The organism is Natronobacillus azotifigens, from assembly GCF_026805325.1.
GTDB lineage: Bacteria > Bacillota > Bacilli > Bacillales > Amphibacillaceae > Natronobacillus > Natronobacillus azotifigens.
This window is the reverse complement of record NZ_JAPRAT010000015.1, coordinates 1-57671: the sequence shown is the minus strand read 5'-3', so window position 1 is coordinate 57671 and position 57671 is coordinate 1. Positions and strand designations below refer to the sequence as shown.

The 57671-nt window shown below is 36.4% G+C and carries 55 protein-coding genes; 40 read left to right on the top strand and 15 right to left on the bottom strand.

Features of this window, described 5'->3' with window-relative positions; genetic code table 11:
- Nucleotides 1-30: 30 nt before the first annotated feature.
- From OWO01_RS08815 to OWO01_RS08810, 3 genes are all read right to left on the bottom strand, one after another.
- Nucleotides 31-909: a peptidylprolyl isomerase gene (locus OWO01_RS08815; protein ID WP_268780084.1), complete on the bottom strand. Its 879-nt coding sequence runs from the start codon at nucleotides 907-909 to the stop codon at nucleotides 31-33.
- Between the two features lie 548 nt (nucleotides 910-1457).
- Nucleotides 1458-1715: a DUF3267 domain-containing protein gene (locus OWO01_RS16155; RefSeq protein WP_418936210.1), complete on the bottom strand. Its 258-nt coding sequence runs from the start codon at nucleotides 1713-1715 to the stop codon at nucleotides 1458-1460.
- Nucleotides 1716-2211: 496 nt separating this feature from the next.
- Nucleotides 2212-2688, bottom strand: a complete 477-nt coding sequence (locus OWO01_RS08810) for a GbsR/MarR family transcriptional regulator (protein WP_268780083.1) — start codon at nucleotides 2686-2688, stop codon at nucleotides 2212-2214.
- 313 nt (nucleotides 2689-3001) lie between these two features.
- Between OWO01_RS08810 and OWO01_RS08805 the strand changes: the two genes are divergently transcribed.
- The 3 genes from OWO01_RS08805 (at nucleotide 3002) to OWO01_RS08795 (ending at nucleotide 6045) form a co-directional block, all read left to right on the top strand.
- Nucleotides 3002-4198 carry a quaternary amine ABC transporter ATP-binding protein gene (locus OWO01_RS08805; protein WP_336283968.1) on the top strand — a complete coding sequence of 399 codons (1197 nt, stop codon included), beginning with the start codon at nucleotides 3002-3004 and terminating at the stop codon, nucleotides 4196-4198.
- Nucleotides 4191-5030 carry an ABC transporter permease gene (locus OWO01_RS08800; RefSeq protein ID WP_418936209.1) on the top strand — a complete coding sequence of 280 codons (840 nt, stop codon included), beginning with the start codon at nucleotides 4191-4193 and terminating at the stop codon, nucleotides 5028-5030. The genes OWO01_RS08805 and OWO01_RS08800 overlap by 8 nt, the downstream gene beginning before the upstream one ends.
- Before the next feature lie 67 nt (nucleotides 5031-5097).
- A complete protein-coding gene (locus tag OWO01_RS08795; protein WP_268780080.1) occupies nucleotides 5098-6045 on the top strand; it encodes a glycine betaine ABC transporter substrate-binding protein in 948 nt (315 codons plus the stop codon).
- Nucleotides 6046-6434: 389 nt separating this feature from the next.
- On the opposite strand, the gene OWO01_RS08790 is transcribed toward OWO01_RS08795, so the two are convergent.
- From OWO01_RS08790 to OWO01_RS08780, 3 genes are all read right to left on the bottom strand, one after another.
- Nucleotides 6435-6797, bottom strand: coding sequence for a YtxH domain-containing protein (locus OWO01_RS08790; protein ID WP_268780079.1), 363 nt, complete (start codon nucleotides 6795-6797; stop codon nucleotides 6435-6437).
- 114 nt (nucleotides 6798-6911) lie between these two features.
- A complete protein-coding gene (locus OWO01_RS08785) occupies nucleotides 6912-7430 on the bottom strand; it encodes a tryptophan transporter (protein ID WP_268780078.1) in 519 nt (172 codons plus the stop codon).
- Between the two features lie 155 nt (nucleotides 7431-7585).
- Nucleotides 7586-8014, bottom strand: coding sequence for an HIT family protein (locus OWO01_RS08780; protein WP_268780077.1), 429 nt, complete (start codon nucleotides 8012-8014; stop codon nucleotides 7586-7588).
- A gap of 203 nt (nucleotides 8015-8217) precedes the next feature.
- On the opposite strand from OWO01_RS08780, the gene OWO01_RS08775 reads away from it, so the two are divergent.
- The 4 genes from OWO01_RS08775 (at nucleotide 8218) to OWO01_RS08760 (ending at nucleotide 10855) form a co-directional block, all read left to right on the top strand.
- Complete coding sequence (locus OWO01_RS08775) at nucleotides 8218-8958, top strand: ABC transporter ATP-binding protein (RefSeq protein ID WP_268780076.1); 741 nt, start codon at nucleotides 8218-8220, stop codon at nucleotides 8956-8958.
- On the top strand, nucleotides 8955-10175 hold the full coding sequence (locus OWO01_RS08770; RefSeq protein WP_268780075.1) for an ABC transporter permease: 1221 nt from the start codon (nucleotides 8955-8957) through the stop codon (nucleotides 10173-10175). The genes OWO01_RS08775 and OWO01_RS08770 overlap by 4 nt, the downstream gene beginning before the upstream one ends.
- Before the next feature lie 70 nt (nucleotides 10176-10245).
- A complete protein-coding gene (locus tag OWO01_RS08765; RefSeq protein ID WP_268780074.1) occupies nucleotides 10246-10395 on the top strand; it encodes a hypothetical protein in 150 nt (49 codons plus the stop codon).
- Between the two features lie 181 nt (nucleotides 10396-10576).
- Nucleotides 10577-10855 (top strand): hypothetical protein, encoded by a 279-nt coding sequence (locus OWO01_RS08760; protein ID WP_268780073.1) that lies wholly within the window; start codon nucleotides 10577-10579, stop codon nucleotides 10853-10855.
- Nucleotides 10856-11024: 169 nt separating this feature from the next.
- On the opposite strand, the gene OWO01_RS08755 is transcribed toward OWO01_RS08760, so the two are convergent.
- A complete protein-coding gene (locus OWO01_RS08755) occupies nucleotides 11025-12188 on the bottom strand; it encodes a M20 family metallopeptidase (RefSeq protein ID WP_268780072.1) in 1164 nt (387 codons plus the stop codon).
- 217 nt (nucleotides 12189-12405) lie between these two features.
- Between OWO01_RS08755 and liaF the strand changes: the two genes are divergently transcribed.
- The 8 genes from liaF (at nucleotide 12406) to OWO01_RS08715 (ending at nucleotide 22035) form a co-directional block, all read left to right on the top strand.
- Nucleotides 12406-13155 (top strand): cell wall-active antibiotics response protein LiaF, encoded by a 750-nt coding sequence (liaF, locus tag OWO01_RS08750; protein WP_268780071.1) that lies wholly within the window; start codon nucleotides 12406-12408, stop codon nucleotides 13153-13155.
- 13 nt (nucleotides 13156-13168) lie between these two features.
- Nucleotides 13169-14227, top strand: coding sequence for a sensor histidine kinase (locus tag OWO01_RS08745; RefSeq protein WP_268780070.1), 1059 nt, complete (start codon nucleotides 13169-13171; stop codon nucleotides 14225-14227).
- On the top strand, nucleotides 14224-14865 hold the full coding sequence (locus tag OWO01_RS08740; RefSeq protein ID WP_268780069.1) for a response regulator transcription factor: 642 nt from the start codon (nucleotides 14224-14226) through the stop codon (nucleotides 14863-14865). Before OWO01_RS08745 ends, OWO01_RS08740 begins: the two co-directional genes overlap by 4 nt.
- Before the next feature lie 92 nt (nucleotides 14866-14957).
- Nucleotides 14958-17177 carry a transglycosylase domain-containing protein gene (locus OWO01_RS08735; protein ID WP_268780068.1) on the top strand — a complete coding sequence of 740 codons (2220 nt, stop codon included), beginning with the start codon at nucleotides 14958-14960 and terminating at the stop codon, nucleotides 17175-17177.
- Nucleotides 17178-17821: 644 nt separating this feature from the next.
- Complete coding sequence (locus OWO01_RS08730) at nucleotides 17822-18553, top strand: MBL fold metallo-hydrolase (RefSeq protein ID WP_268780067.1); 732 nt, start codon at nucleotides 17822-17824, stop codon at nucleotides 18551-18553.
- Nucleotides 18554-18778: 225 nt separating this feature from the next.
- Complete coding sequence (locus OWO01_RS08725) at nucleotides 18779-19774, top strand: lipoate--protein ligase (RefSeq protein ID WP_268780066.1); 996 nt, start codon at nucleotides 18779-18781, stop codon at nucleotides 19772-19774.
- A gap of 311 nt (nucleotides 19775-20085) precedes the next feature.
- Entirely contained in the window at nucleotides 20086-21255 is a 1170-nt protein-coding gene (locus OWO01_RS08720) for a M48 family metalloprotease (protein WP_268780065.1), read from the top strand.
- A gap of 240 nt (nucleotides 21256-21495) precedes the next feature.
- Nucleotides 21496-22035 carry a competence protein ComK gene (locus OWO01_RS08715; RefSeq protein WP_268780064.1) on the top strand — a complete coding sequence of 180 codons (540 nt, stop codon included), beginning with the start codon at nucleotides 21496-21498 and terminating at the stop codon, nucleotides 22033-22035.
- Nucleotides 22036-22229: 194 nt separating this feature from the next.
- On the opposite strand, the gene OWO01_RS08710 is transcribed toward OWO01_RS08715, so the two are convergent.
- Entirely contained in the window at nucleotides 22230-22616 is a 387-nt protein-coding gene (locus OWO01_RS08710; protein ID WP_268780063.1) for a YhjD family protein, read from the bottom strand.
- Between the two features lie 187 nt (nucleotides 22617-22803).
- Here OWO01_RS08710 and OWO01_RS08705 point away from each other — a divergent pair, with 187 nt between their 5' ends.
- The 3 genes from OWO01_RS08705 to addA all read left to right on the top strand — a co-directional run bounded on the left by OWO01_RS08705 (nucleotide 22804) and on the right by addA (nucleotide 31287).
- Complete coding sequence (locus tag OWO01_RS08705; protein WP_268780062.1) at nucleotides 22804-23466, top strand: TVP38/TMEM64 family protein; 663 nt, start codon at nucleotides 22804-22806, stop codon at nucleotides 23464-23466.
- A gap of 610 nt (nucleotides 23467-24076) precedes the next feature.
- On the top strand, nucleotides 24077-27562 hold the full coding sequence (addB, locus tag OWO01_RS08700; protein WP_268780061.1) for a helicase-exonuclease AddAB subunit AddB: 3486 nt from the start codon (nucleotides 24077-24079) through the stop codon (nucleotides 27560-27562).
- Nucleotides 27562-31287, top strand: a complete 3726-nt coding sequence (gene addA / locus OWO01_RS08695; protein ID WP_268780060.1) for a helicase-exonuclease AddAB subunit AddA — start codon at nucleotides 27562-27564, stop codon at nucleotides 31285-31287. Before addB ends, addA begins: the two co-directional genes overlap by 1 nt.
- A gap of 107 nt (nucleotides 31288-31394) precedes the next feature.
- Here addA and OWO01_RS08690 read toward each other — a convergent pair whose 3' ends face one another.
- On the bottom strand, nucleotides 31395-31814 hold the full coding sequence (locus OWO01_RS08690) for a BrxA/BrxB family bacilliredoxin (protein ID WP_272506077.1): 420 nt from the start codon (nucleotides 31812-31814) through the stop codon (nucleotides 31395-31397).
- A gap of 221 nt (nucleotides 31815-32035) precedes the next feature.
- Between OWO01_RS08690 and OWO01_RS08685 the strand changes: the two genes are divergently transcribed.
- The 11 genes from OWO01_RS08685 (at nucleotide 32036) to OWO01_RS08635 (ending at nucleotide 42134) form a co-directional block, all read left to right on the top strand.
- Nucleotides 32036-32986 (top strand): ABC transporter permease, encoded by a 951-nt coding sequence (locus OWO01_RS08685; RefSeq protein ID WP_268780059.1) that lies wholly within the window; start codon nucleotides 32036-32038, stop codon nucleotides 32984-32986.
- Nucleotides 32979-33926 carry an iron chelate uptake ABC transporter family permease subunit gene (locus OWO01_RS08680; protein WP_268780058.1) on the top strand — a complete coding sequence of 316 codons (948 nt, stop codon included), beginning with the start codon at nucleotides 32979-32981 and terminating at the stop codon, nucleotides 33924-33926. The genes OWO01_RS08685 and OWO01_RS08680 overlap by 8 nt, the downstream gene beginning before the upstream one ends.
- The gene (locus OWO01_RS08675) at nucleotides 33920-34678 is read left to right on the top strand and encodes an iron ABC transporter ATP-binding protein (protein WP_268780057.1); all 759 of its coding nucleotides are present in this window, start codon (nucleotides 33920-33922) and stop codon (nucleotides 34676-34678) included. Before OWO01_RS08680 ends, OWO01_RS08675 begins: the two co-directional genes overlap by 7 nt.
- Nucleotides 34679-34834: 156 nt before the next feature.
- A complete protein-coding gene (locus OWO01_RS08670) occupies nucleotides 34835-35818 on the top strand; it encodes a siderophore ABC transporter substrate-binding protein (RefSeq protein WP_268780056.1) in 984 nt (327 codons plus the stop codon).
- Nucleotides 35819-36189: 371 nt separating this feature from the next.
- Nucleotides 36190-36657, top strand: coding sequence for a chemotaxis protein CheX (locus OWO01_RS08665; protein WP_268780055.1), 468 nt, complete (start codon nucleotides 36190-36192; stop codon nucleotides 36655-36657).
- Nucleotides 36658-36811: 154 nt separating this feature from the next.
- Entirely contained in the window at nucleotides 36812-37273 is a 462-nt protein-coding gene (locus OWO01_RS08660; RefSeq protein ID WP_268780054.1) for a chemotaxis protein CheW, read from the top strand.
- A gap of 30 nt (nucleotides 37274-37303) precedes the next feature.
- Nucleotides 37304-37660: a response regulator gene (locus OWO01_RS08655; RefSeq protein WP_268780053.1), complete on the top strand. Its 357-nt coding sequence runs from the start codon at nucleotides 37304-37306 to the stop codon at nucleotides 37658-37660.
- Between the two features lie 75 nt (nucleotides 37661-37735).
- Nucleotides 37736-38968 carry a methyl-accepting chemotaxis protein gene (locus OWO01_RS08650; RefSeq protein ID WP_268780052.1) on the top strand — a complete coding sequence of 411 codons (1233 nt, stop codon included), beginning with the start codon at nucleotides 37736-37738 and terminating at the stop codon, nucleotides 38966-38968.
- Between the two features lie 502 nt (nucleotides 38969-39470).
- Nucleotides 39471-40637 carry an acyl-CoA dehydrogenase family protein gene (locus OWO01_RS08645; protein ID WP_268780051.1) on the top strand — a complete coding sequence of 389 codons (1167 nt, stop codon included), beginning with the start codon at nucleotides 39471-39473 and terminating at the stop codon, nucleotides 40635-40637.
- A 64-nt stretch (nucleotides 40638-40701) separates the two neighbouring features.
- On the top strand, nucleotides 40702-41631 hold the full coding sequence (locus OWO01_RS08640) for a M14 family metallopeptidase (protein ID WP_268780050.1): 930 nt from the start codon (nucleotides 40702-40704) through the stop codon (nucleotides 41629-41631).
- An 86-nt stretch (nucleotides 41632-41717) separates the two neighbouring features.
- A complete protein-coding gene (locus OWO01_RS08635; RefSeq protein ID WP_268780049.1) occupies nucleotides 41718-42134 on the top strand; it encodes a universal stress protein in 417 nt (138 codons plus the stop codon).
- Nucleotides 42135-42406: 272 nt separating this feature from the next.
- Here the strand turns inward: OWO01_RS08635 and OWO01_RS08630 are convergent, their stop codons facing one another.
- The 5 genes from OWO01_RS08630 to OWO01_RS08610 form a co-directional block, all read right to left on the bottom strand.
- On the bottom strand, nucleotides 42407-42817 hold the full coding sequence (locus tag OWO01_RS08630; RefSeq protein ID WP_268780109.1) for a Fur family transcriptional regulator: 411 nt from the start codon (nucleotides 42815-42817) through the stop codon (nucleotides 42407-42409).
- Nucleotides 42814-43668, bottom strand: coding sequence for a metal ABC transporter permease (locus OWO01_RS08625; protein ID WP_268780048.1), 855 nt, complete (start codon nucleotides 43666-43668; stop codon nucleotides 42814-42816). The genes OWO01_RS08630 and OWO01_RS08625 overlap by 4 nt, the downstream gene beginning before the upstream one ends.
- Nucleotides 43669-43683: 15 nt before the next feature.
- Nucleotides 43684-44439 carry a metal ABC transporter ATP-binding protein gene (locus tag OWO01_RS08620; RefSeq protein ID WP_268780047.1) on the bottom strand — a complete coding sequence of 252 codons (756 nt, stop codon included), beginning with the start codon at nucleotides 44437-44439 and terminating at the stop codon, nucleotides 43684-43686.
- Between the two features lie 395 nt (nucleotides 44440-44834).
- The gene (locus OWO01_RS08615) at nucleotides 44835-45158 is read right to left on the bottom strand and encodes a spore coat protein (RefSeq protein WP_268780046.1); all 324 of its coding nucleotides are present in this window, start codon (nucleotides 45156-45158) and stop codon (nucleotides 44835-44837) included.
- 18 nt (nucleotides 45159-45176) lie between these two features.
- Entirely contained in the window at nucleotides 45177-45449 is a 273-nt protein-coding gene (locus tag OWO01_RS08610; RefSeq protein ID WP_268780045.1) for a spore coat protein, read from the bottom strand.
- Nucleotides 45450-45757: 308 nt separating this feature from the next.
- Here OWO01_RS08610 and OWO01_RS08605 point away from each other — a divergent pair, with 308 nt between their 5' ends.
- Both OWO01_RS08605 and gcvH read left to right on the top strand, forming a co-directional pair.
- A complete protein-coding gene (locus OWO01_RS08605; protein WP_268780044.1) occupies nucleotides 45758-46114 on the top strand; it encodes an arsenate reductase family protein in 357 nt (118 codons plus the stop codon).
- 24 nt (nucleotides 46115-46138) lie between these two features.
- Nucleotides 46139-46522, top strand: a complete 384-nt coding sequence (gene gcvH, locus OWO01_RS08600; protein WP_268780043.1) for a glycine cleavage system protein GcvH — start codon at nucleotides 46139-46141, stop codon at nucleotides 46520-46522.
- A 276-nt stretch (nucleotides 46523-46798) separates the two neighbouring features.
- On the opposite strand, the gene OWO01_RS08595 is transcribed toward gcvH, so the two are convergent.
- Complete coding sequence (locus tag OWO01_RS08595) at nucleotides 46799-47215, bottom strand: TlpA family protein disulfide reductase (RefSeq protein WP_268780042.1); 417 nt, start codon at nucleotides 47213-47215, stop codon at nucleotides 46799-46801.
- A 264-nt stretch (nucleotides 47216-47479) separates the two neighbouring features.
- On the opposite strand from OWO01_RS08595, the gene OWO01_RS08590 reads away from it, so the two are divergent.
- The 9 genes from OWO01_RS08590 (at nucleotide 47480) to yunB (ending at nucleotide 57660) form a co-directional block, all read left to right on the top strand.
- On the top strand, nucleotides 47480-47668 hold the full coding sequence (locus OWO01_RS08590; RefSeq protein WP_268780041.1) for a YuzK family famiily protein: 189 nt from the start codon (nucleotides 47480-47482) through the stop codon (nucleotides 47666-47668).
- Between the two features lie 475 nt (nucleotides 47669-48143).
- Complete coding sequence (gene sufC / locus OWO01_RS08585) at nucleotides 48144-48923, top strand: Fe-S cluster assembly ATPase SufC (RefSeq protein ID WP_268780040.1); 780 nt, start codon at nucleotides 48144-48146, stop codon at nucleotides 48921-48923.
- A 25-nt stretch (nucleotides 48924-48948) separates the two neighbouring features.
- Nucleotides 48949-50262, top strand: coding sequence for a Fe-S cluster assembly protein SufD (sufD, locus tag OWO01_RS08580; protein ID WP_268780039.1), 1314 nt, complete (start codon nucleotides 48949-48951; stop codon nucleotides 50260-50262).
- Nucleotides 50262-51482 carry a cysteine desulfurase gene (locus OWO01_RS08575; protein WP_268780038.1) on the top strand — a complete coding sequence of 407 codons (1221 nt, stop codon included), beginning with the start codon at nucleotides 50262-50264 and terminating at the stop codon, nucleotides 51480-51482. Before sufD ends, OWO01_RS08575 begins: the two co-directional genes overlap by 1 nt.
- Nucleotides 51472-51912 (top strand): Fe-S cluster assembly sulfur transfer protein SufU, encoded by a 441-nt coding sequence (gene sufU / locus OWO01_RS08570; RefSeq protein ID WP_268780037.1) that lies wholly within the window; start codon nucleotides 51472-51474, stop codon nucleotides 51910-51912. The genes OWO01_RS08575 and sufU overlap by 11 nt, the downstream gene beginning before the upstream one ends.
- A 31-nt stretch (nucleotides 51913-51943) precedes the next feature.
- Nucleotides 51944-53341, top strand: a complete 1398-nt coding sequence (gene sufB / locus OWO01_RS08565; protein ID WP_268780036.1) for a Fe-S cluster assembly protein SufB — start codon at nucleotides 51944-51946, stop codon at nucleotides 53339-53341.
- Between the two features lie 765 nt (nucleotides 53342-54106).
- Nucleotides 54107-55504 carry a bifunctional metallophosphatase/5'-nucleotidase gene (locus OWO01_RS08560; RefSeq protein ID WP_268780035.1) on the top strand — a complete coding sequence of 466 codons (1398 nt, stop codon included), beginning with the start codon at nucleotides 54107-54109 and terminating at the stop codon, nucleotides 55502-55504.
- A gap of 92 nt (nucleotides 55505-55596) precedes the next feature.
- Nucleotides 55597-56676 (top strand): HD-GYP domain-containing protein, encoded by a 1080-nt coding sequence (locus OWO01_RS08555; protein ID WP_268780034.1) that lies wholly within the window; start codon nucleotides 55597-55599, stop codon nucleotides 56674-56676.
- Nucleotides 56677-56886: 210 nt separating this feature from the next.
- Entirely contained in the window at nucleotides 56887-57660 is a 774-nt protein-coding gene (yunB, locus tag OWO01_RS08550; protein WP_268780033.1) for a sporulation protein YunB, read from the top strand.
- Nucleotides 57661-57671 lie beyond the last annotated feature (11 nt).

The window sequence follows — 57671 nt, the reverse complement described above, 5'->3', positions numbered from 1 at the left end:
GTCATGCTTCTTTAACTAGCTTTTGTTTCGTTATTGTAGTGCTGGTTCTTGCATTTCAAAGATATCTTCGAAGCCGTCAATGTTTACTTGAACGTTAGCATCTTCAATAATTTGATTCATTTTCTCCATCGCTGTTGATTCATCAACTTTACCCATCGCAATTTCTTTTCTAATGTTTTCACGAATTTCATCTAAATCTTGAATTTCGGATTCAATTTCTTGTCTATCTGTAAGTTGAATAATATGCCATCCAAAGTCGGATGCCACTGGTTCACTAATTTCACCAATTTCTAATCCGTAAGCAACGTCTTCAAACTCTATAACCATGTCTCCACTTGAGAAAAAGCCTAAATCTCCACCTTGGACAGCAGAATTAGTATCGGTAGAATGCTCTTCTGCTAAATCAGAAAAATTGGCACCGTCGTCTAGTTGTGATTTCAACTCATTTGCTGTTTCTTCATCCTCAACTAAAATATGACGTGCTTCTACTTCTTCTTTTAATCGCTCATAACGTGTTTCAATTTCTTCGTCAGATACTTCTATATCTTCAATCATTGCTTCTTGTTGTAACATTTGCATTCTTAGTTCATTACGAAAATCATCTTCATCAGCGAATCCACTGGACATTAAGACCATTTCCCATTGTTCACCATACTGCATTTTATACATATCAATTTGAGCATCAACTTCTTCATCGTCTATCTCATATCTATCTTCTAGAATTTTTGTTAAGACCATTTGTTGCAAGACAGATTCCCCTGTCGTTGCTTTCATTTCTTCATAAAAATCTTCTTTAGTGATATTTCCTGTACTAGTTTCCACGACGACCTCTGGATCTTCATCGGGTGAGCAAGCAGACAACCCAATAACTCCAGCAGTAATTGTTGCTATAATAGCTAATTTTTTCATTGTATTACACTCCCACTTTTTTAATCTAAAAACTATAATTACATTACCAAATGTTAATATACCATAGATTAGGGTGAAATATATAGAGGAAATAGAAATTCCTTAGTTTTTACATAATTAAATATCGTTATTTTTTCAGATGAATGAATGTTCCCCCTTTATTGATTAAGATCATGGCGAAGGTTTATCAGCAAAGAAAAAACGACAGCAAACCATCTTGGGTCAACTGTCGTTTTGATTAATTCAATCAATTCTCGGACCAATTGTCTGCAAAACTTGCACTGATTGGTCGGTTTTTTTAAAAGTAGCTTTCTTTTTAGATCTTATTTACAAGTATGTTATAGATAAATAAGAAGAAGCTAATAAAATAGTCGTGTATATATTTACAGTTCTGTATACATATAACTGTTTTTCATAAGACATATCTTTCTTCACGCATAGGTGATTTGTAAGTGTATTAAATATTGTGTAGATGAAAAAGGCAAAAAAACTAAATAATAAGACCATCATATACTCCTCCTGTAGATTAATAGATTTTAAAAAATAAGTTATACCAGTATATCATAGCTTGCACCATCGTTTTCAATGATGCATTTTTTAGGTGCCTGGTGAATTTTATGAATACAAACAAAATCTGAATAGGATAATCCAATATTAATCACAATTAAGATGATGTAGTAGGTAAAATACCCCGTATGAAAATAGCTAGCAATTATTAGTGGTACAGTAATAAACAGTGTAGGAGCTAATAAGGTGAAAAGTAATGCATTTTTTGACATTTTTATACGAGAAAAAATTCCTAACACTGGTATGCGCCATTTATTTAGGCGAATAAGCAAACCTAATCACTTTATGAGAAAATATTAGCGAAAAGTATGAACTCCATGTGTATATTGTATCAAGTTTACATTTCCTTGTAAAAGAGAAGTTTTGGATATTATGATAATTAGAAGAAAGATCGACATAACTGTAGTGTTGCAAACGCAACTAAATAACTTATAGAGAAAGATTGTTTTTTACTTAGAACTTAAACAATATTAATAAGAAGAAAAAAGTGAACTTGTAGTCTATTGCTTTAAAAAGACTTGGGTGTGTAAAAAAATAGATTTGCACACCCAAGTTTTTTATTCCGGAGCAACCTTCCGTAAGACTCCCATTTCAAAACAACGAGAATATCAAGTTGTTTAATTGGGAGTAATGGACGCTAGCACCCCGAATGTTTCAAGGGCCTTTAAGGTCATCCTTTAGGAATAACAATCAGTGGGGGAATACTTAAAAATCCCCACTGATTGAAGTTTCACTTTATTGTTTTGGTTTAATTTTTGAGAACGCTTGCTCGATTCGTTTATGAAAGTTTATCATTTCCGATAATTTTTCTTCTAAAACATGACGATCATCATCTGAGCATTGCTTTTCCAAAAAAATCTGTTCAATTTCGTACAAGGTTTGTTTATGGTTAGCCGTTTGGTCAACCCACTTGTCGATATAAGTCTGCATGAATTTTTGATAAAGTTCTTGGTCAGTAGTATACCAATCCTTTCTCGTTCCCTTTTTCCATACTTGTTTCACTAAGGCCAATTCTGATAAATTTCGAATTCCCGTATTTACTGAGGTTTTGCTTTTTCCTAATGCTGTACTCATTTCATCTAATGTCATTGGTTTGTTATGGAGGTATAGTACAGTAAAAAGTCTGGCGTCACTTGGAGATATATTAAACATTTCAACTGTTTTGGAGAATTCTTGTATAATCATTTGATGAAGGTTTTCCTTTGTTGTCATTATAGGTTTCTCTCCTTAAATAAAGGTGTCTAAATAAGCTTACACGAATTGTTTCTTAAATGGAAACAGACATGCTAGGCGATAATACTAGAAAAATGGAGGAATTCCATGTAAATCGTATATAATATTTGTACAGTATAAACTGTACGTAAAATTTATACGAAATTGACCGTATTTCTAGTTTGAATTGTTTCATCAATAAAGGGTATAGTAGTAAAGTAGCAAGTTTGGGTCTTTGAAAAATTGGTACATTCACTAATTATTAGAGGGACTTCGTGCTAGAATTTTATAAATGATAAAAGAGGTGAACGTTGTGCCAGTAATAAAAGTAGAAAATTTGTCTAAGGTTTTTGGGAAAAACGTAAAGCAATCTTTGAAAATGTTGGATAGTGGGAAATCAAAAGAAGAAATCTTACGACATACTGGTGATACGGTAGGGGTTAATCGAGCATCTTTTGAGGTAGATGCAGGCGAAATTTTTGTAATCATGGGGTTGTCAGGTAGTGGTAAATCAACGCTAATACGTTTGATAAACCGTTTAATCGAACCAACGGAAGGCCATGTGTATGTGGACGGAGAAGATTTAGCTACAATGAATAAAGAAAATCTTCGTCGTATTCGCCGAGAAAAATTAAGCATGGTATTCCAGAAATTTGGTTTATTTCCGTTTCGCACCATTCTAGAAAATGCGGAATATGGTTTAGAAGTACAGGGAATGGACAAAGAAGAACGAGAGAAAAAAGCAAAAGCATCGTTAGATTTAGTTGGGCTAGGTGATTATATTCATCAATATCCTGAACAACTATCTGGTGGAATGCAGCAACGTGTTGGTTTGGCACGTGCTTTAGCTAATGATCCTGAAGTGTTATTAATGGATGAGGCGTTTTCTGCACTAGATCCATTAATTCGTAAAGATATGCAAGATGAGCTTCTTGATTTACAGACAAAAATGCAGAAAACAATTATCTTTATTACACATGATTTGGACGAAGCGTTGCGGATTGGAGATCGAATTGCTTTGATGAAAGATGGTTCTATTGTTCAAATAGGTACACCGGAAGATATCCTTGTAAATCCGGCAAATGATTATGTAGAACGATTCGTTGAAGATGTTGATCGATCCAAAGTTTTAACTGCTGAAAATATTATGAAACGCCCAGAAACAATTAATATAGATAAACATGGTCCACGTGTTGCCTTAGAACGTATGCGTGAAGTTGGGCTATCTAGTATTTATGTAACAGACAGTAAAAGAAATTTAAAAGGGTTTGTAACTGCTGATGATGCGTCAGATGCTCGTAAAAATGAGATTCGTGATTTGAATGAAATTTTACGTACAGACGTACCAACCGTTACGAGAGACAAACCAATGCAAGAAATTTTTGAGATCATTCATAATACGCCAGTACCAGTTGCTGTTGTAGATGAAGGGAAACTCGTTGGGATTATCATTAGAGGTTCCGTATTGGCCGCATTAGCCGGTGAGGGTGAGGTGAATGTTAATGTTTGATTTTATTCCACAGATTCCAATATCTGAAGCAGTACAATGGTTAACGGATTGGATTACAAACACGTTTTCTTTTATCTTCAATCCGATACGAAATCAATTTGGCGATTTCATGAATTGGGTTGCAGATCGGTTGTATGATATTCCTGCGATTATCATCATTTTATTGGTAGCTGTAGCCGCATTTTTTGTAACAGGAAAGAAATTTGGATTGGCTGTATTTTCCTTAGTGGGGCTATTATTAATTTATAACCAGGGGCTATGGGAAGAGTTAATGTACACCTTCACATTGGTACTAATTTCTAGTATTTTATCGGTGATCATTGGTGTACCGATTGGGATTCTCATGTCAAAAAGCAAAACTGCAGAGTCAATTATTTTACCAATATTAGACTTTATGCAGACAATGCCTGCTTTTGTTTACTTAATTCCTGCCGTAGCATTTTTCAGTATCGGAATGGTGCCTGGTGTATTTGCATCTTTAATCTTTGCAACACCTCCAACCGTTCGTTTTACGAATTTGGGTATTCGTCAAGTATCAACTGAACTTGTAGAGGCTGCAGAGGCATTTGGTAGTACAGGTTCCCAACGTTTATTCAAAGTAGAATTGCCAATGGCAAAAGGAACAATTATGGCTGGGATTAACCAAACGGTAATGTTATCATTATCAATGGTAGTTATCGCATCAATGATCGGTGCTCCCGGACTAGGGCGACAAGTACTTTCAGCTTTACAACGGGCTCAAATTGGACCTGGTTTTGTCGCAGGTATTTCAATTGTTATTTTAGCGATTATCATTGATCGCTTTACACAGAATTTGAATAAAGGTAATTAAAATAGTTGGAAACCTTTCAAAAGAAAGGATAACCATAAATAAATAAGGAAAAAGGGGAGACGCTTTAATGTTCAAATTACAATGGAAACATTTAGGGTTATTGTTGGTACTTATGTTATCACTAGTATTAGCTGCATGTGGTACTAATGATGAAAATGGTGATGACACCACCAATGGAGATGAAGTCACCAATGGTGATGAAGGTGAAACAGGTGATGACGTAACAGGAATTGAACTAGGTGAAGAAAGTATTGAACTTGTTTATGTTGAATGGGATTCTGAGATTGCATCCACAAATGTAATCGCACAAGTATTAGAATCACAAGGTTATGATGTAACAATTACACCGATTGACAATGCAATTATGTGGAGTTCAGTAGCAACTGGAGATGCGGATGGAATGGTAGCAGCATGGTTACCAGGTACGCATGGTGAATTATTTGAACAACATCAAGACAATTTAGTTCAATTAGGACCAAACCTTGAAGGAGCTGGAATTGGATTAGTAGTTCCAGAATACATGGATGTTACTTCCATTGCAGATTTAGCTGATTATGATGGATTAGATAGCATTACAGGTATTGAACCAGGTGCTGGTGTAGTTCAAGCAGCAGAAGACGCTTTGGATGACTATAATTTAGATGGCTGGAGTGTAGATCCATCATCAAGTGGTGCAATGGCAGTTGCGCTAGGTGAAGCAATAAACAACGAAGAGCCTATCGTAGTTACTGGTTGGACACCACATTGGAAATTTGCTCAGTATGACTTGAAATATTTAGAAGATCCGGAAGGTTCATTTGGTGGAGCTGAGTCAATTGAAACAATGGTACGTGAAGGACTTGAGCAAGACAGTCCTGCAGCTTATCACATTTTAGATCAATTCTTCTGGGAACCTTCTGATATGGAAGAAGTGATGCTAGAAATTACAGATGGCGTTTCTGAAGAAGACGCTGCTGCAAACTGGATCGCTGCAAACCAAGATAAAGTAGATGAGTGGATTGCAGGATTAGAATAATTAATAGTGTTAAGTTAAATAAAAAGAAAGCTACCTTTAGTTGTAAAGGTAGCTTTCTTTTGTCTCATATAAGATAAGTGTCACACTATAGGGTTACATAGCTTGTTACTATCAGCCCTGAAGAACATAGCTTCTTAACAGTTTAGGGATTAAAAAAAGTGGAACTTCAATCAGTGGGAGTTCTTAGATATTCGCCACTGATTGTTGGTGCTAAAGGATGACCTATAGGCCCTTGAACTATTCGGGGGCTAGCGTCCATTACTCTCAAATAAACAACTTGGTGTTCTTCTTGTTTTGAAGTCGGAGTCTTAGGGACGATTGCTCCGGGATAATTAAATATAGATCAAAAAAAAGAGCTTATGCAAAAATACGACATAAGCTCTTTCTAATTATTCTGCAGGATTTGTTTGATCTTCCAATTCTTTTAATCGATCTTCTATTTGTGTTAAGTACATTTGGATATTTTTTTGATGTGGTTCAATCGTGCTTCGCCAGCTTTCAACTGATTGCTTAATATCTAAAGAAAGGTCTTTAATTAAAGCAGCTCCTTCTTTAGAAGTGCTAATAATTTGTTCTTTTAACAGCTGACCATCATTCTTGATTTTTTCGAGATTATGAACTATTTCTTCTCCACTAGACTTAATGTCTGCTCTCACTTCTTTACCGGATTTCGGTGCGCTCAATAAGGTAGCGGCTGCACTAACAACCCCGCCGACTATGAACCCAAGTAGTATTGATTTTTTGTTAGTCATCGCTTACACTCCTTTCCCTTATATTATACTATGTTCTCTACTTTTATCAGCATCAAACATAAAAAAGTTAAAAAAAAAATAAAAAATCCTCCTTTTTGCAAGGAGGAGGATTTTTTAAGCAAGCTGAACACGCGATCGATCGAATATATTTTTGGTGATTGGATAGATAACAAGTATGAAAATTACATTTAATAATGCAGCTGGTAAAACAACCCCAACAAACATTGGAAGAAATGATCCTGGTAACAAGCCAACAACATTTAGAGCCATGTATAGAAATACGGAGCCACTAACTATTGTACCAATTGCAACGAGAACAGGTGCACTCCATTTTGTATTGATATTTTTTGGAACTATTAATAATAACGCAAAAAAGATAAAAGCAGTAATTGGTTTTTCCACCATGTTAGAAATTTGTCCACCTGGTGCACTAGTAGTCAAGGCTGATATGACACCAGTAGCCAGTCCTAAGATAAGGACATATTTGGCTTTTGGGAAAAATAGTATCCCAAGAAACATCATCGATAACATCATATCCGGTTTTACCCCCAATAATATGGGTGGTACAATCGTGTGCAAAATAGCACCAATCCCTACAAATAAAGCTAATAAAACTAATACATTTGTCTTCATAACTATACTCTCCTCTGCTCAACTAAACTAATTTCCCTTCCATTTGTACACTCATTGTCAAATGCGAAGTTTATACTAGTATAACAGATGATGTTTCATTACAAAAGCATAAAATATAATCCCTTAACGCAACCTAACACGTTAAGGGACTCTGGTTAGATATTTGATTGGATATTTTTTGCTATTGTTGCAAGGTCTTCTTGACTATATGCATCACTATTTGTTTGCCATTTTGTATGAAATCCATCTTCTTCGCCATATCTTGGAAGGAGATGGATGTGTAGATGAAAGACAGATTGTCCAGCTGCTTCACCAGTATTACTTAGCACATTTATACCTAATGGTCGATAAGCTTTTTTTATTGCATTCGCAATCTTAGGGACGCGAGCAAACAAGGTACTTGCGTTTTCTTCGTTTGTTTCATAAATATCTTTACTGTGTGTTTTTGGAATGATTAATGTATGCCCCTTAGTCACTTGGCTAATATCTAAGAAGGCATAAACATCATCATCTTCATACACTTTTGCAGCGGGTATTTCTCCGTTGATTATTTTGCAAAATATACAATCTTGTTGAGTAGTCATAGCTTTCACTCCTAAATCTTTTATTATTACATATAGTTTAGCATGTACAAATAAAAGAAGGCAAAGTATTAATCCTTACATTTTCTCCATTCGTAAATAAGAAAAGAATGCGTTTGTTGATGAAAGTTAACAGGATAATTGTTTTGCATTCCGTTCATAAAATGGTAAAATTTTAGTAGTGTGTAAGTTGAGGAGGAATTAATGTGACATCATTATTACATATCGATCAACTAACAGGTGGTTATACAAATAAAAACGTTTTACATGGTATTTCTTTTGATGTGAAACCAAATGAAATTGTTGGTCTAATTGGCTTAAATGGTGCTGGGAAAAGTACGACCATCAAACATATTATTGGTTTAATGCAGGCGAAGAGTGGTCAAGTAAAAATTGCAGATAAGACGTTTCAAACTGCTCCTGAAGCGTATCGACAGCAGTTTGCTTATATTCCAGAAGTACCACTTCTTTATGAGGAACTGACGTTGTATGAGCATCTTCGTTTGACAGCCATGGCGTATCAACTGGATGAACAAACTTTTGAGGAACGCTTAACGCCATTGTTAAAAGCTTTTCGTTTAGAGAAGCAATTAAAATGGTTTCCTACGCATTTTTCCAAAGGAATGAAACAAAAAGTTATGATAATGTGTGCATTTTTAATTGAACCCCCGTTATATATTGTGGACGAACCGTTCATGGGGTTGGATCCATTAGGAATACAAGCATTTCTAGACCGAATGGTACAACAAAAAAATAATGGTGCTGGCATTCTAATGTCGACACATATTTTAGCTACAGCAGAACAATATTGTGATCGTTTAGTGATCCTTCACGAAGGGAAAATTAGAGCTCAAGGAACACTTAAAGAGTTACGTAATCAATTTAATCATCACAATGCTAGTTTAGATGATTTATACTTCCAATTGACAAAGGAAGAGAGCGTATGATTAATGCAAAAGAATTGTTTCGAACGCGTATTCGGACACATATAAAAGAAGTTGCTCGCTATTTACAATATATTTTCAATGGTCACCTTGCAATTGCGATGATATTTCTTATTGCTGCAGGTGCTTATTATTATCAACAAATTTTAGCGGAGTTACCAGAAAATTTCCCTACTGCAATAGTTATGTCATTTTTTTGTGCGATCATCCTTGTTTATAATCCAATTCAAACGTTGTTAAAAGAGGCTGATCTTGTTTTTTTGTTACCAGCAGAAAAGCGTTTGAATCGATATTTCCGATCTGCACTACTGTATAGTTATTTTGTCCAATTGTATTTGGTTGTTTTGTTGTTAGCTGTATTGGCACCACTATATTTCACTAGTTATCCAGATCAGTCATTTTCTTTTTATTCTATGTTAGGGTTTCTGCTTGTTTTCCTTAAAGGATGGAACATGGCCGTAACATGGTGGATGTACAAGATACGTGATAATAATTCAAGGTATGTAGATGTGGGTATACGGTATTTGTTACAATTCTTCACTTTCTACTTTTTGATCACTTCTGAATTTGTGTTTGCTGGTATTCTGACTATTACGTTGTTTTTGTTTTTTTACTATGGATACTATTTATCGTCTAAACACTCATTAGCTTGGGATCAATTGATTGAAAAAGATCAGCTTCGGATGCGTAGTTTTTACCGATTAGCGAATATGTTTACCGATGTTCCTTACTTAAAAGCTAAAGTAAAGAAGCGTTCTTTTCTTGTCCAAGTCCTAACAAGACACTTATCCTTCAAGCAAGACAAAACATTGACATATCTTTATCGAATTACAACCATACGTAGTGGTGAGTATTTAGGTATGTATATTCGGTTACTTATCGTAGGGTCATTTGTCATTTATTATTTACCGCACGTGTGGATTCGTATTTTATTTGGTTTATTGTTTCTCTACTTGACTGCAATTCAATTGATGACGATTTGGTATCATCATCGAACAAACTTATGGATGGATTTATATCCCATTACTTATCCACAGCGCCAACAGGCCTTTGTTTGTTGGATTAGGCAATTATTATTTGTGCATGTATGTTGCTACGGGCTCGTATTTTTATTTATTGGGTATTGGGATCAGGCGATTCTTTTTCTTGGTTTAGGTTCACTATTCATCATTGCTTTTACAGAAAGTTATTTCAAACAAAAAACACAGCCAAGTGCATAAATGTACAGGGCTTTGTTTTTTTAGCTTTGATTTAAAATGATGATTGATTTAATACTTGTGAATGAAACGAATGCGAACAAATCGGAAAAGATGCGAACAAATTGCGGAGAATGCGAACAAATCGGAAAAGATGCGAATAAATTGCGGAGAATGCGAACAAATCGGAAAAGATGCGAATAAATCGCGGAGAATGCGAACAAATTGGAAAAGATGCGAATAAATTGCGGAGAATGCGAACAAATTGGAAAAGATGCGAATAAATTGCGGAGAATGCGAACAAATTGGAAAAGATGCGAATAAATTGCGGAGAATGCGAACAAATCGGAAAAGATGCGAATAAATTGCGGAGAATGCGAACAAATTGGAAAAGATGCGAATAAATTGCGGAGAATGCGAACAAATTGGAAAAGATGCGAATAAATTGCGTAGAATGCGAACAAATCGGAAAAGGTGCGAATAAATTGCGGAGAATGCGAACAAATCGGAAAAGATGCGAACAAAATGCAGAGAATGCACACAAATTCCGGAGAACGCACGCAAATCGAAAAAGTCGCACGCTAATCTCCGAGAACGCACGCAAATCGAAAAAGTCGCACGTAAATCTCCGAGAACGCACGCAAATCGAAAAAGTCGCACGCAAATTTCGGAGAACGCACGCAAATCGAAAAAGTCGCACGTAAATTCCGGAGAACGCACGCAAATCAAAAAAGTCGCACGCAAATTCCGGAGAACGCACGCAAATCGAAAAAGTCGCACGTAAATTCCGGAGAACGCACGCAAATCGAAAAAGTCGCACGCAAATTTCGGAGAACGCACGCAAATCAAAAAAGTCGCGCGCGTCCCCCAGGGTTATTGATAGTTTTTAATTAATTGTACAAAAGTTTTTGCTGCAATTAGCATTGCGCGTTCGTCTATATCGAATTTAGGATGATGATGTGGTTGGAAATTGTTTTCTTGTTGTGCTCCTGTAAAGAAAAACGCCCCAGGCTTATCTAAAAGATAGTAGGAAAAATCTTCTCCAGTCATGCTAGGATCAACAAAAGATGCTTTTGTTACTTCCTCAACCGACTGAGCCGCTTTCACTACTTCTAGAGCTTCAGCCTCATGATTAACTACAGGGGGATAACCTTTGACATAGTCGAATGTGTAATTTACTTGATATCCCTGACAAGTACCAGCAATAATTGTCTCGATCTCCTCGATAATAAACTTCTGAACCTCTTTATCAAAGGTACGTACTGTTCCTGTTAATGTTGCTTTATCTGCAATAATATTAAAGGTGTTTCCCGCTTGAAAGGTTCCAATTGTTAGTACTGCAGTTTTTAATGGATCAATTCTTCGGCTAACAATTTGTTGTAAATTAGTGACTAGCTGCGACCCGATCAAAACGGCATCTTTCGTTTCATGTGGCATGGCTCCATGTCCACCTTGTCCATGAATCGTTACGGAAAAACGATCTGCTCCAGCCATGAATTCTGCTGGCGAAGTCTGTACAACTCCGTATGGAGCACTTGACCACAGATGCGTCCCGAACACATAATCCACATCATCTAAGACTCCTGCTTCTATCATTGGTTTTGCTCCACCTGGTGTCAATTCTTCCGCATGTTGGTGAATAAAGACGATAGTACCAGCAAGTTCTTGTTGAAACTGTTTTAATACTTTTGCTAAAGTCAACAATATGGTTGTATGACCGTCGTGTCCACAGGCATGCATAACACCTTCGTTCTTGGAGCGATAGGGAACTTCTTTCTCATCTTGAATGGGTAATCCATCAAAATCTGCTCGTAATGCAATGTTTTTTCCAGGTTTTCCTCCTTCAATTCTAGCAACTACCCCGTTCCCACCGACATTTTTCTGATAAGGTATTTCTAATGATTCATATGTATCAGCAATGAATTGCGCTGTTTTAAATTCCTGGAATGATAATTCTGGATACTGATGTAGGTATCTTCTCATCTCTACCATCGCTTCATAGTGATCTTCAAGTTGTAACAAAATCTCTTTCCACATAAGTTTTTCCCCCTTTACCTATTGCCCTCTATTATAACATATTGTAAATCGCGATTCAGATCACACGCTCTCCGTCCCAGGACCGAGAATAAACCATGCTTGCGGTCGTTACGAAATCTATTTTTTTCGTTATAATAAATATATAAGTTGTTTCTTATCGTAAATTAACGATTAAATATAAAAAATACAAATTTAGTAAGAAAAGGTGGGGAAGATAATGAAAGTCAATTTTTTTCGTAATATATTTGCATTGTTTATCATTTTCTTAGGTGGGGCATTAGTACTGGTCAATATCGGGGTTGTGGATTGGGGCTTTCGTGTTGCATGGAACTTTCTATACCCAAGTTTCTTTGTGTTACTCGGCTTGAAATGGACGATTCAAGCTTTTAAGGGGGAAACAGGTTATGGATCAGGTCTATTTCTCTTACTATTTGGCTCGCTATTATTATTAGATCGTTTTGGTTATGTTACATTCGCATTTTGGGATGTTTATAAATTATGGCCATTGTTCCTCGTTTGTTTTGGATTACAGTTTCTTGGTTCACCGAAGAAAAAATTTAAAGTTACCTTTGAATCTGATAAAGAAAGTGATTGGAAGTCAGGAATTAAGGGTTTTACCATCGGTGATCATAAATATGATACACCTAACTGGAAAGCCGAGCCGATCAAGTTATGGAATGCGGTTGGAGATCATTATATCGATTTTACCAAAGCATTCATCCCTGACGAAGATATTCCGGTATTTGTTCATGGTTTAGCTGGCGATATCAATATTTTAATGCCAGAGCATGTGGAGTTTTCGGTCAATGCTTCTGTTAAAGCGGGAGAAATTGTTGTTGTTAACCAAACCGCGGACGGTATCAATCGATCATTAACTTTTGAAACCCCAGGATATCAAGAGGCAACACGTAAAATCACATTAGATTTAAAATTGAAGGCTGGATCGATACGAGTTAATAAGGTGTGAAGGAGGAAATGTTTTGTTAAAGAAACTAAATGCTATTCGTTATACTTATATCCACTCACATCTTTACGCGTTGGTACTAACAACGATCACATTATTAGCAATATTTTTAACAATACATTTGATATTTGTTCCAGATTGGCTCACACAAGGAAATATATTTCTCTTTACAGCTAGTTATTTTTTCATTGGACTTTTATATGCTATGTATGTAGGGTTTCGTTCTAGTAGTGAATTGAAGGCGAAAATTGATGATTTGTCTGTAATGATTATGCAATTATCGAGAGGGAATTATCGATCAAGGATTGCCCATACTGGTGAAGGAGAAATGGATCGTATTGGGACAGAATTAAATGATTTAGCTTTAAAAATGGAACAACAATTACGATCTTTGCAACGCTTAGCCGATGAAAAAGCCGCCTTTGCAAAAACAGCTCACAAAGCTGCAACAATAGAAGAACGTCAACGTCTAGCTCGTGATCTGCACGATTCAGTTAGTCAGCAATTATTCGCATTAACGATGATGTCACAAGCCGTGATAAGGACAATGGATAAAAATCCAACCAAAGCGAAAACACAAATGATAGAAATAGCAGAAACCGCTAGCAAAGCACAAACAGAGATGCGGGCATTGTTATTACATCTTCGTCCTGTTCATCTCTCTGGTGAATCACTTGCAGCAGGAATACGTCAGCTTGTTGAGGAACTTCAATCAAAGTGTACGATTGATTTTCAATTGAGTATTGATGAAATTACTGGTTTGGCAGAAGGTACGGAAGAACATTTATTTCGTATTATCCAAGAGTCATTATCTAATACATTACGTCACGCAATGGCCACAAAAGTAAAGATCTATATTCGCCAAGATGATCGTGAGGTATTTCTTCACTTAGCGGATAATGGAAAAGGTTTTGATTTAACGGCGAATGGGCAGAAAAAAACATCTTATGGATTGAAAACCATGAGAGAACGCAGTGAAGAAATTGGTGGTATCTTTACTATCCGAACAAAAGAAGGGGAGGGTACGTACATTGACATTCGTATCCCGTGTCGAAGAAAGGATGAAGAGGAATGATTCGAATTGTTGTAGTTGATGATCATGATATTGTGAGGAAAGGTGTTATTTCATACTTAGAAACTGAAGATAATTTTGATGTTGTCGGTGAAGCATCAAGTGGAAATGAAGGGGTTAAGGTGGTTCTTGCTGAAAAGCCTGATGTTGTTTTGATGGATTTGATTATGGAAGATGGCACGGGAATGGAAGCGACAAAAGAAATTAAAGCAAATCTACCAAACTGTAAGGTCATTATTTTAACAAGTTATTATGATGACGCACAAGTTTTTCCGGTACTAGAAGCAGGTGCATTTAGTTACTTATTGAAGACTGCTTCTGCTGATGAAATAGTTAATGCCATTACAAAAGCTTATCAAGGTGAAAATGTGATCGAACCAAAAGTTGCCCACAAAGTAATGAATCGATTTCAATCAAAGCAGGAAAAACCACATGATAGTCTTACAGAACGTGAATTGGAAGTACTGATCTGTGTAGCTGAAGGAGCGAGCAATCAGGAAATTGCGGATCAATTATTTATTGGGGTTAAAACGGTGAAAACACATGTTAGTAATATTTTGCGAAAATTAGATGTACATGATCGGACACAAGCAGCTGTCTATGCCCATCGCAATCAGTTACTACGTGACCTCAGTTCATAGTATTCAGCCTTTTGATTTGTCGAGATATGACGTATAATAGTAGAATGATAGTTTTTTGTAGATTCTGCTATCATCAACGAGGTGATTTTATCATGACAAATACAAGAAGGAAACAAAAGCAAAAACTTAGCTTGCACGATTATCTTGCTGAAATACGTTCACTTATAAAACGTCCTTGGTTCAAATGGCCGATCATTACAGCAAGCTCAATAATTAGTCTAGGCTTTCTTGGTTTTTTATTTATTTTATACGGTGGAGCGCTGATTGTTGATGATGAAGCGCTTATTTTACCGGCAACGACAACTATTCAAACAGAAGACGGCATCCAAGTGGGCAGAGTTTTTTCTGAAAATAGACAGCTTGTTACATTAGATCAAATTCCTGATCATGTGCAAGCTGCTTTTATCGCTGTTGAGGATGAACGATTTTATCGACATGCAGGCGTAGATTTTCGATCTGTTATGCGAGCGGTCTATCGAGATATTGTTGCCTTTGATAAAGTTGAAGGTGCTAGTACAATTACCCAACAATTATCTAAAAATTTATTTTTAGATAACAGCAAAACGTGGATGAGAAAGACGAAAGAAGTAATGGCATCTATTTATCTAGAGCGACATTATACGAAAAATGATATTCTCGAACTCTATTTGAATGAGGTCTATTTTGCTCATGGAATTCATGGTGTTGGTACAGCCGCAGACTTTTTCTTTGGTAAGTCGGTTGAAGATCTCACTGTCACAGAAGGTGCCATGTTAGCAGGATTGATTAAAGGTCCGAACCGCTATTCGCCGTATATTGATGCAGATCGTGCGCTTAGTCGTCGTAATCTTGTGCTTTCACAAATGCAACGAGTAGGTGAGTTGAATACAGAAGAAATGCTTGCATTGCAAGGTCAGACGCTCGGTGTGCAAGATCGAAGGACAGAAGACAAGCCGTGGTTAGCGTCGTATATTGATGTAGTGCTTCGTGAGGCGGAAACAACGTATCAGTTATCACGTGATGAACTGCGAAGAGGCGGCTATCAAATTACCGTTTATTTAGATGAAAACGCACAAAAAATTGCTTATGATGAGTTGCAAAAAACTCAATATTTTCAGGGGTCTCAGCCCAATGCAGAAGCTGCTTTCACTTTAATGGAACAAGAAACTGGAAGATTAAAGGCATTGATAGGAGGTCGCCAATTCAAAATCGGTGACCATAACCGTGTATTGACTCAGAGGCAGCCAGGTTCGGTAATGAAGCCTTTAGCAGTTTATGCTCCTGCTATGACTGAGGGTTATGATCCATATGTTTTGTTAGAAGATAGCCAGCAAGATTACGATGGTTACACAGTAAGAAATGCCGATAATCACTATGATGGTGAGGTGACCATGTATGATGCAGTTAGGGTATCTAAAAATACTTCTGCAGTCTGGCTATTAGATCAGTTGGGGATCAATGTGAGTAAATCCTATTTAGAAAAAATGTCACTTGAGCTTCCGGATGAAGGTTTAGCACTTGGGTTAGGTGGATTAAAGTACGGATTGACACCAATTCAAGTTGCGGAAGGGTATCGAACTTTCATTCATGACGGTGAGTGGATTGAAGCCCATTCGATAGCTGTTATTAAAGATCGAAATGGAAATATTATCGGAGAGGCAGACCCGAGAACAGAAACGGTCTTCTCTCAACAGGCTGCTTGGAATATGGTGCGTATGTTAGAAAATGCTGTGGTAGATGGAACAGCTCAAGCTGGTGATTTCCCTAAGGCGTTGGCTGGAAAAACAGGAACTACCCAGCATCCACATGTACCTGGACATGCAAAAGATGCATGGTTTGCAGGTGTTACGCCAGAATACGTGACTTCGTTATGGATAGGGTACGATCATAGTGATGCAGAACACTATTTAACAACCGGAAGCCAGTCACCAACAATGGCCACAAAGGCAATTTTGGAAGCAATTGATCAAGTAACTCCACTAGCAACTGCTTTTGAAAAACCAGTTGATGTAATGGAATTATCTGAACCGATTCGATTACCGGTTGTCCATGATTTAAATGCTTCGTTCTCATTTGGTGGATGGACACTGGTTCGAGGTAAGTTGGATTGGACAGCGGATGCAGATGATCGCATTGTCTATCATATTTATCAAAAAACAGAAACAGGCGATCAGTTGATTGGTAAAACGGAAGGAATAGGAGAATTTACTTTAACGGGTATGTCTTTATTCGGATCATCGCAATATTTTGTTGTTCCTTATAATCCATTAACAAAACAGACAGGTCAACCATCAAATGTCGTTACTCTCTCGCTTCGTGGTCAAGAGTTTTAACCAAATAATCTAGAAAAAAGCGTGAATTCATTTTACATGAGTTACGCTTTTTTTCTATAATCAAAACCTCACCTCTTATTACTCAATTAGTAGTACGCATTTTGTATAAACTGTTCATTAGCGAATCTAGGTATGTAAGTGTTTTGACGAGGTTAGAGCACTTTTTTGGGGTCAACCTAAGTGAAAGTGGTCGTTTCGATGAGGTTGAAGCTCTTTTTAAGGTTTAACCTAAGTGAAAGTGGTTGTTTCGACGAGGTTAGAGCTCTTTTTAGGGTTTAACCTAAGTGAAAGTGGTCGTTTCGACGAGGTTGAAGCTCTTTTTAGGGTTTAACCTAAGTGAAAGTGGTCGTTTCGATGAGGTTAGAGCACTTTTTTGGGGTCAACCTAAGTGAAAGTGGTCGTTTCGACGAGGTTAGGCGCATTTCCTGCCCTGAACCTAGGCGAAAAACCCACCTTAAAGAAGTTACAGTACTTTTTGATCCTCCATCTTCATGTGAACATTTTTATGTGAAGAAGATAAATCACTTACTTCACAGTTTGTGTCAACAATGCTATATTTTAGAGTTAGGATGCGTGTTGTTTTGGCAATGTATGGGTATGTGTTAAAATATATCTAGCTATAATATAGTAATGAGGTGATAAAAATGAAATTAACCATTGTAGGATTTTGGGGAGCATATCCAGAGAAAGGTGGTGCAACCTCAAGCTATTTACTTGAAAAAGATGGTTTTCGCTGTTTAATTGATTGTGGTAGTGGTGCACTGGCGCAGTTGCCTAACTATACCGATCCATTTGACCTTGATGCAGTAATTGTTTCTCATTATCATCAAGATCATATTGCGGATATCGGTGTGTTGCAATATAGCTGGCTTGTTCAAAATGGAATTCGTAAGACAGAACAGGTTTTGCCGATCTATGGTCATCAAAACGATCAAGAGGGATTTGAACGTTTGACACATAATTTTACAAAAGGTATTGCTTATGATCCAGAGGATACTTTGCAGATTGGTCCGTTTACGATTACTTTTATGGAAACAGATCATCCAGTCACTTGTTATGCAATGCGAATTACGGATGGCGAAAAGGTAATTGTTTATACAGCAGATTCTAGTTATAAAGATGAATTTAATGATTTTAGTAAAGATGCAAATCTACTTATAACGGATTGTAATTTTTATCAAGGACAAGATGGTTCAAAAGCGGGCCATATGAATAGTGAGCAGGTCGGAACTATTGCTAAATCAGCTTGTGTTGACAAGCTTGTCTTGAGTCATCATCCGCATTTCGGTGATCGAAATACACTTGTTGATGAAGCGAAACAATTTTTTGATGGAGAAGTAATTCTTGCTCATGAAGGTTATACGTGGGAAGGATAAGTTTAATTTTTTCCTAATCATTCTAACTAAATAAGGATGTTTAAAAGTCACCAAAGGATAAGAGATGTATTTTTTTTGGGTCGCATTGTTTCGGTCTTCATTTAGGAAAAGCTTATACGGTGGGCCAAGAACTTCACAGCCTCGTTGTGCGTGCATCTAATTCAACGACTTTTGAACACATAATAAAAAAATGAATTTTCATCTATAATAAAGGAGGAAACAACAGTGAAGTTTATTGATAATGAAGGAGTAACAGATCCGTATATTAATCTAGCCATTGAGGAGTACGTCCTTAAGCATTTTGGAGAAGAAGATACATATCTCTTATTTTATATTAATCACCCATCGATTATCATTGGGAAAAATCAAAATACAATTGAAGAGATTAACACCAAATATGTAGATGAGCAAAATATTAAAGTTGTTCGACGTCTCTCTGGTGGTGGAGCAGTTTATCATGATCAGGGTAATCTGAACTTTAGTTTTATTACAAAAGATGATGGTGATAGTTTCCATAACTTTGCAAAATTCACGCAACCTGTGGTAGAATCCTTAAAAGTGCTTGGAGTTCCTGCCGAATTAAAGGGAAGAAATGATTTAGTAGCTGATGGGAGAAAAATTTCAGGTAATGCGCAATTCACTTCGCGTGGTCGGATGTTTAGCCATGGGACGCTTATGTTTGATTCAGAAATTGAACATGTGGTTGCAGCGTTAAACGTAAATGCTGAAAAAATTAAGTCTAAAGGAATAAAATCAATCCGAAGCCGTGTGGCAAATATTTCAGAATTTCTTACAGAAGAATTAACCATGGAGCAATTTAAAGCCCATCTTTTGAAACATATTTTCTCCGTTGATCGAGTAGAGGATGTACCGCGTTACCAATTAACAGAAGAGGATTGGAACAACATTCATAAAATTTCAGAAGAACGTTACCAAAATTGGGATTGGAACTTTGGTAAATCACCAACATTTGATATTCAGAAAACACATAAGTTTCCTGCAGGTTTGGTTGATGTTCGGATGGATGTATCAAAAGGTGTTATTAAAAATTGTAAAATTTACGGAGACTTTTTCGGTGTTGGCGATGTGTCCGTTATTGAAGAAAAATTAGTAGATGTTCGCTATCAAAAACAAGCATTAGAAGATGCACTTGCAGAAGTGGATGTACCACACTATTTAGGGAAGATTACAAAAGAAGAATTTATTGATTTGATCTACTAACAAGGATTAGCTATCCTTATTAATCCTTTTGGTTAATAAGGGTAGCTTTTTTTATCTCGGAGCAACCGTCCAAGACTCCCACTTCAAAACAAGGAGAATACCAAGTTGTTTAAGTGGGAGTAACGGACGCTAGCCCCCAAAATGGTTCAAGGGCCTTTAGGTCATCCTTTAGGACTAACAATCAGTGTGCGAATCCTAAAAACTCTCACTGATTGAAGTTTCACTTTATCCCAGAGCAACCAACAATCAGTGTGGGAATACCTAAAACCTTCACTGACTGAAGTTTCGCTTTACCCATTGGAGGAAAATGTGTGAAAAAGTTAATTTTGAGCTATTTTGCGTATTTAGTAATCGTGTTTGGTTATTTTCTCTTCTTTTATCCATTAGAAACCTTTGCAGATACTCGCTATGCCGCCATTTCACATGCCGTTTATTTTTCGAAAATACCACTGCCTCTCCTTTTTTTATGGATGATTATAAAACGAGACTTGTTTCGTAAATGGCAGGAAAAAATAGGATGGAAGCATCATGTATTATCGCTACCTAGTTTAGCTTTTATCTTTCTGATCGGTTATCGCTTCATTCAACTCCCTTTTGATCTACTCTGGTTTTTTGTTCGGCGTTCAGCCGGAACGAGTAATCAATCCCTTATTAGTTGGTTCGCTGATCGAGGATTGGATTTTCTTTTTTTATGGGCTGGGTTGTCTGTATTTTTTCTTCTCTTCCATCTCGTTGTTCGGCGCTGGCCAAGAGGTTGGCCAATTATCTTATGGCTTTGTTTCATTCCAATTGTGCTACTAGTTGTTTATGTTCAACCTGTATGGATTGATCCGTTATATCATGATTTTTCTCCACTACCAGCAGGAGAATTGCGCACAGATATTGAGGCTGTAGCGAGATCTTTAGACATTGAAGAAATCAGCCTTTTACAAGTGGAGATGAGTAATAAAGTTACAACCTATAATGCATATGTGAATGGAATCTTTGGTCGAACACAAGTTGTTTTTTGGGATACTATGCTCAACCAAATGGAACATGGAGAGATTATGTTTGTTTTTGCTCATGAACTTGGGCATTACGTAATGAATCATTTCTATATAGGTGTGATCAGCTATTTGTTCTTTGGTTTGATTTTACTCACGCTCACGGCTGTTATACTGAATTATCTTCGGAAAAAATTCTTATTGCTATCTCTTACAGATATTCAAATGCTACCACTTTTTTTGTTCATTGTACTAAGTTTATTTGTTGTTACAGAACCAATTACTTTAGCTGTTTCCCGAGAAATGGAGCGACAGGCTGATCGCTTTGCAATAGAGCATACAGAAGATTTACAAGTAGCTCAGGATAGTTTTGTTCGAATGGGTATCCGTTCTAAAGCGGATATTGATCCAGCTACATGGATTGTTTGGTTACGTAATAGTCACCCACCACTTCAAGAGAGAATGGAGCTTCTTGAACAAGCAATCAACAATCGTTAAATAAACAGGAGTTGCAATATCTGCACTCCTGTTTGTTAATTAGGTCACATGTTTTATTAAACTTTCTTTTTGTTCATTTAAGTATAGAAATGGTGCTTTCAATACACAATTGTGACAAAAATGTGAATATTAATCTTATTTTTCACTGATATTTCCTTTTAACACTTATAATTCAAATATGTTTTTTATAGCATTTTTTGTTATGAAAAATAATAACACTAGGAGAGAGGATGAAATTTTGTGAACGTAATAACAAAGCATTTTTATGAAATCACACCAACGACAATTGCTGTGATCGCAGAGAGGGTTGATGACTATTGGGTGTCGAATGTTATGGAGGAGGACGAGACGGAAAGGATCCAAGTGAAAAAAACTCCTGCTAAGTTAGTGGATTTTGCTTGTAAATATTTTGGCAGTAGTTTAAAAGGGCGACAAGAAGGAGCACGTATGGTTTGTAATATTAAGAGTAAAGTACCGATCTCGATTAATCCGGCTAGTGGTATGTACTTCTTCCCCACCACTTCTCCTACTAGCGCAAGATGTTCTTGGATTTCACACACGCACGTAGATAGCATTCGAAAACTCCCTAATATGGGAACTGAATTTATTTTTAAAGATGGACAAACGCTCACCCTAGATGTCTCCTATGGTTCCATGATGAATCAACTTCATCGCACCGCACAATTCCGCTATAAACTTGAAAAAAGATTACAATTCCTTGCCACCAACAAAAACGACAGAACTGAGGACTTTTTTTCCATTGTTCAACAGAGAAAATAGTGTTACTTAATTTCCTGCGTAAAAAAACAGATAGGTCAACGGCAGTTTGATCATTCGTGATCGAACTGCCGTTGTGGTTGTCGGAAAGAATTCTCCCACTGATTGAAGGTTCACTTTTTTGAAAAGTACCAGAGGAACTGCTCGTTTTTCATCATTTGTCTAAGGTTTGAATCTGATATAATGGTAGCAGGTGGTTATGAAGTTGAAGAATATTTCGTTGCATTCGTAAGATCGTTAATTAACTGATGTAGTATTTGTTCCACTTGTTTTCGAATGGCTGGGTTAAAGTAATTACGTTTTTCTTCTCGACCTCCGCAAATAAAAAGATATGCAGTAAAAGTATCATTCTTTTCTAGAGCATGTACTTGTAGCTTTTGCTTATACATATATTTACGCAGTTCTTGTCTTTCCAATAACGCACGTTTTTCTATTTTTTTTAAAAGATCCAGATAGGGTTCTTTAATTTTTAATACAGTTCCTTGCTCAATCGCTAGTAAGTCTTTTTGAATAACAACAAGCGCCATCGATAAAAATAAGAATCTTGAGGCTAAAGCATATTCAGATTCGGTTAAATAACGCAAAAAGATCAACTCCTTCTTCAGTAAAAAAAACGAACGTTTGTTCTATTATACGGTATTTTTGTTCTTTTGAAAAGTGTTACATTCGCATTTTTTTCGGGAATAAGAAATAATAAGAATGATTAATTAATCAATACTAGAAATAAGTGAATGATGAAAAATGCCGGAACAGATGGTGAGGTGCAACGATATGAGTATTGCCAAAGAGAATAATCTAACAGTCGAGCAAATACGTGAGTTAATTGATACAAGTCAATACGATGTTCTGATTGAACGGATTCTGGACATGTATGAAGGCTTTGGCCCGTTACCCGGCATTTTATTACCTTTTATTGAAACTTTTTTACCTTTTTTGCCGTTGACCGTTATTGTGATGACAAACGCGGCAGCTTATGGTTTATTGCGTGGATTTCTTTATTCTTGGATTGGAGAAAGTGTAGGTTCTATCGTTGTTTTTATGATCATCCGCCGATTACGAAATCTTGCACTTTTTCGTTGGATTCATCGTAATAAACATGTAAAACGCGTAACAAATTGGCTTGAACGGCACGGTTTTGGTCCGTTATTTATATTGTTGTGTTTTCCTTTTTCTCCATCGTCAGTTATTAATCTGGTGGCAGCATTATCTAAAATTAGTCTATATCAATTTGGCTTAGCTATTTTATTAGGAAAAACGGTGATGATTTTTTCTCTTGCTTATGTTGGTAGCAGCATTGTTTCTTTTGCAGAGCATCCAATGCGAACCGTATTTGTAGTAATAGGGATGTCCGTTTTTTGGTTAATCGGAAAACACATTGAAAAACGTCTACATGAAAAAGGAGAAATTGATTTACCTGATGAAAAAGTCAGGTGAAATAGTAAAGTTTGTTAGAAAACTATGGCTCTCGTAACTCGATCGTTACAAGCCATAGTTTTTTCTAATGAAAGCAAACCAACCCAGACATTATCAATAAACTGTGGGGTAGCGATTCTAAGTTTAAGTGAGCATTCCTATGAGGTTGTAGTATTTTTTGCCTTGAACCTAGGCAAGATCGGCTATCTTGAAGAGGTTAGCATCATTTTTCAGCCTCAACCTAGGCAAGATTAGGCATCTTGACGAGGTTAGCGTATTTTTCGCCCTCAACCTAGGCAAGATCGGCTATCTTGACGAGGTTAGAGCTATTTTCCAGTCTGAACTTAAGCGTAAGTGGTCGTTTCGAGGAGGTTACAGATCTTTTTCGTGCCCAACCTAGGCGAAAGCATACCTTATGATGTTACAGTATTTCTTGATGCCCACCCTCACGTAAATATCATTAAAGTGAAAAAATCATTTACCACACCAGTTTGTCTCAACAATGCTACTCAATAGGAGGGTGAGCAACAATGTATGGTGTGTGTTTGTTAAAGCTTAATACACTAAAAATATGTTAAAATAAAAGAAGCGAACAAACAATCGATCCAATCAAGGGATAGGGGAGAAACCGATGACCATTCGTTTTTTATTAGGAAATGCAACAACCTCCAAAAGCAATGTCTGCTTAGATGAAATAAAACAGAAATTAATACAACAACCACAAGGACGACCAATTATTTATCTCGTCCCAGATCAAATGACATTTCAACAAGAATACCAACTATTAAAAGGCACTGATGTGCATGGGAGTATCCGAGCACAAGTCCTTAGTTTTTCTCGTTTAGCCTTGAGAATTTTACAAGAACAAGGAGGCGTAACTAAGCAATTTGTTAGCTCAACTGGTGTGCAGATGTTACTTCGAAAAATTATAGAAGAGAAAAAAACTGATTGGAACATGTTTCAGAAATCGATGGAGAAACAAGGATTCATTGCCCAAATGGAAGCAATGATCACTGAATTTAAGCGATATCGAATTACACCGGATTTATTAGCACAGCAAATTGATCAGCTAGAAAATGCAGAAAAGTTATCACGAAATGAAGAGACGCTAAAAAATAAGTTGCTCGATCTTCATTATATTTATCAAATGACTTCGGAAGCATTAAAGGATCAGTATATGGATGGAGAAGATCGACTTGCTTTATTAGCAAAAAAAATTCCCGACTCAACATATTTAGACGGAGCGGAAATCTATTTGGATGGGTTTCATCGGTTTACACCTCAAGAGCAAGATGTAATCTCTACCTTAATGGATAAGGCGGAAAAAATGACTGTTTCCTTGACGATCGATCCAACCAATAGTGAGCTTTCATCAGGGTTTGACTTATTTAATCAGACGAAACAAACGTATAAAAAAATTAAGGAAATAGCTAAAGAGAAAGGGATGGCCACAAAGAATGAAGCGTTGGTAGCAGAGAAGGTTCAGCCACACTTTGCTCATTTAGAGAAATATTTTGACGTCCGACCAGCGCCAGTATATCAACAAGAAGCTCCGATTCAAATCGCTCAGGCTGTTCACCCACGTGCAGAAGTGGAGGGGGCAGCGCAAGAGATTTTACGGAAGGTACGAGAAGAAGACTATCGCTATCAAGATATTGTCGTTTTAATTAGACAAACTGAAATCTATCATGATCTAATTCAAACAATTTTTCGTGATTATCAAATTCCTGTTTTTATTGATGAAAAAAGGACAATGTTACATCATCCATTTATTGAGTTGATCCGATCTGCTTTTGATGTTGTCCTGGGGAATTGGCGCTACGACGCCATTTTCCGATTGTTAAAAACAGGATTGATTCCAGTAAAGGCTGAGGAAGATCCGCTAGACCAAGATGCTATTGATACGTTAGAAAACTATGTTTTAGAATATGGAATTCGTGGACGCAAGCAATGGATGGATGAAAAACCGTGGATTTTTCAACGGTTTAGAGGTTTTGATCATACGGTTCAAACAGATGAAGAAAGAACGATGCAAAATAAGGTGAATCACTACCGGGAGCAAGTTGTCGAAGCCATTGCACCTTTTGACAGCATGATTCGTGAGGCAACAACAGTTCGTGAGAAGGCGACCGTACTATATACATGGCTAGAGCAGTTAGGGCTAGCGGAAAAATTAGAACAATTACAAATAGATTTGGATGAATCTGGTGAATTGGAACAAGCACGCGAGCAAGAACAAGTATGGAATGCCGTAATTCAATTGCTAGATGAAATGGTAGAAATGATCGGAACTGAGAATCTATCAACGCAGTTATTTCAACAAAGCTTAGAAACTGGTTTTGAAACATTAAAATTTGCTCATGTGCCACCAAGCTTAGATCATGTAGTTGTTGGTACGATTGATCGTTCCCGGGTTAGCAATGTAAAAGTTGCCTTATTACTCGGTGTGAATGAAGGATCTTGGCCAATGAAGCCGAAGATTGATGGTGTCCTTTCTGAAGAAGATCGGCTCCGTCTTCAGCAATCCGGGATAGAGCTTGCGGAAGGGGAAAAGCAACAGCTTGTAGATGATTGGTTTTATGTTTATCTAGCATGTACCGTTGCCCAAGAGCAACTTTGGATGAGCTACCCGCTTAGTGATTCAGAAGGAAAAGCGAAAATTCCTGCATCAATCATCAAACGCATAGCTGATTTATTTTCAAAGAAACGATCAGAACTCTTGTTACAAGATCCAGAAGAAATGATGGAGGCAGAACGTTTCGTAACGACACCAACAAAAACTTTAGGCGCTTTAACAGCACAACTTGCAAAATATCAACGAGCTTATCCAATTGATCCAATTTGGTGGAGTGTTTTTAATTGGTTTGTCATTCATGATCATGATCATGAAAATAAGAAAGCAAAAACAGTATTAGAGAGTTTGTTTTATCAAAATAAGCCGAGCAACCTCTCGGAACAAACAACGAGAAAACTATATCCAAAAGAGATTCAGGCGAGTGTTTCTCGGTTGGAAATGTATCATCGTTGTTCTTATCAGCATTTCGCACAATATAGTTTAGGGTTGAAGGAACGAAGTACGTATAAATTAGATGCGCCAGATATTGGACAGTTATTCCATGAAGCGTTGAAACAGATAACAGAGTGGATTCAAGTAGATCAACGCACGTTTCAAGATATTAATCAAGAAACTGCCAAGGAGTATGCGGCTCGAGCAATGCACCGTTTAGCTCCCGTTTTACAGCATCAAATATTGCATAGCTCCAATCGTTTTCAATATATGAAAAAAAAGCTAGAACAAATTATTGCCAGAGCTACTTATGTTCTTAGTGAGCAATCAAGAAAAAGTAACTTTGCTCCAATCGGGATGGAGCTAGGGTTTGGATTGCCAAATAGCGAGCTTGATCCCGTCAAACTTTCCTTGCCGAATGGTTATGATCTTATTTTACGAGGTCGTATTGATCGAGTGGATCAGGCGAAATTACAAGATCAACTGTATTTGAGAATTATTGATTACAAATCAAGTGCAAAAGGCTTGAACTTAGTGGAAGTATATTATGGGTTAGCACTACAAATGTTGACATACCTCGATGTACTTCTATCCAATTCAGAGAAATGGTTAGGTGTACAAGCTACGCCAGCTGGAGTGTTATATTTTCATGTGCACGATCCTATTTTATCGGAATCGCATGCTTTGCATCCTAACGAGATAGAAGAAAAATTATTTAAGAAATATAAGATGCAAGGATTGTTACTTAAAGATGAACAGGTTGTTCAAATGATGGATACAGACTTAGAAACTGGTATGAGTCCTGTTGTTCCCGCGGGATTGAAAAAAGATGGCTCATTTCGTAGTGGATCTCAAATTGCTACAAACGAAACATTTAGTCAATTACAAGAATATGTCCGAAGTGTTATTACAGAAGCGGGCGTGAACATAAGCGAAGGTGCTGTTACGTTAAATCCATTTCAAAAAGATCAACAAACAGCCTGTACTTTCTGTTCTTTCCGCTCTGTATGTCAATTCGATACGACACTACCAGAAAATAATTATCGTAGATTGCAAGAAATGAAAGATGATCAAGTTCTTGCAAAAATATTTGAACAGGAGGGGGAATAATGCCACAGTGGACAGACCAACAAACAGAAGCCATTTATACAAAAGGGAACAATACGCTAGTTGCGGCTGCAGCAGGTTCTGGGAAGACGGCTGTATTGGTAGAACGAATCATCCAAAAGGTATTAAATCAACAAGATCCAGTAGATATTGATGCATTACTCGTTGCAACATTTACCAATGCTGCAGCACAAGAAATGCGAAATCGAGTTGCTGCTGCATTGGAACGTGCATTAGAAGAAAACCCTGATTCCCTTCATTTGAAGAAACAATTAACGTTGTTACAACAAGCATCAATTTCCACTTTACACTCTTTTTGTATGGATTTAATTCGTCGTCATGCTTATCTGTTGGATATTGATCCCGGATTTCGGATTGCTGATGATATCGAGGCAGATTTATTGAGGCAAGAAGTGATGGAAGATTTATTTGAGACTTGGTATGGGAAAGATACAGAAGATCAAGAAAGATTTTTTTCTGTTGTCGATCGCTTCTCTAATGATCGTAGTGATCAGGATGTTGAGACATTAGTATTAAAATTGTATGATTTCGCCATGCAAAATCCATGGCCAGAAGCTTGGCTTGATCAAGTTGCAGAAAGGTATCAGATCGCTCCAGAAACGGATGAAGCATCGATTTCGTGGTTGTCGATCTTAAAAGATGATGTAAGAAGCCAATTGGAAGCAATCGAAAATGAACTGTCACAAGCGCTTCAACTAACGAAAGAAAGCGATGGTCCGTATCATTATGCTGAAGCATTGGATAGTGATTTTGAGATGCTTCAAGAAGCAAAAGCACAGCTTGCTTTTGGATGGGATTCGCTTCGGAATGTATTAATAACAGGGAAGTTTAAGGCTTTGTCTCGAAAAAAAATAGACTGTGATGAAAATAAAAAAGAAAAAGTAAAAGCAATTCGCAACAAAGTGAAGAAACGTTGGAATAGTCTTGCAGAACAATGGTTTGCTAGGGAATTATCTTCGTATCTTTCTGATATTCATGCACTTTACCCTACCATTAAACAACTTGTTTTGATTGTGAAGGAGTTCAAGCAAAAGTATAGCCAACTGAAGAAGGAAAAAGCATTAGTTGATTTTGCTGATTTAGAGCATTATGTACTCGCCATTTTACTAGCCGATGATGCTACAGCAGACAACATCAAGCCATCCCCCGTTGCTGAAGCGTTAAAAGAGAAGTATGCAGAAGTATTAATGGATGAATATCAAGATACGAATTTAGTTCAGGAAACCATCCTATCTTTGGTGACAAAAGATCAACCAGGTAATTTATTTATGGTTGGGGATGTAAAACAGAGTATTTATCGGTTTAGACATGCTGAGCCCTCTCTTTTTATTGAAAAATACAAAAAATTTCACAAGGATCCTATATTAGGCCATAGAATTGATTTGGCGCGGAATTTTCGCAGTCGAAAAGAAGTGTTACAAGCAACCAATTTTATTTTTCGACAACTATTGGATGAATCCGTTGGAGAGCTTGTCTATGATGAAGCTGCCGAATTGGTTTACGGAAATGTGACATATGATCAAGTGAAAAAGCTAGATGCAGAAGCAGAATTAGTGATTATTGATCGATCAGATCAAGCAGAAGAAACAGATGAAGAACCAGATAATGAAGAGACACAAGCAGATCTTGCCAAGGCACAAATTGAAGCGCGTGCCTATGCAAAACGAATCAAATATTGGATTGGAAATGACCAAGCAGAAGCTACTCAAATCATGGATAAGGAAACAGGGATGAATCGACCTGTACAATATCGAGACATTGTTATTTTACTCCGTTCGATGACGTGGGCACCAACGATTATGGAGGAATTGAAACAACAAGGTATTCCTGTCTATGCAGAGCTAGCCACAGGATATCTAGAAGCCATTGAGATTAAAGTCATGATCAGTTTACTTAAAGTAATTGATAATCCAAAGCAGGATATTCCATTAGCAAGTGTATTGCGCTCACCAATTGTCGGGTTAGATGAAGAAGATTTGGCGCAAATCCGCTTAACGAATAAACGAACGAGTTACTATCAAGCATTACAAACGTTTGAAATAGAAACAACGGACAAGAAAAAACAGGCAAGGGTGAGTAAGTTTTTACGACAATTACAGAATTGGCGAAAAAAAGCTCGTCAAGGAGGATTGGCAGAACTTATTTGGCAAATCTATCGTGAAACAGGATATTATGATTTTGTTGGAGGAATTCCAGGCGGTAGACAACGACAAGCTAATCTACGAGCTTTATATGATCGTGCTCGTGGTTATGAAGAAACATCTTTTCGTGGGTTATTTCGTTTCCTGCGTATGATTGAACGAATGGAAGAGCGCGGAGAAGATCTAGGTGCAGCGAGAGCACTAGGAGAACAAGAAGATGTCGTTCGTATTATGACGATTCATAAAAGTAAAGGTCTTGAATTTCCGATTGTTATTCTAGGGGCATTGGATAAACAATTTAATCAACAAGACTTACGTCAACGTTATCTACTTCATAAAGACTTAGGTTTTGGTAGTAAATATGTTGATCCGAATAATCGAATCATGTACCCAACTTTATTTTATCATGCATTGAAACAGCAAATGCAAAGAGAGATGTGGGCTGAAGAAATGCGTGTGTTATACGTAGCATTAACACGGGCGAAAGAAAAGTTGGTCATGATTGGAACAGTATCTTCGTTTGAGAAAAAACAAGCAAAGTGGCAAGAGATTCTTGATCATCAAGATTGGGTTTTACCAGCGCAATACCGACTAGATATGAATACATATCTAGATTGGATCGGGGCGAGTGTCATACGCCATTCATCTGGAGTTTCTTTACGAACAGAAGAGCTTTCCACAATTTTGACTGATATACATGACGACCCATCCAAATGGTCGATAAAACTAGAACATGCACAAATGTATCAAAATGTTGAACAAACAGACGAAGATATGAAAATAGATATTGGGGAGAAAATAAGAGATTGGCAAGTGATTCAAGAGACGGATGGGCACTTCGATCGGTTGGTTAACGAACGTTTAACTTTCACCTATGCTCATCAACAAGCGGCCAATGCTCGCGCCAAACAAACGGTCACAGAATTAAAAAGGCAATTAGCTGAAAAGGATGCCTATAGTGATGATCGACTAGTCCAGACCTTTCATGCCCCGATCGTAAAACGGCCAAACTTCATGCAAAAGGAAAAAAGATTAAGTGCGGCTGAAATCGGAACAGCCATGCATACCGTAATGCAGCATCTTCCTTTAACTAAGGCATGGAAAACACCTGCATTACAGGAGTATGTGCAAAGTCTTGTAACGAGAGAAATTCTTACCCAAGAACAGGCAGATCATATTCATAATGATTCGATTGAACAATTTTTCCAAACGGATGTTGGACGTTATCTACTTGAAGTAGAAGATGTGGAACGAGAAGTCCCGTTTAGCTTAACGGTTCCCGCCAATACGGTTTATCCTGATTGGGAAACAAGTGAGCAGGAAAAAGTCTTTATTCAAGGGGTAATTGACTTATTAGTGCCCTATGAGGATGGATGGATTCTAATTGATTATAAAACAGATCGCGTTCCAGCTGCGGCCAATCAAGAACAAATCCATAAGCTTCGCGAACGCTATCAGGTTCAGCTCAATCTATATGCAAAAGCTATCGAAGAAATTTGGCGACAACCTGTCAAAGGGAAGTATTTGTATTTCTTTGATCATTCTCTTTTGATTAACGTAAAATAAAATAAAGAAGGCTAAACACTTGAAAAGTTTAGCCTTCTTTTTACATTATGCTTCAACCGCAACGACAATACGATTCTTATACTATAAGCAATTAAACATATTACCGCTTATACTTGAAAACCAGTTAAGATATGATTTACGACAGTTTCGACATCGGCACCTTCAATTGATTCTCTCGGAATAAAATGTTTCACAGTGTTATTTTCTAAAATAGCGATGGATGGCGAAGATGGCGCAATGTCAACAAAATATTCACGCATTTTTTCCGTTGCTTCTTTATCTTGTCCTGCAAATACAGTTACTAAATGATCAGGCTTTACTTCATTTAATGCATGAATAACAGCTGGACGAGCTAAACCACCAGCACAGCCACAGACAGAATTCACTAGCACAATTGTTGTGCCTTTTGCTTCAGACATAAATGCTTCCACTTCTTCAGCAGTAGTCAACTCCAAAAATCCCTTTTCTGTTAATTCTGTTCGCATTGGTTGTGAGACTTCTCTCATATATGCTTGATATGCATCCATTCCTATCGACTCCTTATTATAAATTCATGAAATGATCTATCCTTGATAAGTAGATCAAGCTATATCATGATAACATTCTAACACAGGTAATAACAAACTTAACAAACTTTTTTTGCTAAAAACAAAAAACTATTGACAAGTTTTCTTCAAGTGATAAAATAATCAATATCTAATTGATAATGAATATCATTATCATAAATTTAATGTTAAAGGATTTTTTTATGAAAATAAGATACTTAATTGGTATGCTCTTTGTTCTATCTGTTATTTCATTATTTATCGGTGTTGTTCCTCTCGAACCAAGTGAGATATTTCACTTAACCGAGCGACAACTGCAAATCATTATGATCAGTCGAATCCCTCGGTTAATTAGTATAATTATCGCTGGAGTAGGATTGAGTATTAGTGGTCTTATTATGCAGCAACTGAGCCGAAATAAGTTTGTATCGCCAACCACAGCTGGAACAATGGATTCTGCTCGATTCGGAATCTTGGTAGCTCTCATGCTGTTTTCATCTGCAACACCAATACAGAGGATGCTGGTTGCTTTTGTTTTCGCCTTGTTAGGAACCTTTGTTTTTATGAAAATATTAGACAAGGTAAAATTTAAAGATCCAATCTTCATTCCATTAGTTGGTTTGATGTTTGGCAGTATTATTAATTCAATTACAACCTTTTTCGCTTATCAAAACGATTTAATTCAAAACATGTCTTCTTGGTTACAAGGAAATTTTGCATTAATTCTTCAAGGAAGATATGAATTGCTTTATATTAGTGTACCACTCGTTATTCTAGCTTACATATTTGCAGACCGTTTTACGATTGCTGGCATGGGAGAGGATTTTTCAACAAACCTAGGATTAAATTATAAAGTTGTTGTCAATATTGGTTTGATTATTGTGGCATTAATTAGTTCAGTTGTAATTTTAACCATTGGTATGATACCATTTCTCGGTTTGATTGTCCCAAACCTTGTTTCAATTTATCGAGGCGATCATTTGAAAAGCAGTCTACCACATACGGCAATGCTCGGCGCTATATTTTTGCTAGCTTGTGACATCTTAGGGAGAATCATTATTTTCCCTTATGAAATTGCGATAGGTGTCATGGTAGGTGTGATTGGTAGTTTTCTTTTCCTTTACCTTGTGATGAGGAGAGGTGCTTATGAATAATCGAAAAATTATTAGCCTATTGATTATTTTTGCGATTCTCCTTATTTCCGTTTATTTATTTGTAGGCATTCCAGGAAACTGGGGCTACATTTTACCGAGAAGAGCAACAAGAATCTTAGCTATTGTTATTACTGGGGCAGTCATTGCAGTTTCAACGATTGTTTTTCAAACGATTACGAATAATCGAATTTTAACACCTAGTTTAATAGGATTAGACTCTTTATATTTGTTGATTCAAACATTTATCATTTTCTTCTATGGATCAACAAGCTTATCCGCAACAGATCAAAATATAAATTTCTTTATTTCGGTAGGATTGATGATTGGATTTGCTTTGGTGCTATTTCATATTTTGTTTCGAAAAGGACATAATGTTTATTTTCTTCTATTAATTGGACTTATATTCGGAACGTTTTTTCAAAGCTTATCCTCTTTTATGCAAGTACTGATTGATCCAAATGAGTTTATGATTGTTCAAAACCGTATGTTTGCCAGCTTTAATAACGTCAATACAGACATTTTATATTTGGCTGTCACGATCTTAGTGATCACATTGGTATATTTTTCTAAGTTTTTTAAATACTTAGATGTACTGTCGTTAGGAAAAGAACACGCAATTAATTTAGGTGTTGATTATGAGTACTTGGTTAGACGATTAATGGTTATTGTAGCCATTTTGATATCTGTTTCAACCGCATTAGTAGGTCCAATTATGTTCTTAGGAATATTGGTTGCAAATGTAGCGTATGAGCTATTTAAAACATACCGACATTCAACATTGTTAACCGGTGGGATCGTTGTCAGCGTCATCGCCTTAGTTGGCGGGCAACTCGTCGTTGATCGCATTTTTACATTTGAAACGGCGTTAAGTGTCATCATCAATTTAATTGGTGGTATTTACTTTTTATACTTAATTTTAAAGGAGAATAGAACATGGTAAAGATCAAAGAAATAGCAAAAAAGTATGGCGAAACGATGGTTGTTGATCATGTTTCTATGGATATTCCGAAAGGTAAAATTACATCTTTTATTGGCCCGAATGGAGCAGGTAAGAGCACTTTATTATCGATTATAAGTCGTTTAATTGCAAAAGATCATGGTGAGGTTCTCATTGATGATCAGGAGGTTAGCCAAACGAAAAATAAAGAGTTGGCAAAAAAACTTTCCATTTTAAAACAATCAAATCATATTAATGTTCGCTTGACTGTACGTCAATTGGTTAGTTTCGGTCGCTTTCCTTATTCTCAAGGACGCTTAACGGAATTAGATGAAAAGATGATTGATAGCGCCTTGGCATACATGGAATTGAAAGATATGGCAAATAAGTTTCTCGATCAATTAAGTGGGGGACAAAAACAACGCGCTCACATTGCGATGGTTATCGCACAAGATACTGATTATATTTTATTAGATGAACCATTGAATAATCTCGATATGAAACATTCTGTTCAAATTATGAAGGTGTTACGAAGGTTGGTTGATGAATTAGGGAAAACTGTTGTGATTGTACTGCATGACGTCAACTTTGCTTCTGTCTATTCAGATTTTATTGTTGCACTAAAAGATGGAAAAATCGTTAAAAAGGGAGCAACAAAAGAAATCATTAATAATGGTGTCCTAAAAGAAGTTTACGATATGGATATCCAAATACAGGATATTGATCAATGCCGTATTTGTTTATATTTTTCTTGAAACAAATGACTAATGGTTTAAACAAGATAATAACTGTTTCTTTATCAATAATCCTCTAATGCTACTGGGCCCAATTAATAAGTAGTAAAGGGGAAACAGGATAAACGAGCATTACTATCTATTTAAATAAAAATATATTACAAAGGGGAACTATAGATGAAGAAGTTAATATTATTGTTGTTATTATTCGCTGTAGCAATATTTACAGTTGCTTGTGGAGCAGACGATACAGAGGAAACGACTGGTACACAAGATGCCACTGAGAATCAACAAGAAGCTCAGAACAATCAAGACGAAGAGGTAGCTACAGAAGTTGTCGTAGAGCACGAATTAGGAACAACTACTGTACCGGTTAATCCAGAAAAAGTGGTTGTATTTGACTTTGGAACTTTAGATACATTAGATTACTTGGGTGTTGACGTTGCCGCTTTACCAAAAGGAAATATTCCTGAGTACTTAACTCAATTCGATACAGATGCATATGAAAATGCGGGTACATTATTTGAACCTGATTTTGAAACATTAGCGCATATTGATCCTGACTTGATCATTATTTCTGGAAGAACGCAAGAAGCTTATGAAGAGTTAAGTAACTTAGCACCAACTATATTTATGGGGGTGGACACAGCTAGATATATAGAATCATTTGAAGCGAATATAACACTACTTGGAGAAATATTCACTAAACAAACCGAGGTTGAAGATGCATTAGGTGAAATTACAGAAAGTGTCGCTAGTTTACAAGCGCTTGTTTCTGAGGATGAACCTGGCTTAATTATTTTGACGAATGACGGGTCACTAAGTGCTTTTGGTCCAGGCTCACGATTTGGGATTATTCATGATGAGTTTGGTATTTCACCAGTTGATGAGGGGATTGAATCTGCTACACATGGTCAAAGCATAAGTTTTGAATATGTAACAGAAATGAATCCGCATTATCTGTTTGTTATGGATCGAAATGCTGTAACAGGTGGCGAACACACCGCTTCTTCTACGCTAGATAATGATTTAATTAATCAAACAATTGCAGCAGAAGAAGACCAGATTGTGTATTTAACACCGGATTATTGGTATCTTTCAAGTGGTGGGATCGTTTCTGTAACAGAGATGATTCATGAAATAGCTGCTGCTTTACAATAATAAAAAAATTGGTTTTTAAATAGTAGTTTCATTAACTACCGTTTGTTTTAATTTCACATATAGAATAGAAGAGAAAATGTACAGATCACATGTGATCCTGTGCATTTTTTTCTTCTATTCTTAACTTATGTGGATATGAGTCTGTCAGTTTAGTAGTTTATCAAGGTGAATAAGTAAGGCTATAGTAATTAGATTTCATAAATAGTTAAATTATTCTTTATAAAAAATAGTCAAAAATGCTTAATTATTCGTAGAAAGATGTCGAAAATAGAAGTAGCACATTCATAACTAGAAAAATATTATAGGGGTTTAAGTTCCACATAGAATGTGACAACGAGATCCGAGTGCTTGAATTTGGGAGGAGAATTAATTTGACAGCAGTAGATAAAAACAACATCAATGAAATAATTAAAGGGGTCTACAATGGTACAATGCAAACGGTAAAAAAAATTATACCGTTTGAACCGGCATTTGGTTCACCGGAACTTATTGCTCCACCACTGACAATCAACTTTGGGGTAATGATTGGCTTCACTGGAGACTTAAAAGGGGAACTTGTATTACAATCTGATGAGAAGTTTTTCAATGAAATTGGAGAAGCAATGTTTGGAATGCCTTTATCAGAAGAAATGTTAGATTCGTTTGCAGGAGAATTAGGTAATATGATCGCAGGTAGCTTGTCTACATATTTAGCAGAAATAGAAATACAAACAGACATCACACATCCAACTGTACTTAAAGGAAATGCGAAATTATCTGGATTTAAACGTGCATTATTAGTGAAAATTAACTATGGTGAAACTAAATTGTTAGAAGTACATTTACTTTTAAATCAATAAGTCAAATTCGATCGAACTATTTAGAAAAAAGTAAATTTGTAGTTATTGATGTTTTTTCAGACAGACTCTTTTAGTCTATGTCGATTATAGTAGAAACATGGTATGATAAAGAAAGAAAAGATGGATAACTATTTTAGTAAAAAGGAGATTGCATATGAGTACTGATAAGTATATTATCTTCCGATTGAATCAACAAGAATATGGTGCTAGTATTAAACAAATTATTTCGATTGAGAGGTTGCAAGAAGTTGTTTCCCTTCCACATGTTTCTGATTTCATTGAAGGTATTACCAAATTACGTGGTGAAGTCATCCCTGTGATTGACCTGAAAACACGGATGCACTTGCCACAAGCAGAAAAAACGGAACAATCTAGAATGCTTGTATCATTAGTAGACGACCTTCAAGTAGGATTTATTGTTGACGCAGCTTCAGATGTTATTGACATTGATTCAGAAATCATTGAGCCTGCACCAACAACAATAAAAGGAGTAAATGCAAACTTCTTAAATGGTGTGGCAAAGTTAGAAGATCGGCTTTTGCTTTTATTAGATCTTTCTTATGTTCTAAATTATGAAGAAATTAATGAAGTAAAGCAGGTAGTAGAAGAAAAATAAATAAAAAGAAATGTAGTAGGGGGAAAAAGAATGGCTCGCGTTTTAGTAACAGATGATGCAGCATTTATGCGCATGCAATTAAAAAATATCTTTGAATCTTTAGGGCATGAAGTAGTAGGGGAAGCAGAAAATGGTCAAGTAGCAATTGAGTTGTACAATGAATTGAAACCAGAATTGGTGACAATGGATATAACAATGCCTGAAATGAATGGTGTAGAAGCAGTAAAAGAAATCAAAAAAAATGATCCTAATGCAACGATTGTGATGTGTTCTGCAATGGGGCAACAACAAATGGTATTAGAAGCGATTCAGGCTGGAGCGAAAGATTTCATTGTAAAACCTTTCGATCAAGACCGGATTAAGCAAGCGGTTGACAAAATTTTTTAATAAAAAACGCAAAAGAATATAAATACCTTCTTTTGCGTTTTTAAATAAGAAAGATTGAGAAAAGGAGCAAATGAAATGAAATTCAAGTCACGTATTTTTCTCGGAGTAATTGTGATTATAGTTCTACATACGATTGTATTTGGTTATAGTTTAGCTACACTGGCAACACCTGGTGATTTGCCGATATTTGCTATTGTTGGATTTGCTCTAGTTGTACTAATTAGTTTGTTGATTGGTTATTTGATAGCAAAAAGAAATGCGAAAAATGTTACTCTTATCGCTGATCGAATTGCAAGCCTTACAAATGATCCGATAATTGCCTCTTCGGATGACAACGTAAAATCAAATAATGTAGACGCAATCTATACATTGCTTGACCAAACAGAAGATAGATTTCACGAAATGGAGAAATTCATTTCCACATTTACCAATCATATGAATAGACAAACAAATGTATTAAAAGAAAATGTTGATGGTCTAGCAGAAAATAGTTCGCATATTACGAATACGATGCAAGAAATATCAAGTGGCGCAGAAGAACAAGCAAATTCAGCAGCATCATTAACGGAGACGATGCAACAATTTACCAATACGATCATGACTGTTGCCATGAATGGAGAAAACATAAAAGAAGACTCAAAATCGATGTTATCGATAACAGACGAAGGCAGCAAATTAATGAATCAATCGATTGAGAAAATGACCATTATCGATGATACCATTAAGCAATCTTTGGACAAAGTAAAAGGGTTAGATGATATGACTCTGAAAATCACTCAACTAGTCGTGGTTATACAAGAAGTTGCCGAACAAACAAACCTTCTTGCACTTAATGCTGCAATTGAAGCTGCTCGTGCGGGAGAACACGGTAAAGGATTTGCTGTCGTTGCTGATGAAGTAAGAAAACTTGCTGAACAAGTAAGTCTTTCTATTAATGATATTACAACGACAACGAATGGTATTCAGGAAGAATCCAAATCCGCTGTAGAAGTATTGGAAAAAGGATATCAAGCGGTAAACGAAGGTTCCGAACAGATTCAAACAACAGGAACGACATTGAATAAAGTAACGGATATTATTAACAATATGAGCGATGAAATTCAAGGTATTTCCTCATCTTTATATGATGTTTTGGACAATACGAAATCAATCAATGACACGATTACAAATGTTGCAAGTGTTTCTGAAGAATCAGCAGCAGGTATTGCTGAAGCAGAATCAGCATCGGAACGACTAACTAGTGCTATTAACAAAATACGTCAAGGTCAAGATGATTTTGAGCAAGAAATTGCAAAATTGTTTATGTAAATATTTGTTCTGTTAAAAAAACTCCAAACGAGAAACTCTCGTTGGAGTTTTTTGATTTATATGAATAGAGAGAAGTGTGACTTGAAATTGATAGCACGATTAGATAAAACGGGAAAATTACCCGCTTCTTTAAAAAAAATAAGAAGCTATATTTTGTACGGGGCTGATGGTGACAAGCCAACACTTGTCATGTCACGCAATAGCGTGACACTTTCCCATAAGTAAAACGCCAGATGACCATGAATGGTTATCTGGCGTTTTACTTATGGGAAAGCAACCATCAGACCCTACTGTTATACTAGAAAATCTGTTGTATCTATTTAAAGATAAAACAGCTAAAAATATCGCCATAAAGCTAATTTTTTAAATTCTCTTATTTTGTAACAAACAGCTTTTTGTTCATTTAAAAATGTAGAGACTTCACGAACTTTTTTAATCTGTATTTTTTGCGAATTTTTCGAAGAAAGCATAAAATAACAAGTAGAACAGTGGAGGTGTTGGAATGGATTTGTTTCAAATGTACGTGAATAATGAAAAACAGAAAGCCCTTGTAGAAAAAACAGCAAAGTTAGCCGAAAAGGTGCAAAAAAGGGTTGGCATGGCAGAAGAAACAGCAAGTCTACCAAGAGAGAACATAGAAGATTTACGAAAGGAAAAATACTTTTCCCTAACGTTAGCTGAATCCTATGGTGGTAAAGCCTTATCATTATACGATTTTTTGTTAGTGCAAGAACGATTAGCAGCTGGTGATGGTGCAACCGCATTATCGGTAGGGTGGCATTTGGGAATTATAAAAGAGTTAAGTGAAGATCACTTATGGAATCACGATGTTTTTGATTGGTTTGCAAAGCAAGTTGCTTCAGATCAAGTCCTAGTTAATCGAATTGCATCAGAAGCAGCGACTGGGAGTCCGACTCGTGGAGGTATTCCAGAAACAAAAGCAGTACGCGATGGAGATGATTATCTTTTAACTGGTAGGAAGACATTTGCAACAATGGCAAGCGTCCTTGATTATTACATTATTTCTGCATATATAGAAGATAAAGAAACAGTTGGCTCTTTTTTAGTATCAAGTAACTCACCAGGAGTTCGTGTAGAGAAAACCTGGGATACTCTAGGAATGCGGGGAACAGGAAGTGACGATGTTATTTTTGACGAAGTACGTGTTGATCAAAATTTATTAGTAGAATTAAGTACCGGTCAAACGGCAAGGAAATCTGCAAAAGGTTGGTTGCTACATATCCCGGCATGTTATTTAGGGATAGCAATTGCTGCACGAAACGATGCGATTACTTTCGCGAAAAACTTTCAACCCAACAGTTTACATACACCGATCGCAGAAGTAGCCCACATTCAACAGAAGATTGGGGAGATGGATTTAAAATTGATGCAAGCAAGAAGTTTCATGTATCAAGTAGCAACGAAATGGGATGAAGAGCCTGAAAAAAGAGAACAATTGGGTGCAGAATTGGCTGCAGTTAAAACGATTGCTACCAATACCGCAAATGAGGTCGTAGACTTAGCAATGCGTATTGTTGGAGGTAGAGGCTTATCAAAAGAATATCGTTTTGAACAATACTATCGAGATGTTCGAGCTGGCTTACACAACCCACCAATGGATGATATGGTAATTCAATTACTAGCAAAAAGAGCTTTAGCTGAAGATTAATCTAGGATCGATGCATATTTAGGGCTTCTCTGCTCATACGTTAAGGCATGAGGAGTGAGGATTTATGGAACGAATTGTTCGACCGCAACAAGACTATAATTTTGATCAACTCGAGCATGATATCTGTGTTTTAGAAGAGCGTTATCCAGAATGGTTAACTGTTGAGATTATCGGTTATTCTGTACAAAATAAACCAATTTATGCGGTACGCTTGGGACATGGAGATAAAAAAATATTATTTAATGGTGCGCATCATGCACGTGAGTGGTTAACAAGTGTACTGTTGATGGATATGATTGAAACTTACTGTGATGTAGGAAGTAGTAGAAGCGTATTTGATGCTCAAGAACTGCAAAATTTGTGTGCTGAAGTTTCTATCTGGTTTATTCCAATGGTGAATCCAGATGGCGTAACTATTGTGCAAGCCGGTCCAGATACTTTTAAAAACAAGGATGAATTGATTCGTTGGAATGATGGGCAGCTAGATTTTCAAGCATGGAAAGCGAATAGTCGAGGTGTTGATCTAAATAGACAATATCCAATCGATTGGGAATGGATTCAGGAAAATCCAATGCAACCAGCTCCTAGTAACTATAAAGGGATAAATCCATTATCTGAACCAGAAGCGAGAGCGGTTTACCATTTTGTTCTCTTGCAACAAGTGGAGTTAGCAGTGGCTTACCATTCCTCTGGTGAGGAGATTTTTTGGAAATATAAAAGTTCAGGAAACCTCGCAATGGAGGCTCAATACTTGGCTCAATTAATCAGTGAGAAAACAGGGTATGATTTGATTGATCCAGGAGAAAATCCTAGTGGTGGCGGTTTTACTGATTGGTTCTTAATGGTGATAAAAAAGCCTAGCTTTACGATTGAAATTGCCCCATACATTGGACCAAAACCAGTCCCTTTACAATATTATGAGAAAATATGGGAAGAAAATAAAGAGGTGCCATATCTTCTAGCAAAAAAGCTAATAGAGAATAAAGATGAATGACCCCTTTCAAGCTTCGTAGATATTCATATACAAAGCTATGTATAAATTGGTATAATGTAAGTAATTATCAAGTGAGGGGGGAACTTATGTTTAATCATATTTTATTAGCTTCGGATGGTTCTGAATATTCAATACGTGCTAGTGAAAAAGCGGTTTGCCTTGCCGAGAATAATCCGAATGCAAAGATTACTATTGCCTATGTTGTAGATGGAGCTGCCTCATCCTCAGATTCGCATCAATGGAATGCCCTTGATTTGAATGAAAGTCGGAAACAGAAACTACTGATAACAGAACGGAAATTGCAACAAGCACATGTCTCCTATGAAGTAAAAATACTACATGGGGATCCTGCACTAACTCTTGTAGAATTTGCTGCCGAAAATGATTTCGAAGTTTTAGTAATTGGAAGTAGAGGCTTAAATACATTACAAGAGATGGTACTAGGAAGCGTTAGTCATAAAGTTGCTAAATTAGCACCTTGCCCAGTCCTGATCGTAAAATAATAAGTATATGTATAAAGATTGCTAAACGAAAACGACAGATGACCATTGATGGTCATCTGTCGTTTTACTTATTGGAATGCAATCATCAGACCCAACTGTTATGCACCTTAAAAATATCGCTATAAAGTAAATTTTTTAAACTTCTTATCTTGTAACAAAAGAACGCTAGCACCCCGAATGGTTCAAAGGCCTTTAGGTCATCCTTTAGGACTAACAATTAGCGGGGGAATAACTAAAACCCCCACTGATTGAAGTTTCACTTTATTAAATGATTAACTTATACATGCTGGACAACGACCATAAATCTCAAATTTGTGATCATCAATCATAAAATGTTTTAATTCATCACTAAGATCTTCCATTGGACAAGATTGAATCTCTTTCGTAACACCACAAACCTTACAAATAAAATGATGATGATGATGGTGCATGCATCGCATTTGGTAATGTTTTTCTCCAGCTAATTCTGTTGATTCTAGAATACCAAGCTGATCGAATAAATGTAAATTACGATAAATAGTATCGAAACTAATCCCCTCAAAACTAGGTTCCATATGTGTTAGTAAATCTTTTGCCGTACGATATCGATCTTCGTTAGCAAAATAGTTCAAAATAACCTCGCGTTTGTCCGTATATTTATAACCAGCGTCTTTTAAAATCGCTAATGCTTCGCTTACGTTCATATGATCGCCTTCTTTCTCATGAAGTTTAGCCATACTTTCTTTGCCCCTGTTGTAAGTAATAATAGAAGAATAGACGTTAAGACAATGGTTCCACCAGGAGGGATTTCTAGGTGATAACCTGATACAAGACCTATGATAACAGATAACTCCCCGAAGATAATAGAGAAAATAATTGTTTGTTTAAATCCCTTCGCAATTCGAATGCTTGCAGCGACTGGTAAAGTCATTAGGGCGGATACTAGAAGAACACCAACAATTCGAATCGAAGCAGAAATAACAAGTGCTGTTAATACAATGAATAAGAAATGAATTCGTTTGGCGTGAATTCCAGATACAACTGCATGCTCTTCATCAAAGGAAAGCATAAATAGTTCTTTATAGAAGATGACCAGCACTAGAACAACAATAATACTAATGATAAGGATGGTCCAAAGATCACTTCTACCTACTGCTGATACCGAACCAAATAGATAATTATATAAATCATTATTAAATCCATCTGCTAAAGAAATAAAAATTACACTTAGCCCTACACCACCAGATAGAATGATAGGGATCGCCAATTCTTGGTATGATTTATAAAGACTTCGTAACCGCTCAATTAATACAGCACCGATTACGGAAAAAGCCATCCCAGAATAAAATGGTGTGATGAATAATATTCCCCATCTTCGTTCAAGTAACATACCAAAAGCTATTCCACCAAGTGTAACATGAGATAGTGCATCAGCGATTAATGATAGTCGTCGAACAACAACAAATGTACCTAATAATGGCGCAATGAAACCAATTAATAATCCCGTATAAAAGGTATTTTGTAAAAATTCATAAGTAAAAAAATGTGTAAACATGTAAAAACCTCTTCCTTAATGCTGATGTGTCACAACGCTTAAATCATGACCATAAAACCTTGATAATTCCTCTTCTGATAAACTAGCAAATGCTGCAGTATTGCCGTGAAAATGAAGTGTTTTATTTAAACAAGCCACTCCGTTCGCATGCCTTGTCATAGTTCCGATATCATGAGATACAAGAAGTAGTGATATATTATTTTCTTCATTTAATTTTTTTAACAGTCCATAAAATTTTTCAACATTCTCGGTATCAATTCCTACAGTAGGTTCATCTAGAATGAGAAAAACGGGGTCACTAACCAGTGCTCTTGCGATAAAAATGCGTTGCTGTTGTCCACCTGATAAATCACCAATATTTTGATTTAAATAGCTAGACATGCCAACCATTTCAACCGCTTCTTCTACCTTTTGTTTTTGCTTTCGGCTAAAAAACTTAAAATAACCGACGTTAGCAGTCATACCAGTAGAAACTACTTCCTTTACTGTAGCCGGAAACCCTCGGTTAAATGCATTTGCTTTTTGTGATACAAAACCTATTTTGTTCCATTCTTTAAAATGCTGAATGTCCTTTCCAAACAGTTGAATAGAACCTTGTTGTGGCCGAGCTAAACCAAGCAACAACTTAATTAATGTTGTCTTTCCACCACCATTTGGCCCAACCAACCCAAGAAATGCGCCGTTCGGAATTTCCAAATTGATATCTTTTAAAGCATACTTGTTTTCATAGGCATAACTAATATTTTTCATAGAAACGATTGACGTGGACATGAGAAATCTCCAATCTATTTTACCTGCTTAATTAGATCAAATTCATTCTTTTATCTAATTAACAATATTTTAATACCGTAATTGTATCGTAAGCACGTAGTTTTGTAAATAAGAATAGTTCCGTTTTGATTGAGGGGGGGAGGTTTTGAAATTAATAAGAAGACCAGAATGCTTGTGTATTGTAATGATATTTTTTCAACGTGATTTTGGTTTAGGGGTAAAACATGAATGAAGACGCCTCATCAAATAAATAGGAGAGGTGTATACAGTTAAGGATCTATATAAGTTTTTTTACCAAAAAAAAGAGGGAAATGTGTGTCTTTTTAAAAAAAGATTGAAAAATTTAGTCAATAATGAAAAACACCAACACGATTATTTGTTGGTGTTTAAAAAATTTAATGAACAGGGAATTGATCCATATAACCGCTAAATTGCTGTGCTGCTTGTTGTATTTGTTGAGCATCTGCTTTGTCTAAGCTATACCAACCATTTTTGAACATTAAATTATATAAGTTACGTTGAGCATTTTGTGATTCTGTGAAAATATTTAATAAATCTTGATATAGCGCTTGATTACTTGCTTCATTTAATGCGGTGCTATAGGATTCGGTTAAGTACTTTTCTGTTGATAACATATCATTGATAAAATCCCGATCATTCATTTCCGGTGTTTTGTTTAATTGTGTTTCTGGATTTTGAACCTTTTGTTGTTGTGTCATCGTGTGTGCTCCTTTCTGTTAATGAACTTGAGAGTTGCTGTGCTGTTTTGTATATTGTAACAAGGTTTGGTAGTGCTTTTCGTGCATTTTACTTACATTATCTAATGCGGTTTGAATCTCTGGAATGGTGCACTTTTGTGAAAAACAGTGAGCTTTTTTTAATGCCCCTAAATTCCATGACATCATGTCGGTTAAATACAATAAATCTTTTGAACTGATCATGTTCGGTGGTTGTGTCATTATTTGTCCTGTTTGATTTTGATTCATGTTTTGCATTTGTTGTTGTTGCATGTTGAGGACCTCCTTTAATATGGTTATAATAGTAATGTATCCATTGTACTTTTATTTATGCGATACCTTATCTTGAAATAATCTGCCTTAAGATTTCTCTTTCAAAACGGACACTGGCATTCGAAAGCTAAAAGGAGATTAGGTCATTCTTGAAACCTTTGTGCTTAGTGGTATACTGTCCAAAAAACGCTATTGATTGATGGAACAGTTTTTAGATAGTGGTGCATATTAATAGTGCCAAAACAATAAATTCTATATACTAAAATTGACCGTGACTCGACAAATAAATAGTTAAAGGAAGATGAATTATGACAATCACTTTTTATTGTTATCCTAAATGTGGTACTTGCCGTAAAGCAAAAGCATGGTTAGATTCTAACGAGATTGAATATAAGGACGTTCATATTGTGGATGAAACACCAACTGAAGCACAATTACGTGAGTATATTGAAGCTAGTGGCTTACCGATTAAGAAATTTTTTAATACAAGCGGGAAAAAATATCGAGAGTTAGGATTGAAAGATGAATTACCAAAACTTTCGGATGAGGAAAAAATACGTTTACTTGCATCGGATGGTATGTTAGTTAAACGACCAATTACAACCGATGGTAAACAAGTAACACTTGGTTTTAAAGAAGACGAATTTGAGCATACATGGAAATAATGAACATAGTAGAGGAGGAGACAGATGACACTACCAAATGATTTGCAAACTTCAGCAGAACATGTTTGGGTAAAAATTGAAGGTAATCGAGCAAAAATAGGGATAACTAGTCCAGCACAAGATGAACTTGGGGATATTGTTTTTGTTGAATTGCCTGAAGTGGGTGATAAGGTCGAAGTAGATGAACCTTTCGGAAGTGTTGAGTCTGTGAAAACTGTTTCCGAATTATCTGCACCTATAACGGGAATAGTCGTTGAAGTGAATGAACAGTTAGATCATAGTCCCGAGTTGATTAATCAATCTCCATATGATAGTGGCTGGATGCTGGTTGTTGAGCCAAGTAATCCTGATCAACTCGATAAATTAATGACACCAGAAGCATATCAGGCGTTTTTAGCAGCTAATTAATGAAAAGAAGCTGTACAAAAAAAGATAATACAATAACCGAACCTATAATGGAATAAATCTTTATTATGGTTCGGTTATTTGTATAGAAACCAAAATTCAGTTGTGGTGCTCCTTTTATCTATCCTAAGAGCAAGCAATCGTCCGTTAGACTCCCGCAGCAAAACACCAACCAAGAACATCTGGGTTGGTCTTTAGTACAAACAATCAGTGTGAGAAAACACGAATCCCCACACTGATTGAAGTTTCATTTTATATAGGTAGAAAACCGAATGGTGTTTACTTCAGTAAGTCGCCTAATGCTGTGGCAATTTCAATAAAAGAAACTTGAGCACCGAACTGACGATAGATATGTCCTGTTTGGTCTATTATTATCGTCGTTGGAACACCTTTACATTGATATTGATCGTATAATTTTCGCCCTTCGTCAACTAATGTTGGTTGAGATAAAAACTTTTCTGCATAACGAATTCCTTCCAAAGGGTCTCTTTCTCTAGCGGGAACATTAATCGTAAGCATTTTCACTTTTTTTTGATCAATCGATTGATAAAGTTGTTCTTTTTTCGGCAAATCGCTACTACAATCAGGACACCAAGAGGCCCAAAAAGTTAACATAATAACTGAACCTCTATCTTGATCAAGCCTATAAGAACCTGGCTTTGTTAAATAGTTTAAACAAAATGATGGTGCTTGCATATCTAATCTCCTTTCCCAAAAATGAATTTAATCCTTCGCTATTTTATCATTATTATTTTCTGAAAACACAAAACAATCAATATTTGGAGCATTTGGGATCATAATAGAGTATTATCTTTCAAATTTACATCTAAGGATATTCAGTTTATTAGGTATAAGCAAACAGGTTGTATGAACTTCATATCAAGTCATATCTCTTTTGGATCAAGTATTTACAAATGTTATACTTGAAAGTGCAAAAAAAAGAGAGGGAGATAATCTTACATGGTAACCAGTTTAGAAATTGCTCATACAACAGAAATGGAAAAGGCGATGCTACAAAATCACGGTGTCATCTTTGCAGAATACGAGGCAAAGTTAGACAAGCGCCTTCAAGTTGAGCAAGAGAGAGAAAAAAGTCATCAAGACAGTAAGCATATTGTAAATGAAATGCAACGCCAAGTACACAGATAGAGAAAAATAAACACAATTACTTGAGAAAAATTAAACAATTACAAAGCTAAATGAGAAAGCATGCCAGAACCCTCTGTATATTACATGACAGAGGGTTCTTCACTGTTTATCAGTTTTGTGATTAAATTATGGTAATTCCTCCCTATTAAGTGCAAGCACATTTTCTTTTTTGATTTGCTTGATAATCGCTTCATGTTTGTTAAAGATGGATATTTATAAATAAGCTAAGCTTATGTGAGTACTTTTAAAATGCATCATATAAGTAAAAATAGTTAAATGGCGCATAATGAATAGAAAGCGCTTGAAAAATACTTTATAAACAAAAAGGTATAAAAAATCAAGGTATTGCGTTTTAAAATCTTGATAATACATTCGAAATAGTATAAGATTGTAATGAGAATAAAGTGAGAATGAACGGATTATAGATCAATTCATTCTAAATAATATAAAAATGAGATTTTTTGGAGGTATGAATATGAGTGGATCAGTTTTAGAAATTAAGGATTTGCACGTGGAGATTGAGGGGAACGAAATATTAAAAGGGGTAAATTTAACAATTAAAGGTGGAGAGTTTCATGCAATTATGGGGCCGAACGGAACAGGAAAATCTACCTTAGCTTCTGCGATTATGGGGCATCCAAAATATGAGGTAACTCAAGGTAGTATCTTAATGGATGGAGAAGATGTGTTGGAAATGGAAGTTGATGAGCGTGCGAAAGCTGGTCTGTTTCTAGCTATGCAATATCCAAGCGAAATTAGCGGTGTTACAACTTCTGATTTTTTACGTTCGTCTATTAATGCACATCGAGAAGAAGGTGACGAAATTCCATTAATGAAATTTATTAAAGAGATGGATGCCGCAATGGATTATCTTGAGATGGATAAGAATATGGCACAACGATACTTAAATGAAGGGTTCTCAGGTGGTGAGAAAAAACGTAATGAAATTCTTCAATTAATGTTACTACAACCTGCAATTGGTATACTAGATGAAATTGATTCTGGATTAGATATTGATGCATTGAAGGTTGTTTCTAAAGGAATAAATAAATTACGTAGTGAATCATTTGGATGTTTAATTATTACGCACTACCAGCGTTTATTGAATTACATTACTCCTGATTATGTTCATGTCATGATGCAAGGACGTGTGGTGAAATCAGGTGGTCCGGAACTTGTTGAACGTTTGGAAAGCGAAGGATATGATTGGATTAAACAAGAACTAGGTATTGAGGACGTAACTGTAGGTAAATAACGCCTAAACGGTAAGGAGGGATAGCATGGCCATTGAAACGAAAGAGACATACGGAAAAGAATATATAGAAACTTTTTCTCAACAGAAAAGTGAACCAAATTGGATGAGAAAGTTTCGATTGGAAGCTTTTGATCGATCAGAAAGTTTAGCAATGCCCAAACCAGATAAAACAAACATTACGAAGTGGAATTTCACAAATTTTAAACACCAGTCAGAAGCAGAAGAATCAGCAATTGAATCGCTTGATCAGCTTCCTTCAGATATCAAAGTATTTGTGGATACGGAAAAAGAAGACCAAAATTTTGTACTATTAAGAAATCAAGTTGCTGTTTATGAAACCCTTGATCCAACATTAGTTGAACAAGGAGTTATCTTCACAGATATTTTTACAGCATTGGAGAAATATCCGGAACTTGTACAACGTTATTATATGAAGGAAGCTGTAGCGATTGATGAACACAAGATGACAGCTCTACATGCAGCATTAGTGAATGGTGGAGTTTTTGTTTATGTTCCAAAAAATGTCGTGATTGATAAGCCGTTACAAGCTATCTTTTGGCAAGAAGATCAAGAACTCGCTTTATTTAATCACGTTATTCTCGTAGCAGAAGAAAATAGTTCAGTAACATACGTAGAGAACTACCTCTCTCAAAATAACGAGCAAGAAACGGTAGCTAATATTGTTGCAGAGGTAATTGCACATGATAATGCATCGATTTCTTTCGGGTCTGTTGATCATTTTGCTCGTGGTACAACGGTTTATATGAACCGTCGTGGTGTAGCGTATCGTGATGCAACCATTGAATGGGCATTAGGCCAAATGAATGATGGCAATACCGTTTCAGAAAATGTTACCCACTTAATTGGTGATCATTCTGTTTCTTATGCAAAAGCAGTTTCTGTTGGACGTGGTGACCAAACACAGAATTTTACAGCGAAAATCGTCAATCACGGAAAGCACTCCAATGGGATTATTTTGCAGCATGGTGTAATGAAGGATAGCTCATCGGCAATTTTTAACGGTATCGGAAAAATTGAACATGGTGGTACAAAAGCAAATGCAGAACAGGAATCTCGTGTACTTATGTTAAGTAAAAATGCACGAGGTGATGCGAACCCAATCTTATTAATTGATGAAGATGATGTAACAGCTGGACACGCAGCATCTGTAGGGCGTGTGGATCCCGTTCAATTGTATTACCTAATGAGTAGGGGGATATCGCAAAAAGAAGCAGAACGTTTAATTATTCATGGATTTTTAGCACCAGTTGTAAATGAAATACCAATTACTGCTGTTCAAGAGCAATTAACACAAGTAATTGAAGGGAAAGTAAACTAATGGATGTGAAATCAATCCGCTCTGCTTTTCCGATTCTAGATCAAGAAGTAAATGGACATCCTCTTGTATATTTAGATTCGGCTGCTACCTCTCAAAAACCAATCGAAGTAATCGAAGCTGTTAATAATTATTATCACTTAAATAACTCAAATGTTCACCGTGGTGTTCATACGATTGGTACACGTGCAACTGATCTTTATGAAGGAGCACGTGAAAAAGTAAAGCAATTTATTGGTGCAAAGAACGTGGAAGAAATTATTTTCACTCGTGGTACAACAACAGCAATAAATTTGGTTGCGCAGAGTTATGGAAAAAGTCATTTGTCCCAAGGTGATGAGATCGTAATTTCTAAGATGGAGCACCATAGTAACATCATCCCTTGGCAACAGATTGCCAAAGTAACTGGTGCTACACTGAAATATATTCCTCTTGAGACGGATGGTACAATTCACTTAGACAATGTGAGAAAAACGATCACACCAAAAACAAAGATTGTTGCAGTTACTCATGTATCTAATGTGTTAGGTACCATTAATCCAATTAAAGAAATAACTAAAATTGCTCATGAAAACGATGCTGTTATATTAGTAGATGGCGCGCAGGGAGTACCACACATGAAAGTGGACGTTGTGGATTTGGATTGTGATTTTTATGCTTTTTCTGGACATAAAATGTGTGCACCAACAGGTATAGGCGTCTTATATGGAAAGAAACAGTTACTTGAACAAATGGAGCCAGTAGAGTTTGGTGGCGAAATGATTGATTTTGTTGATTTATATGATTCGACATGGAAAGAACTTCCTTGGAAATTCGAAGGCGGTACACCGATCATTGCAGGTGCGGTTGGTCTAGGTGCTGCGATTGATTTTCTGACTGAAGTCGGATTAGATAATGTGACAGAACATGAAACGATGTTAGTCAATTATGCGATGGAACAACTTACAGAAATTGATAAGTTAACCATCTATGGGCCAAAACACCGAGCCGGACTTGTAACCTTTAATTTGGCTGATGTTCATCCACATGATACAGCAACGGTACTAGATGCAGAAGGGATTGCGGTTCGTGCAGGTCATCATTGTGCACAACCATTAATGAAGTGGCTGGATGTTACAGCAACAGCAAGAGCAAGCTTTTATTTGTATAATACCGTTGATGATGTTGATAATTTGGTAGCTGGATTAAACAAAGCGAAGGAGTTTTTTGGTGATGTCTTTTGATAATTTAGATTCATTATATCGACAAGTAATCATGGACCATTATAAGAACCCACGCAACCGTGGTTCATTAGAGGATGACGCTTTGACTATTGATATGAATAACCCGACTTGTGGTGATCGAATTCAGTTACATTTATCAATAGAAGATAATCATGTAAAGGATGCAAAGTTTGAAGGTGAAGGTTGTTCGATTAGTTTATCTTCGGCATCCATGATGACACAGGTCATTAAAGGAAAAGAAGTGGAAGAGGCATTAAAAATTTCTGAACTTTTCTCTGATATTATGATTGGGAAAGAAATAGATACAGATATCGATCTAGGTGATATTGAAGCATTACAAGGTGTTTGTAAATTTCCAGCCCGTATCAAGTGTGCTACATTAGCTTGGAAGGCAATGGAAAAAGCAGTCGATCAACAAGAACAAGATTAACTTCACATATTACTTGAATAGGAGGGGTAACATGGCTAAAAATGCACCAGAAGTTGGAGAATATAAATATGGTTTTCATGACCGCGATGTTTCTGTCTTTCGTACAGAAAAAGGATTAACGAAAAAAGTGGTTGAAGAGATTTCAAACATGAAAGAAGAGCCAGAGTGGATGTTAGAATATCGCTTAAAATCACTTGAGCAATTTTATAGTCAACCAATGCCTCAGTGGGGCGGCGATTTGGCAGAGCTTGATTTTGATGAAATAACCTATTATGTAAAACCCTCGGAACGTTCAGAGCGTTCTTGGGATGAAGTGCCTGAAGAAATTAAGCAAACTTTTGATAAATTAGGTATACCTGAGGCAGAGCAAAAATATCTTGCTGGGGTTTCTGCACAATATGAGTCAGAGGTAGTTTACCATAATTTAAAAGAGGATCTTGAAAAATTAGGAATTGTTTTTAAAGATACGGATACAGCTTTGAAAGAAGATGAAGAGCTGTTTAAAGAGTACTTTGGAAAAGTGATACCTTATACCGACAATAAATTTGCTGCATTAAATTCAGCAGTATGGTCTGGTGGTTCATTTATTTATGTACCAAAAGGAGTTAAGACAGACACACCATTACAAGCATATTTCCGAATTAACTCAGAAAATATGGGGCAATTTGAACGTACGTTAATCATTGTAGATGAAGGGGCTTCCGTTCATTATGTGGAAGGGTGTACAGCTCCAAGTTTTACAACCAACTCTCTACACAGTGCGGTTGTTGAGATCTTTGTTAAAAAAGATGCATACTGTCGTTATACAACGATTCAAAACTGGGCAAATAATGTTTACAACCTTGTAACCAAACGTGCAATTTGTGATGCAAATGCAACGATGGAATGGGTTGATGGTAATATCGGTTCCAAGCTTACGATGAAATATCCTGCGGTTATTTTAAAAGGGGAAGGTTCACGTGGAATGACTCTATCTATCGCCTTAGCAGGAAAAGGTCAGCATCAGGATGCAGGAGCAAAAATGATTCATTTAGCGCCTAATACTTCATCAACCATTGTCTCAAAATCGATAGCGAAACAAGGTGGAAAAGTATCTTATCGAGGTATTGTTCACTTCGGAAGAAAAGCAGATGGTGCACGTTCTAATATCGAATGTGATACATTGATTATGGATAATCAATCTGCATCAGACACGATACCATATAATGAAATTATGAATGAGAATATTTCTTTAGAGCACGAAGCTAAAGTATCAAAAGTATCTGAAGAGCAATTGTTCTATCTGATGAGTCGTGGTATTTCCGAAGTAGAAGCAACGGAAATGATTGTTATGGGCTTTATTGAACCATTTACAAAAGAATTACCAATGGAATATGCAGTAGAAATGAATCGCTTGATCTCCTTTGAAATGGAAGGAAGTATCGGTTAGTATTAGATTATTGAACCCTTGGGCTATTAACATAGTGCCAAGGGTTTCTTTCTTATACTCGGATTTATACCTTACAGAACAATAGACGCAAACAGCGCAGTAAGTGCTCCTTACCCGCTACGTCAGAAAATGGGCTCCCTTTCCGTGGGCGTGGCCTCAGCTAACTTGGTAAAGAAAATCCCTTTACCAAGTGGATCTTCGACTCACGCTAATCCCACTGGAGTGTCACCCATTTTCTAACTTCGCTAGTTGTGATAGTGTTTAGGCAGAAAATCAAATGATATAGTCTTTGTTTTAATCTACATCCAATTTGTATAGAGAAATTCTTGAGACACTTTTTTAGCTGTAGTACATCAATTGTGCGGTAATTTGATTAAAAACCTTCATCAAGCGTATCAAATGAAATTGGCGACACTCCAGCAGGAAAAGTGAATGTTTTTGATGGGACGAGTAATCGCAGTCCCACGAGCTGAAGATCCACTCGGAAGGGAATTTCTTCCGAGTTAGCTGAAGCCGCACCCTGCGGTAAAGAAGACACGACGATAGTAGTTTTGAGTCGATGTCGCACTTATACCCTTGTGGTGAAAGGGAGTCAATTTCATTTGAGGAGCGGTAAAAAAGATTCTCGTTACTGCACAGTCTATGGAAACTGTGTAGTGTAAGCTTACAAATATTTAATTCATCAGATAAATGGTAAAATAAACAAAGTGATAATAAACATAAAAGTAAAAGATTAATTTTTTTGTGACATGTGGGGGGAAGGACTTGAAAGAAAATATATTTGTCTATTTTACAAGCGATTTACATAGCCACTTTGAGAACTGGCCCAAAATAATGCAATATTTATCTCAAAAAAAAGAAGATAGATTACGCAATAACGAAGCCTATTTTTTGTTCGATAATGGCGATCATCTAGACCGTGTACATCCAATTACAGAGGCTTCTTTAGGAAAAGATAATGTAGCGTTATTAAATCAAGCCAACTATGATGCGATTACCCTTGGTAATAATGAAGGAATCACATTAGACTATCAAGACCTGTTTCATTTGTATGATGAAGCGGAGTTTACTGTTGTATGCGCAAACCTTTCCAGTAAAAATGGTGTTGATCCTCCTTGGTTGAAAAAGAGTACCATATTGAAGACACCCTCGGGAATTAAGGTTGGTTTGATGGGGTTGACAGCCCCTTTCTATCCATTTTATAACCCTTTAGGTTGGGATATTGAAGATCCTATGCTTGTACTAGAACGTGAGATAGTTACATTAAAAGAAAATGCAGATATTGTTATTCTTTTATCTCATTTAGGTATTGATCAGGATGAAGATATTGCTAACCATTTTCCTATGATTGATGTAATTATTGGGGGGCATACACATCATTTGTTTCGTGATACGGAACAGTGTAATGAAACAGTGTTAACAGCAGCAGGTAAGTACGGACATTATGTTGGAGAAATTATGTTTACTTGGGATCATAAGAGTAAGGAATTGAAACATACGGAAGCACATACGGTGAACATCGATCATCTTGAGGAAGATCAGCAATCGAGAAATGTAATTGAAGATCAATATAAATTGGCCAGAAAGGTTCTAAGTCAACCTGTTGCCAGTTTATCAGCTCCATTGGAAGTGGATTGGTTTAAAGAGACATCCATCATTCATCAACTTGCAAAAACATTACAAACATGGACGTCCGCTGATATTGCGATGATGAATGCAGGAATGTTATTAGATTCTCTACCTGCTGGAGTTGTGACACGTTATGATATTCATCGGATTTGTCCACATCCTATCAATCCTTGTGTCGTTCAATTAACTGGAGAAAAATTACTAGAAGTTATTCGGGAAAGTATAACGAAAAGGTATATCAATACAAAGGTGAAAGGTTTCGGGTTTCGTGGCAAAATAATAGGTAAAATGATATTTGTCGGTGTTGAGATTAGCACAGTACTAGATGAAAACGGTGAGGTACATCTAGAAAGCGTAAAATATAATGGAGAAGAGTTATACCTAGACCGTATTTATACTATTGCTACTCCTGATATGTTTACTTTTGGACATTTATCAACAGAAATTTCACGAGCGAAATCGAAAAAATTCTATATGCCAGAATTTATCCGTGATTTGCTAGCGCTAGCAGTAAAACAATTTGTTCAAGAATAGCTTGTGAACATACGAGTATATTTGGTAAACTAAAAAAAGAAGAAAATGACGAATAATGTTAGAATATCACCTATAGCAGTTAGGAGAACATAATGAAATTAGTGACAACGAGGGGATTGCAGGTTGGTTCTGAGTTAGCTAAACCAATTTATAATGACAATGGACGTATATTAATACAAAAAGATGTTAACCTATCACAAGCCATGATTGATCGGTTACAAGAATTAGGGGTTACATATGTGTATATTCGGGATGAGATTTCAGAGGATATCATCATCCATTCTCCTATCTCTGATGAATTAAAGATTGAATCAATCCAAACCGTTAAATCACTATTTAAAGGTTATGAAAATCAAGGCTTCAAAAATAAATCTTTTTTGTTTGATCATACAAGCAATAAAATGACGAACTTAGTTGATACAATCATAAGACAGATACAAGATGATGATCAAGTGCTATCGATTATGTCTGATATTTTTATTAGTGATGATTACCTTTTTACGCACTCGGTTAATGTTACGATTTATTCGATTGCAATTGCAAATGCATTGAAATTAACCAATAAAAAAACTCAAGAGTTGGGCATAGGTGCAATATTACATGATGTCGGGAAAGTATTCATTCCGGAAGAAGTGTTAAAGAAGGAAGGAAGATTAACGTCCGACGAGTTTGAAGTGATAAAATCACACACCGAATTAGGTTTTGAATTTTTACGAGCGTCGCAAGAATTACCATTATTAGCTGCTCATTGTGCTTTTCAACACCATGAACGGCTAGATGGTTCAGGGTATCCAAGAGGAATTCGAGATGAAGAAATCCATCCTTTTGGGAAAATATTAGCAGTTGCGGATGTATTTGATGCAGTCACAAGTAATCGTGTTTATCGTGATGCCATGCTCCCACAAGAAGGGTTAGACATCCTATATGCAGGCAGCGGAAAATTGTTTGATCAAGAAATTGTTCGTGTTTTTCGTGAAAGTATCGCGATATATCCAAATGGAATTACTGTAAATCTCAATGATCATCGTACAGCAATTGTTGTGAGGCAAAACGAAAATCTAGCTCAACGTCCAGTTGTTCGTGTTATTAAGGAATCTGATCAAGTTGTCGTGCCATATGATCTAGATTTGTCTACCGCCTTAGACATTACGATTATTGGTTATGCGCATTAATTTACCCCGGATCTACCGTCCGTGACACTTTTGATTTAAGGGTCTTTATTGATTTCCTAGGGTTAACAAGCGATGGGAATACTTTAAAAGCGCCACTGAGTGAATTTTAACTTCCCCCCTTAAGCGTATATAAAAAAAGCATAACAAAATGGACGGCCTGAATACTAACCTCCCTTATTACAGCATATTGTTGTTTAAGGGGGGATTTTTGTGAGGAGACCAAGGACACGAATTGTTATTTCTGGCAAGCACCTCATTTTCCTGACGACAATATTATTTTTATTTGCTACGTTTGCCAGTATTGTGATTGTGAACGATGGTGTGAAACCCGTTTTACTAGATATTGCAGAAACGCGAAATAAACAATATGCAAACATGGCTATGGGGATTGCTGTAAGTAAAAAATTAAATGATGATTTAGAAATAGATGAATTAATTCAATTTAATTACGATCAATCTGGTCGTGTTGTAAGCTATCAAATTAATGCAGCGATGGAAAATAGGGTGCAACGTAATATTCAATATCGCGTAGAAACTTTTTTACAGCAACTAGAGCAAGGTGTTATTCCAGATGTTAACGCACCAGTTGACTTGGACTTAGAATCAGCGGATTTAAATGAAATAGAGCAATTACAAAGGAAATCTGACCTAATTGAGATCCCCTTGGGACAGGTATTAGGTCTACCTCTATTAGCAAATCTAGGCCCAAAAATACCTGTTAATTTAGAAGTTATTGGTTATGTGAATACGGAAGTGGAGACAAGAATCACTGGTGTAAAGATCAACAGTGTACACATCGAACCCGTAGTTCATATAGAAGTAGAAATTCGCACAATTATTCCATTTGGTACACAAACTGCACAAATTAGACAGTCAATCCCAATTGGTAGTGGTGGCTTTAGTGGCGATGTACCACAATACTATAATCAAGGCTCAAACAATGATGTTCCACTCTCTATTCCACTCGATCCGATAGGTGAATAAACATATAAATT

Bases quoted from the DNA above. Each gene is read 5' to 3' on its own strand.
- OWO01_RS08815 (WP_268780084.1), bottom strand. From the start codon at position 909: ATGAAAAAATTAGCTATTATAGCAACAATTACTGCTGGAGTTATTGGG.
- OWO01_RS08810 (WP_268780083.1), bottom strand. From the start codon at position 2,688: ATGACAACAAAGGAAAACCTTCATCAAATGATTATACAAGAATTCTCC.
- OWO01_RS08800 (WP_418936209.1), top strand. From the start codon at position 4,191: ATGTTTGATTTTATTCCACAGATTCCAATATCTGAAGCAGTACAATGG.
- OWO01_RS08795 (WP_268780080.1), top strand. From the start codon at position 5,098: ATGTTCAAATTACAATGGAAACATTTAGGGTTATTGTTGGTACTTATG.
- OWO01_RS08790 (WP_268780079.1), bottom strand. From the start codon at position 6,797: ATGACTAACAAAAAATCAATACTACTTGGGTTCATAGTCGGCGGGGTT.
- OWO01_RS08785 (WP_268780078.1), bottom strand. From the start codon at position 7,430: ATGAAGACAAATGTATTAGTTTTATTAGCTTTATTTGTAGGGATTGGT.
- OWO01_RS08780 (WP_268780077.1), bottom strand. From the start codon at position 8,014: ATGACTACTCAACAAGATTGTATATTTTGCAAAATAATCAACGGAGAA.
- OWO01_RS08770 (WP_268780075.1), top strand. From the start codon at position 8,955: ATGATTAATGCAAAAGAATTGTTTCGAACGCGTATTCGGACACATATA.
- OWO01_RS08765 (WP_268780074.1), top strand. From the start codon at position 10,246: ATGCGAACAAATCGGAAAAGATGCGAACAAATTGCGGAGAATGCGAAC.
- OWO01_RS08755 (WP_268780072.1), bottom strand. From the start codon at position 12,188: ATGTGGAAAGAGATTTTGTTACAACTTGAAGATCACTATGAAGCGATG.
- liaF (WP_268780071.1), top strand. From the start codon at position 12,406: ATGAAAGTCAATTTTTTTCGTAATATATTTGCATTGTTTATCATTTTC.
- OWO01_RS08740 (WP_268780069.1), top strand. From the start codon at position 14,224: ATGATTCGAATTGTTGTAGTTGATGATCATGATATTGTGAGGAAAGGT.
- OWO01_RS08735 (WP_268780068.1), top strand. From the start codon at position 14,958: ATGACAAATACAAGAAGGAAACAAAAGCAAAAACTTAGCTTGCACGAT.
- OWO01_RS08730 (WP_268780067.1), top strand. From the start codon at position 17,822: ATGAAATTAACCATTGTAGGATTTTGGGGAGCATATCCAGAGAAAGGT.
- OWO01_RS08705 (WP_268780062.1), top strand. From the start codon at position 22,804: ATGAGTATTGCCAAAGAGAATAATCTAACAGTCGAGCAAATACGTGAG.
- addB (WP_268780061.1), top strand. From the start codon at position 24,077: ATGACCATTCGTTTTTTATTAGGAAATGCAACAACCTCCAAAAGCAAT.
- addA (WP_268780060.1), top strand. From the start codon at position 27,562: ATGCCACAGTGGACAGACCAACAAACAGAAGCCATTTATACAAAAGGG.
- OWO01_RS08690 (WP_272506077.1), bottom strand. From the start codon at position 31,814: ATGGATGCATATCAAGCATATATGAGAGAAGTCTCACAACCAATGCGA.
- OWO01_RS08685 (WP_268780059.1), top strand. From the start codon at position 32,036: ATGAAAATAAGATACTTAATTGGTATGCTCTTTGTTCTATCTGTTATT.
- OWO01_RS08680 (WP_268780058.1), top strand. From the start codon at position 32,979: ATGAATAATCGAAAAATTATTAGCCTATTGATTATTTTTGCGATTCTC.
- OWO01_RS08675 (WP_268780057.1), top strand. From the start codon at position 33,920: ATGGTAAAGATCAAAGAAATAGCAAAAAAGTATGGCGAAACGATGGTT.
- OWO01_RS08670 (WP_268780056.1), top strand. From the start codon at position 34,835: ATGAAGAAGTTAATATTATTGTTGTTATTATTCGCTGTAGCAATATTT.
- OWO01_RS08660 (WP_268780054.1), top strand. From the start codon at position 36,812: ATGAGTACTGATAAGTATATTATCTTCCGATTGAATCAACAAGAATAT.
- OWO01_RS08655 (WP_268780053.1), top strand. From the start codon at position 37,304: ATGGCTCGCGTTTTAGTAACAGATGATGCAGCATTTATGCGCATGCAA.
- OWO01_RS08650 (WP_268780052.1), top strand. From the start codon at position 37,736: ATGAAATTCAAGTCACGTATTTTTCTCGGAGTAATTGTGATTATAGTT.
- OWO01_RS08645 (WP_268780051.1), top strand. From the start codon at position 39,471: ATGGATTTGTTTCAAATGTACGTGAATAATGAAAAACAGAAAGCCCTT.
- OWO01_RS08640 (WP_268780050.1), top strand. From the start codon at position 40,702: ATGGAACGAATTGTTCGACCGCAACAAGACTATAATTTTGATCAACTC.
- OWO01_RS08635 (WP_268780049.1), top strand. From the start codon at position 41,718: ATGTTTAATCATATTTTATTAGCTTCGGATGGTTCTGAATATTCAATA.
- OWO01_RS08630 (WP_268780109.1), bottom strand. From the start codon at position 42,817: ATGAACGTAAGCGAAGCATTAGCGATTTTAAAAGACGCTGGTTATAAA.
- OWO01_RS08625 (WP_268780048.1), bottom strand. From the start codon at position 43,668: ATGTTTACACATTTTTTTACTTATGAATTTTTACAAAATACCTTTTAT.
- OWO01_RS08620 (WP_268780047.1), bottom strand. From the start codon at position 44,439: ATGTCCACGTCAATCGTTTCTATGAAAAATATTAGTTATGCCTATGAA.
- OWO01_RS08615 (WP_268780046.1), bottom strand. From the start codon at position 45,158: ATGACACAACAACAAAAGGTTCAAAATCCAGAAACACAATTAAACAAA.
- OWO01_RS08610 (WP_268780045.1), bottom strand. From the start codon at position 45,449: ATGCAACAACAACAAATGCAAAACATGAATCAAAATCAAACAGGACAA.
- OWO01_RS08605 (WP_268780044.1), top strand. From the start codon at position 45,758: ATGACAATCACTTTTTATTGTTATCCTAAATGTGGTACTTGCCGTAAA.
- gcvH (WP_268780043.1), top strand. From the start codon at position 46,139: ATGACACTACCAAATGATTTGCAAACTTCAGCAGAACATGTTTGGGTA.
- OWO01_RS08595 (WP_268780042.1), bottom strand. From the start codon at position 47,215: ATGCAAGCACCATCATTTTGTTTAAACTATTTAACAAAGCCAGGTTCT.
- OWO01_RS08590 (WP_268780041.1), top strand. From the start codon at position 47,480: ATGGTAACCAGTTTAGAAATTGCTCATACAACAGAAATGGAAAAGGCG.
- sufC (WP_268780040.1), top strand. From the start codon at position 48,144: ATGAGTGGATCAGTTTTAGAAATTAAGGATTTGCACGTGGAGATTGAG.
- sufD (WP_268780039.1), top strand. From the start codon at position 48,949: ATGGCCATTGAAACGAAAGAGACATACGGAAAAGAATATATAGAAACT.
- OWO01_RS08575 (WP_268780038.1), top strand. From the start codon at position 50,262: ATGGATGTGAAATCAATCCGCTCTGCTTTTCCGATTCTAGATCAAGAA.
- sufU (WP_268780037.1), top strand. From the start codon at position 51,472: ATGTCTTTTGATAATTTAGATTCATTATATCGACAAGTAATCATGGAC.
- sufB (WP_268780036.1), top strand. From the start codon at position 51,944: ATGGCTAAAAATGCACCAGAAGTTGGAGAATATAAATATGGTTTTCAT.
- OWO01_RS08555 (WP_268780034.1), top strand. From the start codon at position 55,597: ATGAAATTAGTGACAACGAGGGGATTGCAGGTTGGTTCTGAGTTAGCT.